This window comes from Halorussus amylolyticus (assembly GCF_004143485.2).
In the GTDB taxonomy this organism is placed as follows: Archaea; Halobacteriota; Halobacteria; order Halobacteriales; family Haladaptataceae; genus Halorussus; species Halorussus amylolyticus.
Genome location: NZ_RXOB02000022.1, coordinates 222,971 through 268,198 on the forward strand (window position 1 = coordinate 222,971; position 45,228 = coordinate 268,198).

Consider the following 45,228-nt stretch of genomic DNA (forward strand, 5'->3'; position numbering starts at 1 on the left):
GGACCGCGCCCGAGGGCGTCCGCCTTCCGTTCGCCGACCGCGAGACGGTGAACGCAGTCCTCGACAAGGAATCGCTCTACGCCATCGCCGAGGAACTGGGCGTTCCGTACCCCGAGACGTACCGCATCGCCGAGACCGACCCCGCGCGTACCGGCGGCGAGTCCGGACCGCGCGCCGAGTCCGACGACTCGGCCCGCGACAGCGTTCCCGCCGAGAAGGCCGCCGACTCGCTCGACTTCCCGTTCGTCGTCAAGCCCGGGCGCAAGCGCCAGTTCGAGGAGGCGGTGGGGACCAACGTCATCGAGGTCGCCGACCGCGCCGAATTTCTCGACGTGGTCGAGAACGCCGCGGACGCCGGGATTCGCGTGATGGCCCAAGAGAAGGTCCCGACCGTCCGGGGCGAGGACTGCTCGCTCGCCTCGTACGTCCCCGAATCGGGTGCCGACGACGCCGTGAGTTTCGTGGGCAACGCCCGCGTTCGGTTCCCGCTCGGGTACGGCACCTCCTGCGTCGTCCAGCGCGCGGACGCCCCGCAGGTCGAGGCGAACGCGCTCGCAGTTCTCGAAGAGACCGGCTACCATGGCATCAGCGAGGCCGAGTTCGTCTACGACGGCGACCGCGAGGAGTACGTCCTGCTCGACATCAACACCCGGCCGTGGAAGTGGATTTCCCTGCCCGTGCAAGCGGGCGCGAACCTCCCGCTCGCGGCCTACGCCGACGCGGTGGGCGAGCGCTACAAGGCCGACGAGATTCGGGACGCGAAGTGGGTGTACCTCGCGGACTACCTGAATCTGCTCGGGGGCGGCGAGTTCGCCGACGTGCTCGACCGGTCGGAGTGGCGCGCGCTCCTCTCGGGCGCGTTCGAATCGAGCCAGAATCTGACGACCGGCGTCTACCGGCCGTCGGACCCGGACCCGGCCTACCAACTCCTCCAGACCGAGTTCGGGACGCAGGAGTACTACTGCTCGTGCTGAGGCTGCGGAGACTCTGCGGCTGAGGCCTCGGCGCGTTCGCGGACCGTCTCGCCGACGAGTGCGCCGAGGAGCGTCGCACCGAGGAACAGCCCCGCCAGTCGGACGAACTGAATCGCGAACTCGACGGTCTCGGGGCGAAGCGACGGCGCGGAGACGGCCCAGTTCACGAGCGTCACGACCGCCGCGAAGACGACGCCGCTCGGCGCGAACCCGGTCAGAGCGTCCTTGGTCGTCGCGTCTCGCGAGCGAACGAGGTAGAAGCCGAACGCCGCCGCGAGAAGCGGTGTGCCGACGAACGTCAGCGCTTGCCCGACGGTCGAAATCGGGTCGAACCACGTTTCGAGATACGTTCGCATGGCCGCCCCGCTCAAGGCGTACCGCGGGACCGCGAGCAACAGGACGCCGGTGAGCACGTTCGCGACGACGCCGAATCCGGCGGCGAGGAGTCCGAGACGGGCCGGGGTGCGTTCGGATAGCATGCTTGTTCCCATCCGTTGCGGGGATAAAAAATTTCACACTGGCGAGGAACGAACCCCGTTTCGGCCGAACGCGACCGCGCGGACCGAGTCCGCGCGGTCGCGGGGAGTTTCAGTCCGCGCGCGCTGTCTCGGCGAGCCTCAGTCCGTGCGGTCGCGGAACTCGACCCGGAGGTCGTCGTCGTCGAGTCTGGTCGCGGTGTCCGAGAGTCGAGCGCGGAGGTCGGCGAGTTCGCTCCGGAGCGAGGCGTACTCGTCGCTGGCTTCGAGTTCCTCCGGACTCTTTTTCGTCTCCAGCGCGGCTTTCTTGTTGGCGAGCGCGAGGAACCGCTGCATCTGGACGTCGTAGGTCGAGCGCCGCAGCAGCGTCTCGACCGTCTCGACGAGTTCGTCGGCGTCCGACACCGGCTTTTCGAGGTAGGCGTCGAACCCGAGTTCGAGGATGTCGAAGTCGGGTTCGACCGCCGAGACGAGCGCGACCCGGCAGGTCAGCTTCCGGGCGTGAATCTCGTCGAGCACGTCCTCGCCCGAGAGGTCGGGCATCCGGCGGTCGAGGAGGATGACGTCCACCGCGGCGTCGAGTTGGTCGACCGCCTCCGACCCGCTGTACGCGGTTCGCACCTCGTACTCGCCTTCTAGCCACTTGGCGTACGCGTCGGTAATCGGCTTCTCGTCGTCGACTATCAGGACTGTCGGGGTCTCGCTCGCTTCGGTGTCGGTCTCGGTCTGTGTTGACTCACTCATGCTGTGTGGGATTCGGTGTGGTGACGCGCCGGGACGGTTCATCGCACTGGACAGGCGTTCGTCGCATGGTTAGCTCGACTCACCTTCGAACGGCGATTTGGTCGTTTCCGGTTCGTAGCCGCTCAGGAAGACGAGGTTGCCCCGACCCACCTGGACGCGGGTGATGAGTCCCTTCTCCTCCATCTTCGAGAGCTTCCGGCTCACGGTCGATTTCGACCAGTCGGTCTCCTCGGTCACGTCCACCTGCTTCATCCGGCCGCCGTACTGGCTCAGAAGCTCCCGGATTCGGTCCTCGTCGGTCAGCATCGCGCCGTCCGGGAGGTCGCCGACGCCCGAATCACCGGTCGCCGCGGACCCGTCGCGCTCGGCCCCGGTTCCGTTTCCGGTCGCGGATTCGACGGCCGAATCGCTCGATGGTCCGGTCGTCTCGCTCCCGGAGAACAGCCCCGAGAGCGAATCGCGGATGGTCGAGAACAGGCTGTCGCCGGAGTCGGGGAGGCTCACGTCGGTGTCGTGGGTCTGGACGTGGTCGCTCGTGGCGCTCCGGTCGCCGTAGGTCTCGGTCACGGACCACGACTCGCCGTCGTCTCCCACCTCGACGACGGCGTCGAACAGCGTCTTGAGCGTGTTGACCGTCTCCTCGTCGTGGATGTCGGGGTCCATGTGGTAGAAGCCGATGGCCCCGGCCGCCTCCACCCGGTGGGTGAGGATGTGGAGATACCGGAACGCGGTGTCGAAGTCCACGTATTCGAGCAGGATGGTGAGCGTCTGGACCGCCACGAGGGACCGATTCCCGTTGTCCTCCCACCGGGTCAGTTGCTCGGTCAGGGGCGCGATGATGTCCATCGGCTGATTCGGGTCCACGCGGGCGACGGTCACGCCCTCGGGGAGGTCGTCGTCGCCCGCGGTCTGGACCTGATTCGCGTGGACGAACGCGAGTTCGGCCGGGAGGGTCTCGACGTGGGTTCGCCAGTCGGAAATCCACGTCTCGGGCGGCGGCGTGTACGTCACCGCCGCCACGTTCGCCTCCTCGGGCGGCGTGGTGGCCGCGAGCAGTTCGAAGCAGGCGCGCGTCCCCGTCGGCGTTAGCGGGGCCAGCAGGAGGACGTTCGAACACGTTTCGAGTTGCCTCCTGTCGGATGTATCGATGTTCATTCGTTGTAGGTCGTGTCGCTCGTGAGTTCGTGGAGACCGCAGATAGTTTCGCAGGTACGTCCTGTATCCGACGCGCGGATATTAATCTATTACCCTTCGAACGGCGATACACTCCCTTCGGTCTGGGCCCGAGACGCGAATCCCCGTGGAATAAAAGGGGTCGCACACGAACCGCCGTTCGATGAACGCAGTGATTCTCGCGGCTGGCGAGGGGACTCGCATCCGGCCGCTGTCGGGGGCCGTCCCGAAACCGATGCTCCCGGTCGCAGACCGGCCGCTCGCGGCCCATGCCGCGAAGGCCGCCGCGGACGCCGGAGCCGACGAACTCGTGTTCGTGGTCGGCTACGAAGCCGACGCGGTCCGCGAGTACTTCGGCGAGGAGTACGGGGGCGTCCCCGTCAGCTACGCGGTCCAGACCGAGCAGGCCGGAACCGCCGACGCGGTCCGGGCGGCGCGCGAGCACCTCGACGGAGACTTCGCGGTCCTCAACGGTGACAATCTCTACGACCCGAACGCCATCGCGGCCTTGTTCGCCGGGGGTCCCGGAATCGGCGCGATTCGGGTCGAAAACCCCTCGAACTACGGCGTCCTGAGCGCCGCCGACGGCCGCGTCACCGACATCGTGGAGAAGCCCGCCGACCCGCCCACCGACCTCGCGAACGCCGGAGCCTACGCCTTTCCGGCGGCGGCGAGCGAGTGGCTCGACGTGCCCGAGAGCGAGCGCGGCGAGCGCGAAATCACCGACGTTCTCGCCCGTGTCATCGACGAGTACGACGTGCGCTACGTCGAGATGGACCGGTGGCTCGACGTGGGGCGTCCGTGGGAACTGCTCGAAGCCAACGAGTGGAAACTCGCCGAATTGGAGCGCGACGTTCGCGGCGAGGTCCACGAGTCGGCCGATTTGCGCGGGAGCGTCGTAGTCGAGGAGGGCGCGACAATCGACGCCGGAGTCGTCGTCGAGGGCCCCGCGCTCGTCCGGGCGGGCGCGAGCGTCGGCCCGAACGCATACGTCCGCGGCGCGACCCTCGTCGGCGAAGACGCCAAAATCGGTCACTCGGTCGAAGCCAAAAACAGCGTTCTCGGGCGTGGGACGCACGTCGCGCACCTGAGCTACGTCGGCGACAGCGTCCTCGGACGCGACGTGAACTTCGGCGCGGGAACGAACGTGGCGAACCTCCGCCACGACGGCGAGGCGGTGAAACTCAGCGTGAAGGGCGAACGCGTCTCGACGGGTCGCCGGAAGTTCGGCGTCGTCGTCGGCGATGGCGCGAAGACGGCTATCAATACGAGTCTCAACGCGGGCGTCAAACTCTCGGCGGGCGCGACGACGACCCCCGGCGAGGTCGTGACGCGAGATAGGTAGGGCGACTCGTGGGACGCACGATGTTTTTCGTGCGCGGAACGCGGTACGGTATCCGTGGTATCGGGGTCGTCGCGACTCTCCGCACTTTTTGACTATCGAGTCGCCGGGTCGAAGTCCGTCTCGCGCGCCGTCCGGGTGCTGAGAGAACCGTCGTTCGCGCGCTCGCGGGCGCTGTCGGAGACTACAATCAGGTCGTCGAGCCGTCGGTCGAACTCCTCGCGATTGATTTCGCCAGCCGCGTACCGCCGTTTCAGCGTCTCCAGCGCGTTCTCGTTGCGAGACGCGTTCGGTCGCGCTGTCCACGAATCGGGGGCGAGCAACGCCGCCGACGCGACAGCGGGAAGCAGTACCGTGAGGATTCCAAACACCAATATGAGCAGGTCGTAGACCGTCCCGCTTTTCACTCCGGAAGCGACGGCGAACGCGGCGTACATCGTGAGTGCGCTCGCGGTCATCGCCGCCCCGGCGAGCAGTCGTCGCCACCGGTGGCTGTCGGGAGTGCATCTGGCCAGTATTTGGAGGGGCGCGGGAGCGTCTCGGGAGGGACTCATACTACTCACGATATTTCGAAGCGACTTAAAACCATTCTGGATGACACTTCGAGTGAGTTCCCGCCTCCGAGGGTTCCAGCGGCTATCGAGAGAATCGCGTTTCGACGACGACCGAACTGAACGCGACCCGGCGGCTCCTTTCATTCCCCACTCAAACACCGCACACGGGTCGCCGAGCGATACCACCAAAATCAGTCCGCGGTCGATTCGTCTTGGCCGCTCTCCGCGACCGAGACCACGTCCGACCGTCGCTCTCGGAACTTCCCGATTAGCACCGCGCCGACGTAGATTGCGACCGCGACGAGGACGATGACGCCCCCGGCGGTGGCTTCGAACTCGTAGGCCATCGTGATGCCCACGATGACCGCGAGTTCGGCGAGGACGATAGAAGCGAGGAGCGCGCCCCGGAAGCTCCGGGCGAGCTGTGCCGCGCCCGCGACCGGGACGACCAGCATCGCGGCGACGAGGATGACGCCCATGATTTGCATCGCGCCGACGACCACCAGCGCGGTCAGCATCGCGGTCATCCGGTTGTACCACTTGACGTTCAGGCCCGCGACTTTCGCGGCGGTCTCGTCGAAGGTGACGTACACCAACTGCTTGTACGCGACCGCGACCACCGCGACGATGAGCGCGAAGAGGACGAGCAGGAGCGAGGCGTTCTCGACCGAGACGGTCGCGAGGTTGCCAAAGAGGTACTGATTCACCCCGACTGCGAGTCCGCCCGCGTTTATCGAGATGAGGACCGTGCCGAGCGCGAACCCGGTCGAGAGCACGATAGCCATCGACACGTCGTTGTACACGTCGGTCTTCTCGGAGATGACCTCGATGAGCAGGGCCGCGATTGCGGCCACGACGACCGCCGAGAGGTACGGCGAGACGCCCGTGTCGAAGACGGCGTTGACGAACAGGCCCACCGCCACGCCCGCGAACGCGGTGTGCGCGAGCGCGTCGCCGATGAGCGCCAACTGGCGGTGGACGAGGAAGGTGCCGATGAGCGGAGCCATCACGCCGATACAGAGACCCACCAGAATCGCGCGCTGCATGAAGCCGTACTGGAGCATCTCGATGCCGAACGCGGCGGCGAACCATCCGAGCAGGGACTGCCACGCCGCGACGACGCCCGAAATCGCGTCGAGCATCTACTCGCTCACCCCCATGATTTTCGGGGTCGCGCCGTACGCTTCGGCGAGCGCGGTACTCTCCACGAAGTCGTCGGGACTGCCGTGGAACAGCACCTCGCGGTTCATGCAGAGGACGGTCGAAGCGCGCTCGACCACCGTCCCAACGTCGTGTTCGATGAGGAGGACGGTCAGGCCGAACTCGTGGAGGTCGGCGAGGAGTTCGAAAAAGGCCGCGACCGATTCGGCGTCCACGCCGACCGTGGGTTCGTCGAGCACGAGAAGTTCGGCCTCGGCGGCGAGCGCCCGCGCGATGTACGTTCGCTGGCGCTGGCCGCCCGACAGGCGCGCCACGCGCCTGTCGGCGAGGTGGCTCATGCCGACGGTTTCGAGCGCCTCGCGCGCCTTCCGGCGGTCGTCCTCGGTGATGCGCCCGAAGCCGACGTGGGGGTATCGACCCATCAGCACGGCCTCGCGGACCGTGATGGGCATCTCGGAGGTGTCGGTGGTCACGCTCTGGGCGACGTAGCCGATTCGCTCGCCGTCGTCGAACGCGGTGGCGTGTTCGCCGAACAGTCTCGCCTCGCCCGAATCGGGTTCGAGCAGGCCGAGCAGGAGTTTCAGCAGCGTGCTCTTGCCCGACCCGTTCGGGCCGACGATGCCGAGAAATTCGCCCGCCTCCACGGTGAGATTCACGTCCTCGACTACCGGGGTCGCGGTGTAGCCGAACGTGAGGTTCCGAGTTTCTACGACGTTCATTCGAAGTTCCTCCAGTCTTCGTGGTCGGCCTCCTCGGGCGTCTTGTTTCCGAGCACGACCTCGAACGTGGGCATGTTGATTTTCCGCGCGATGTCGGTGTAGCCCCACTCCTGTTCGACCCACTCCTTGCGGACGCCCGCGAACGGCGTCACCGGGAAGTACGCCTCGACCGGCGTCTCGGCCAGAATCTGCTCGGCGGGCCGACGGCTCTCGAAGACGGCCGCGCCGATGTACCGGATGTCGTTCTCCTCGACCAGTTCCTTCGCGCGCGTCATGTCGGTGGGCTTCACGTCGTCGCTCGCGGCGAGATTGAAGACGAGGGGGTGCATCTCGACGTCGTAGCGCACCCCGATGTACTGGAAGGCGTTGTGGGCGGCCAACTGGACGACCCGCCGGTCGGCGGCGTCGAAGATGGCTTGGTACTCGGCGTTGATATCGTCCAGCACGCCCGCGAACGCGTCGGCGTTCTCGCGCAGACGGCTCTCAGAGTCGGGGTGGAGGTCCACGAACGCCTCGGTGATATTCTCGACCGACTGCTTGGCGCGCTCGGGGTCGAGCCAGAAGTGTGGGTCCTTGCCGCCGCCGACCGCCTCGTCGTCGCCGACGCTCGCGTGGATGTCGATGAGGTCGATGCCCTCGCGGACGTTCACGAGCGCGGTGTCGGCGTCGTCGTCTTCCACCGTCCGAATCGCGCGGTCGGCCCACGGCTGGAACTCCTCGCCGACGTGGACGAACGCGTCGGCTTCGATGATGTCGCGGGTGACGCTCGCGTCGGGTTCCCACCCGTGGCCGTGGAGGCCCGCGGGAACGAGATTTTCGACCTCGATTGGGGTTCCGTCCGCGACCTTGCGCGCGAAGTCGTAGAAGCTGAAAAACGACGCGACGGCCTTGGGTCCCGAGTCGCCTTCGTCGCCCGAGCCGCTTCCGACGACGCCCGAACAGCCAGCGAGTCCGGCCGAGAGCGCGGCCCCGCCAGCCGCGAGGACGCGCCGACGCGACCACCCCGTAATCGGGGAGTCCTTCGAATGAGTCATGCTTGCACGGTAGTAGTCCCTCCTAAGTATTTAGTTCCTTCTGTCGAACCCAAAGTTTAGACGTGTCTAATTCTCTCGGGCGAACGCTCTGACATGACGATTCAACGAACGGTCTTCTCCCACTCAGAACGCGCGTTCCGAATTTGGGAAGAATAGTTAAGGGTTCGAAAGTGGTGCTTCGGACGGGGGAGAACCAATGGCAGACGACGACCGACGACACGGCTCAGGAAGCGTCGAACCGGGCGACACCAGCAAGCGCGTGGGAATGGAGGCGCTCCGCGAACGCGGACTCGACCCGGAGGAACTCCGCGAGCGACTCATCGACGCTGTCGGTGCGGAGTTCAGCACGTACTACTACTACACGAATCTTCGGATGCACCTCGCGGGCCACGAGGACTACAAGGAGATTACCGAGGACGCCCGTCTCGAAGACAGGGCGCACTTCGAACTGGTCGCGCCCAGGGTGTACGAACTCGGCGGAAGCCTCCCGGCCGACATCGGCGACTTCATGGACCGGGCGTCGTGCCCGCACGCGGAACTGCCGGTGCCGATGGAGGGGGGTTCGCCCGACCCCGCGGACCTCGACGCCGAGAGCATCCTCGAAGTCCTGCTGGAGGCCGAGCGGTGTGCCATCCGGACGTGGAGCGAAATCTGCGACATGACCCACGGCAAAGACCCGCGAACGTACGACATGGCGAGTCGTATCCTGCAGGAGGAAATCGAACACGAGGCGTGGTTCGTGGAACTTCTCAGCATGGAGCGCGACGGCGAAATCAATCCCGCAGGCCACTTCGTCCGGGGCGAACCCGGCGACGCGCCGTACTCCACGAACCGGCGCATCAACGACTCGGCGTAGCGTCGATACCGTCGAATTGGCGTGGCAGGCGTCTCGGCGGGCGACGATTCGGCGTGACGCCGAATCGTCGCCCTTCGAGGCTCACACGCCACTCGCAAAGGCCGACACGCTCATTCGTTTTTGGACGCTATTCGATTGCGTGAGTAGCCACACAGTCGTCGTCGAGGTGCCCGAAGACTGCGACGTGGACGAGGCGGGAACGACGGTCGAACTCGAAGTCGGCGACTCGGAGTACGTCCTCGCAGCCGCGCGCGAGGCGGGCGTCTGGCTCCCCGCCGACTGCCAGCAAGGGTGGTGTACCACTTGCGCGGCCGAACTGCTCGAAGGCGAGGTGGACCAGTCGGACGCCCGGCGGTACTACGAGGCCGACGCCGAGGCGAACCTGATTCTGACCTGCGTCGCCAAACCCCGGTCGAACCTCCGGATTCGGGCGTGCCAGGAGGCGGCGATGCTCGACCACCGCGCCGAACACGACAAGCCCCCGGGTCGGTCGAAACGGTGACGCCGAACGGGCCGGCCGCAATCCAAATCCCCGAGCGCGTCGTAGCTCCGGACATGAAGTATCTCGTCGCGGTGGACGGTTCCGAATCCAGCATGGACGCCGTGCGCTACGCGGCCGAGCAGGCCGCGGCGACCGGCGCGACGGTCGCCGCGGTCACGGTGGTCGTCCCCGAGCAGTACTTCACGGGCGGCGACGACCCGCCGACGAGCTACGCCGAGGCCGACGAGGAGTTCGTGACCGAGGACATCGAGGACGCCGAGACCGAAGCCCAAGAAATTCTGGACGAGGCCGAGGAAATCGGCGAGGAGACCGGGGTCGAAGTCGAGACCGGGATGCTGTACGGCGAACCGGTGGACGAACTGGTCGAGTACGCCGAAGGGCGTCGCTCTTCGAACAGTCGGACGCGGTCCGACGACGCCGAGCGAGAGTCGTTCGACGCCATCTTCGTCGGCCACCGCGGTCTCTCCGAGGAGTACGAGGGACTGGTCGGAAGCACCGCCAAGGACATCGTGGGCCGGGCCAGCGTGCCCGTGACCGTGGTTCGGTAGCTCTGCCACCTCCGGTATCCTGATACGGGGGCGGGTCGTCGGACGGGGTATGGACGTAGAGATTTCGCCCTCGACGCTCTCGGGGGTCGCGCGAGCGCCCTCCTCGAAGAGCTACACGCACCGAGCGATTCTGGCCGCGGGCTACTCCGGCGGCGCGTTGGTGTACGACCCCCTCGTGAGCGCCGACACCAAGGCGACGATGCGAGCCGTCGAAGCCTTCGGCGGGGACGTCACCCGCGAGTCCGACCACCTCGACGTGGACGGCTTCGACGGCCGCCCGGCGGTCCCGGCCGACGTGCTCGACTGCGGAAACAGCGGGACCACGATGCGCCTCGTGACCGGGGCGGCCGCACTCGCCGACGGCGCGACCGTGCTGACCGGCGATGGCTCCCTGCGCTCGCGACCCCACGGGCCGCTCCTCTCGGCCATCGAGGACCTCGGCGGGCGCGCCGAGAGCACGCGAAACAACGGGCAGGCCCCGCTCGTCGTCGGCGGTCCGCTCTCGGGCGGGTCGGTGTCGATGCCCGGCGACGTGTCCTCGCAGTTCGTCTCGGCCCTGCTGATGGCCGGGGCGGTCACCGACGAGGGCATCGAAATCGAACTCGAAACCGAACTCAAGTCCGCGCCGTACGTCGATATCACGCTCGAACTCCTCGACGAGTTCGGCGTCGAGACCGAGAAGACCGCCGACAGCTACCGCGTCGAGGGCGGTCAGTTCTACGAACCCGAGGACGGCGAGTACCACGTCCCCGGCGACTTCTCCTCGATTTCGTACCTGCTCGCGGCGGGCGCAATCGCGGCCGCGGAAGACGAAGGCGACGACGGCGCGGTGCGCGTCAGGGGCGCGTACCCGAGCGCGCAGGGCGACTCGAAAATCGTCGGCATCCTCGACCGGATGGGCGCGGACGTGGACTGGAACCGCGACGACGGCGTGATTACGGTCGAGAGGTCCGACCTCTCGGGCGTCGAGGTGGACGTGGGCGACACTCCCGACCTCCTGCCGACCATCGCGGCGCTCGGCGCTGTCGCGGACGGAGAGACCCGAATCGTCAACTGCGAACACGTCCGGTACAAGGAGACCGACCGGGTGAGCGCGATGGCCGAGGAACTCCGTCACCTCGGCGCGGAGACCGAGGAGACACAAGACACCCTCACGATTCGGGGCGACGAGTCCACGCTGGAGGGCGGCGTCGTGGACGGCCGGGGCGACCACCGAGTCGTGATGTCGCTCGCGGTGGCGGCGCTCGCGGGGTCGGGACCGACGATGATTTCGGACGCAGAACACGTGGACGTGTCGTTTCCGAACTTCTTCGACGTGCTGTACGACCTCGGTGCGACCGTCGAGCGGTAGTCGAGTCGCCGCGTTCGCCCTCGGACTACTCGTCGCGGGACCGCTTCGCGAGTCGGTAGCCGACCATCGTCCCGGCCATCGACGCAATCTTTCCGTAGAGGTTCTTCTTGTACTGTCGGTCCCTATCGTCGCGTTTCGACGCGACGTACCCGCCGAGTAGCGCCGCGAAGAAGCTTATCACGATATGCGTGCGGAGGCTGATTCGGAGCGACATACCGAATCGTCTTCGGCCGCGAGTAAAGTGATTTCGGTTGACACGAACGGCGGTTCGACCCGGTCGGCGGGCGAGCGCCCGCCGACCGGGCCGAACCGCCGAACCGCTTTTTTCGGTGCGCGAGATACTCACTCGTATGTCTCCGGCGACGCACACCTGCACCTGCGGAGCGAGGCTTCGATACAAGCAAGACCTCACGAAAGAGCAGGCGGGGGTCTATCCGACGTGGAAGTGCAAGGACTGCGGGACGCCGGTCCCCGGACAAATCGCCGAGCGGATTCGCCACCAGCATCCGTCGTAGTCGCCTCTGGCGGCAGTCTAACTGTAGAACCGTCACCGCTTTTAGTTCGGCAGTCGAATCGCTGACAGATGCTTCGAACAGACGCCGCCGACGCGCTGTTGGCCGAGCACAGCGAAGACGGCTGTCTCTTCCCGGACTACGACGGCTACTGCCTCGGAAACGTTCCTCACACGGTCACCTCGGTACTGGGGTGTGACACCGGCCGAACGCTCCCGGCCGACGCGCTCGCTGGCGTGGCTACAGATGTCGGGACCGTCCTCGTCGTGCTGGTGGACGGGTTCGGATTCGAGCAGTGGCGGCGCGAGCGCGACTGCCACGCCTTTTTGGACCGCCTCTCGGCCGAGGCCCGAGTCACCCCGCTCACGTCTATCTACCCGAGCGAAACCGCCGCCGCGATGAACACGTTCCACAGCGGGTCGCTCCCCGCCGAACACGGCGTCATCGGGTGGAACGTCTACGAACCGACCGCGGACGAGTCGTTCGAGGCGCTTCCGTTCGTGACCAAGGACGGCGAGCGCCCGGCGCGCGTCGCCCCGGAAGACGTTGCCAACGCGACTTCGCTCTACACCGAACTCGCCGACGCTGGCGTCGCGTGCCACCACGTCGTTCCCTTCAAATCGACGAGCGAGGGCGCGACAGCCCACACCTACGAGTCGCTCGACGGCTTTCCCGAGCGACTCCGGGATGCGCTCGACGCCGCCCGCGACGAGGCCGATAGCGAAGTCGAGGGCGGGGGAGGCGAGCGCGCGCGTTCGTACTGCTTCGCCTACCTCGACCACGTGGACCACGCGGCTCACCATTCCGGGACGAACTCGACGGACTACCGCGAGACGGTCGGCGAGGTGTTCGACACGCTCTCGAAGGCGCTCTCGGCGCTCGACCGCGGTGTGGCCGAAGACACCCTGCTCGTAGTGACCGCCGACCACGGCCACGTGAACACCGACCCCGAGCGAAACGTGAATCTGGACGACTTCGATACGGTCCTCGATTCGCTCCGGCGACACGCCGACGGCACGCCGGTTCGGTTCTCGGGAAGCCCGCGAAACGTGCACCTCCACCTACAGGACGGCAGGGACGCCGAGGTCGAGTCGGCTATGCGCGAAAATCTGGACGCGCAAGTGTTCTCGCGGGCGGAAGTCCTCGACCGCGACCTGTTCGGCGACGTGGCTCCCTCCGAGACGTTCCGCCGACGACTCGGCGACGTGGTGGTCTCTCACCGCGACCTGTCGGTCTGGTACGGCGACGCAGAACCTGAGGAGATGGAGCTAATCGGGATGCACGGCGGTCTGAACCCCGAGGAGATGTTGATTCCATTCGCGGTGGGGCGGGTCGCCGAACTGGTGAACTAGAACGCGCCCAGACTCGACTGCAATTCCCGGTCGCTCGCTTCGGCTCGGACCTCGTAGCCCACCAAATCTCGGAGGTCCACGGCGTACGTCGTGCCGCCGCGTTCGAGGACAAATACGCGGCCCTGCACGCCGACCACCTCGCCGGTGACCACCGTCTCGGGGACCGCGCCAGATTTCAGCTCGAAGCCGTAGTCGAAGTCGAACGTCTCCTCGTGGTCGAACGCCGCGAGCGTGTCGGACCACGCCGACTCGTCCACCGACCGGTGGAGGCCCGCGATTTTGTCGGGGACGCGCACCCGGTCGGTGTACTCGCGGGCGATTCGGGCCTCGATTTCGCGGGCGATGCGTCCGTTCGAGACGGTTCGGAGGTGCGCGGCCCTGTCCGCGCCCTGCTCGCGCAGGCGGGTGCGGAGCCGCCACGCGCGGGTGACGCCCACCTTGAACGTCGCGGGCGCGAATGCCGCGAGGTAGATGGCGTGGTCGTCGTAGCAGTCCATCTCGTCCTTGAGGCAGGTGCCGGTACACCGAGCGCACACCCACGTCGAGGTGTGAGCGTCGCAGTAGGGCGTGTCGCCCTCGTCACAGGCGCGGTGGCCCGTTTCGTCGGTGACTCCGGCGCAGTGGCGTTTCCCGAGCGAGTAGGCGAGATTCCGACCGGCTTCCAGCGGTTCGCGGGTCACGCGTCCGGTGTCAGCAACGCGGAGCGCGGGTCGGCGGTCGTCGCGTTCGGTTTCGTAGCCGACGACTTGCACGCGTTCGGCTAGGCGGTGGCTCGCTAAAGGCGTACCGCTCGGTCGGTATCGTCGTCGCATCTGTCGAAATCGAGGAGATGCCGTCCACACCTTTAATATTTCAATAGTATTTTTCTGTAAGTAAGACTTATATTGCGATGGTTTTATTTTATGGATGTATAGTAACTAACGGCAAAGGTGTGTCGAGGCGAAACGTGCTGAAAGTGGCAGGGGCATCGGTCGCAACTGCGGCCGGAAGCGGTCTGGCGGCGGCCAATCCCGACGACAGGGTCGAGGTCAACATTGGATTCGATTCCGAGCGCGGCCGACAGGCGGCGCTGAATCAAGCCGACGAGACGGTTCGGGAGTTCGATTCCATCGACGTGCTGACGCTTCGGCTTCCGAAGCAGGCCGCGACCGCACTCGAAAACCGCGGGGACGTCCGGTACGTCGAGGAGAACGGTACGATGCACGCGCTTGCCCAGACGCTTCCGTGGGGCATCGACCGGGTGGACGCCGAGATCGCACACGCTAACGGCGACACGGGCGCGGGTGCCGACATCGCCATCGTGGACTCGGGCATCGACGCCGACCATCCCGACCTGCAGGCCAACCTCGGCGAGGGCGAGGCGTTCACGAAATGCCGGGGCGGCCAGTGCAACGAGTCGTGGGACGACGACAACGACCACGGCACCCACTGTGCGGGCACCGCGGGCGCGGTAGACAACGCCGAGGGCGTCGTGGGTGTCTCGACCCAAGCCACCCTCCACGCGGTGAAAGTACTCGACAAGCGGGGCAGCGGGTCGTTCTCGGACATCGCGGCCGGAATCGAGTACGTCGCCGACCAGGGCTGGGACGTGGCGAATCTGAGCCTCGGCGCGAGCTCCGGTTCGCAGGCCATCGAGGACGCCTGTGCCTACGCCGACGACCGGGGCGTCCTGCTCGTCGGCGCGGCGGGCGGGAGCGGCCCGTGTTCGGACGGGTGTGTCGGCTACCCGGCGGCGTACTCCGAGGTCGTGGCGGTCAGCGCGACTGACGAGAGCGACACCCTCGCGTCGTTCTCCAGCAGGGGTCCGGAAATCGAACTTGCCGCGCCCGGTGCGGACCTCCGGACGGTTAGCTCGGGCGACGGATGCGACGCCCTCAGCGGCACCTCGTACGCCGCGGCTCACGTCTCAGGCGTCGGCGCGCTCCTCGCGGGCGAGGGGTACACCAACACCGACGCGCGGGTTCGAATGCGCGACACCGCCACGGACATCGGCCTGCCGAGCGACGAACAGGGCTACGGTCTCGTGGACGCTGCGGCCGCCCTCGGTGTCGGTTCGAGCGACGAGTAATCGACTCGATTTCCACGACCGCCCTCGGAAAAGTTTTCAGCCCCCGGCGACGAAGATATACCATGACGCTCCGAAGTTCGGTCACCGCGACCGTCGAGACCGACCGAGTCGAGTTCGAGTTCGAAGTCGAGAACGACGGCGACGCCCCCGAGGAAATCACGTTCCGAAGCGGCCTCTCGGCCGACTTCGCGGTGCTGGAAGATGGTACGGAGGTCTGGCGCGCGAGCGACGGCCAGATGTTCACCCAAGCGCTCCGGACCGAGACAATCGATTCCGGGGCGGTCGAGCGATTCTCGGAAGTCTGGGACGACCCCGATTCGGGGGACTACACGGTGGTCGCCACGCTGAACGCGACTGGGGATGACGCCGAGGCGCGGACGGACTTTTCGGTGTAGTCTCGCCGACTCACCTGAGGCTCGATTCCGACGTTTAGGCGCGTTCCGCCCGAAGCTCCTCCAACAACTGCCCCGCCGACTTCCGAACCGCTTCGTCGCTCGACATCGAGGGTTCCCACCCGAGCGCCGACAGCTTCTCGATGGACAGACGCATCTTCGGCACGTCGCCGGTCCAGCCGCGGTCGCCGCCGGTGTACTCGTAGTTGGGGTCGAGGTCCATCTCGTCGGCCACGATGTCGGCGATGGCGTTGACCGAGGTGGTCGTGCGCGTGCCGAGGTTGTAGATGTTGAGGTCCTTCTCGGCGTTCTCGACGACGTGGCACATCGCGTCAATGCACTCCTCGACGTGGAGGTAGGATTTTTCCTGCAGGCCGTTGCCGAGAATCGTCAGGCTCTCGGGGTCGTCGAGCAGTTTCTCGATGAAGTCCGGGACGACGTTGCCGCGCTGGTGGGGACCCACGATGTTGGCGAAGCGGTACACCCACGCCTGTATCCCGTACGAGTGGGCGTACGTCGAGACGAGACCTTCGTCGGCCAGTTTGCTCGACCCGTAGATGCTGATGGGTTCGAGCGGCGCGTAGTCCTCGGGCGTCGGCATCGGGGCCTCGCCGTACACCGTCGAGGAGGAGGTGAAGGCGATGTTCTCGACGCCGACCTCGTCCATGCGTTCGAGGACGTTGTAGGTCATTCCGCCGTTCTCCTCGAACAGTCGGCGGTCGTCGTCGTAGTTGGTGTCGGTGTACGCCGCGAAGTGGAAGACGATGTCCACGTCTTCGGTCACGACCTCGGCCACGTCGTCGGGGTCGGTCATGTCCGCGACGACGAGTTCGGCGTCGTCGGTCACGCGCTCTGAGTCGCCCTTCGAGAGGTCGTCGGCGACCACAACGTCGTTGTCCGGCGCGAGGCGCTCGGCGAGGTGCGACCCGACGAGTCCCGCCCCGCCGGTGATGACTACCCGCTTGTCGGAGAGCTTCATGGTCGCCTCTGCGACAGTTGCGGGCAAGTGCTTTCCGGTCTCCGATACGCCCCCGCGGCCCGCGTTCGTGCGGAACGCTTATGACAATAAATTGAATCCCTTTGGGTATGGATTCGTCCACCGGCGCGGCGTCAGGTCAAACCGAAATCGAAGGCGTCCTACTCGTTTTCGTCGCCATTGCGGTCTGGCTTGCTATCGCGCTCGCCGTCAACGTCGGACAGACGGTGCTTCTTGCGGGCGTGCTGTTCGTCGGTGGCGGATATTTTCTACTACGTCTCGTGCGCGCAGTGGAACGACTCGCAGCTGCCGCCGAGCGACTGGCCGAGACGCGAGAGTGAGCGACCGGCGGTCGCTCACTCTCGCATCTTTGCGCCCGAACACGTCTGTGATTGTCGCGTTCCGAAACCCCCTAACCGCCCCGCCACCGACTACGGGGCATGCAAGGCGAACCCGAAGTCGCGGTCCTCCGACTCGGCCACCGTCCCGGTCGGGACGAGCGCATGACGACCCACGTCGGCCTGACCGCGCGGGCGCTGGGAGCAGACCGCGCGATTCTGGCGGGCGACGCGAGCAAGTCGGTCGCGACAGTCGAGGACATCACCGACCGATTCGGCGGTCCCTTCGAGGTCGAACTCACCGAGAGTCCGCGGCAGGTCCTCCGGGAGTGGACGGGTCGAGTCGTCCACCTCACGATGTACGGCGAGCGCGTTCAGGACGTGGAGGCCGAGATTCGGGCCGCCCACCGCGGAGTCGAGGGAGACGACGAGACAGACGAGGGGGACGACGGCGAACCGATTCTGGCGGTCGTCGGCTCGCAGAAGGTGTCGTTCGACGTGTACGAGGCCGCCGACTGGAACGTCGGCGTGACGAACCAACCCCACTCGGAGGTCGCGGGACTGGCGGTGTTTCTCGACCGACTGTTCGAGGGCCGAGAGCTACACCGCGAGTGGGAGGGCGCGGATAGGCGGGTCGTTCCCGAACCGACCGGCAAGACCGTGGTTCCGACCGACGAGGAGTGAGTCCGAATCGGTCAGAGCGCTGAACAGACAACGTATTTAATCTTCCGGACCGCCCGGAAACGCATGGACTACCGCCCGATTCCGGACGACCGAACCGAACAGTTTCGGTCGTACCTCCGGTACGCCTTCGAACCCGAACGCGGTCCGCGCGAGGACGCCGACGAGGACGAGGAGGACCGACCGGGCGACCCCCGCGGCCTGTTCGACGGCGACGACCTGCTCTGCGTCTGTCGTCATCATTGGTTCCGCGCTCGCCAACGCGGTCGCTGGACCGAGATGCCCGGCCTGTCGGCGGTGGCGTCCCCGCCGGAACACCGCCGGAAGGGCCACGTCGCCCGACTGCTCGCCGCATCGCTCGAAGAGTACCGGGACCGCGGAGACTACCTCACCGCGCTCTGGGCGTTCGAACACCCGTTCTACGAGCGACAGGGATGGGGACTCGCGAACAAGTACGCCGAGTACGAGTGTTCGCCCGACGCGCTCGCGTTCGCTCGACGCGAAGCGACCCGCATCTCGGACAGTGAGCGACCCGCCGGGGAGTTCCGACGGGTCGAGGCCGACGACTGGGCCGCCCTCGATTCAGTCCTCGCGGCCCACGACGAGCGATTCGACCTCGCTATCGACCGAACCGAGGAGTGGTGGCGAACGCGGGTGTTCGAAAGCTGGCGGTCCGACCCATACGTCTACGCGTGGGACGACGAGACGGGCGAGACTCGGGGCTACGTCGTCTACCGAGTCGAAGACGAAGCGGGCGGCAAGAAACTCGCCGCGGCCGAACTCGCCCACGCCGACCGCGAGGCCCGACTGAACCTCCTGCGATTCCTCGCCAATCACGACTCGCAGGTCGAGACCGTGCGCGTCTACGGCACCGACGACGCTCGTCTGCTCGACGAAGTGGCCGACCCTGCGGCCGTGGACTGCGAAATCAAGCCGGGGCCGATGGTCCGTCTCGTGGACGTTCCGGCCGCAATCGAGGCGCTCGAATACCCCGGTGCGGACGGTCGGTTCGACCTCGCGGTCTCCGACCCGCTCGCGGACTGGAACGACCGACGCTTCCGCGTCGAAATCGAGGATGGCCGAGCGACGTGCGAGATGGTGGACTCCGAAGACGCCGACGCCGAAGTCGGCGTTGCGACGCTCTCGCAACTCTACGTCGGCTACCACTCGGTCGCCGACGCCGAGGCGTTCGGCGACCTCGACGTGCGAAGTTCCGCGGCCCGCGAGACGCTCGAAGCCATGTTCCCGCCGCGGGAGGTCTTCCTCCCGGAGAATTTCTGAAGTTGTGGCCCGAAGTCGAGGACGTACCACTCCGAACGCCACCGACTCGAAGCGGCCAAACTCTTTACGACACGACACGAAAGGGCACCTATGAGAGACGACCGCGACGACCGACGCGACCCCGAGGAACTCGACGAGCGCGTCGAGGAACTCGAAGAGAGAGTCCGGCGACTCCGGGATGAACTCGGCCGACCGCCAGAGGGACCGCTCGGCCTGCCACGCCCGCCGTCCCCGAGCGAGGTGCTGTCGTTCACGGGCGAGTACGCGATTCCGACCGCAATCGCGGTGCTCGAAGCGAACGTCCGGGCGCTACAGGCGCTCCAACAGGTGATTCGCGTCCTCGACCCCGAGCGAAGCGTCGTGGGCGAGGAGCGCGACCGACTCGAAAGTCGGGCCGCCGACGCGAGCAGGGCGACCCTCGACCGACTCGAAACCGCGCTCGAAGACGTCGAGAACGTGGTGCGCGAGTCCGACCTGCCGCGAGAGGGCGAGGCCCGCGACATCCTCGAAGACGCCCGGCGAATCAACCGCGAGATACGCGACCGGGTGGACAGGAGCAGACGGGACGCCGACGAGGCCCGGGGCCGCGAGCGCGGGCGTGGGCAGGACCGCGGGCGGGAGCAGGACCGCGACCGGAGGGACGAGGACGCACGCCAGCGTGGACGCGACGGGGAACGCGAGAATGAGTCCGACCGTGACGACTTCGAGGAGCGCAGTACCACCATCGACCTCAGCGACCCCGGCGAGGACGGGGAGGCCGACGGCGACGACGCCGTACAGGTGGACGTGGACGCCGAACTCCGGTCCATCAAGGACGAACTCGAACATCGCGACGACGATGTGACCGAGGCCGACGGAGAAGAAGTCGGGGATGGCGGAGAAGGCGAAACCGACGGAGACGAGGGCAACGAGACTGACGCCGGTGAGGACGCCGAAGCGGACGACGAACCGAGCGACGACTCGAACGACGACGCCTAATTCTCGGCGATTCGCTTCCGGCCTCGAAGCCGACGGTACGCCCGAACCGGGAGCGACCGTCGCGGTCCGGTCGGTCGCCCGAGCGCCCACGCGGTCGCGGCGACGAGAACGCCGAAAGCGAACAGCGCGTAGTTCGCGGCGTCGTTGGTCGCGCGAACGAGGCCGAGCGAGTAGAGCGCGGGCGTCAGCGGGTACAGCGGCATCACGCCCCACGGATTCAGCAGGTCCGCGAGGAGGTGGGAGACGACCGAGAACGACCCGAGGGAGAACGCCCACGTCGCGCCGAGGGCCGCCTCGCGCCGTGAGCGTCCCCACAGCGAGGTCGCCACGACCGCCACGCAGAACAGGCCGACCGCGAGCGCGAACCACAGCGTGTGGGTCACGCCCCGATGGACCACGAATTCGATTTGGCCGTCAACGTCGGGAAAGAGGGCGTACGCGAGGACGATGCCGCCGCCCGAGAGCGCGTCCCGGTCGTACCCCCGGGCCAGCAGGAGGTACCCGACCACGGCGTACAGCGCGAGCGCCATCCCGTAGTGGCCCGGCGGAAACATACCGGGAACCGAACGCGGGTTCAATGTCAATCTATCGGTTTATGAGATATTCGGGGTGCGACACGCGAGAAGTTGATAGCTGTCGGACGCCTCCGGACGACTATGCTCCCGACACCGCTGTTCGGTCCGATTCCGGGCGGGATGGAGATGATGATTATCCTCCTCATCGCGGTCCTGCTGTTCGGTGCGGACAAACTCCCGAAGTTGGCGCGCGCGAGCGGCGAGGCGATGGGCGAGTTCAAGAAGGGCCGCGAGCAGGTCGAGCGCGACATCCGCGAGGCGACCGCGACCGACCGGGACGCCGAGTTCGAAGCGAGCACCGCTGAGTTCGAGGACGAGCGCCCGAACGTCTGATCACTTCGAGACCAGACCCTCGACCGTTCCTTGCAACACGACCTCACCATCCTCGTTTTCACAAACCACCGACGCCGCGAGGTCGTAGCGGTCGGCCTGCTCCTCGACAGCCTCTATCGTCATGGTACAGACCACCGTCTCGCCCGTGTAGACCGGTCGGAGGAAGTCGAACGCCATCGACCGCCCGAGGACTTCGAGGTCGCCGCCGAGTTTGGTCGGCATCGTGGCGGTCAGCAGGCCGTGGACCAGCAGGCGGCCCTCGTCGCCGGGTTCGAGGTGGCGGGGTTGCTCGTCGCCCGAGACGTCGGCGAATGTTCGCACGTCATCGGGCGTGAAGGTGCGTTCGAAGGTTCGGGTGTCGCCTTCCGTGGGTGGCGTCATGGTCGATTTTCGTAGTCACGCCGGTTCGAACCGATAGCCGTCCCACTCCTGACTCTCCTTCTCTCGAATCCCGGCGTCGGGGTCGCGAAGTTCCTCGGCGTAGACGGGTCGCACTTCGTCGCCGATTTCGACTTCCTCGCCCTCGACCACCTGCCCAATCGCGCGAACGGATTCTCCGTCCGCGGAGAACTCCACGATGGCGAGGGTGTTCGGCTGTCGAACGCCGGGTGGGGTCGCGGTGCTGGTCGTCCACGTCACGACCTCTCCGATTTCCTCGGCGAGGTCCACGGTTTCGTCCTGTGCTTCGCCGCACTCCGGGCAGAGTTCGTGTTCGGGGTACGTCAGGTGGCCGTTCTGACAGCGGTAGGCGTTCAGCGTCATCTTAGGCATCCTCCAGAATCGTCGTGGTCACGCAGTTGCCGAACCCGCCGACGTTGCAGGCCAGACCGACCTCGGCCTCGACCTGCCGCGGTCCGGCGTTCCCGAGCAACTGCTGGTGTAGTTCGTACGCCTGTGCGATTCCGCTCGCGCCGAGCGGGTGGCCCTTCGACTTGAGGCCGCCCGAGGTGTTGATGGGCAGGTCGCCGTCTCGGTCGGTGACGCCCTCCTCGACCGCTTTCCAGCCCTCCCCCTGTTCGAAGAAGCCGACCGCCTCGCTCTGGAGGAATTCGAGGATGGTGAACATGTCGTGGAGTTCCGCCACGTCCACGTCGTCAGGGCTTCTGTCGGCCATCTCGTAGGCCTGCTCGGAACTCTCGACCGCGCCGCCCATCACCGTCGGGTCGTCGCGCTCGTGGACGACGTGGGTGTCGGTCGCGCCGCCGATTCCGGCGACGACGGTGTACTCGTCCTCGGGGACGTGGTCCTCGGCCACCGACTCCGGACAGAAGAGAAGCGCCGCGCTCCCGTCCGTGATGGGGCAGAAGTCGTAGAGACGCAGCGGGTCGGCCACGATGGGCGAGTCCATCACGGTCTCCAAATCGACTTCCTTCCGGAACTGGGCGTGGGGGTTGTCGAGTCCGTTCTTGTGGTTCTTGACCGCGACCTTCGCCAGACTCTCGCGGGGCGCGTCGTACTCGTGGAGGTAGCGCCGGGCCGTGAGACCCGCGAAGCTCGGCAAGGTCACGCCGTGTTTGTACTCCACGGGATGCGTGAGCGAAGCTATAACGTCGGTCGCCTCCGCGGTACTCCGGTGGGTCATCTTCTCGCCGCCGACCAGTAGGGTCATCTCTGAGGCTCCCGACGCCACCGACTGCCACGCGGCGTAGATGCCAGCGCCGCCCGAGGCGGAGGTCTGGTCCACGCGCTGGGTGTAGGCTGGGAGTGCGCCGAGGTCGTGGGCCAGCGCGTTCGGCACGCCGGTCTGCCCCTCGAACTCGCCGCTCGCCATGTTCGAGACGTACAGGTGCTCCACGTCGTCGGGAGCCACGTCGGCGTCGGCGAGGCACTCGCGCCCGGCCTGCGCGAGCAGGCCGCGCACCCACGCCTCGCGCTTTCCGAACTGCGTCATCGAGGCTCCGATGATTGCAACACGGTCCATACGAGGGCGAATGTAGAGTGTGGCTTTATAATTCGGGGTTGGTGACCGAGCGACACGTCAGCGAAACGCATATTATCGACCCGGGAGCATCGCCACGTGAACCGTGAATCCGTACGCACTGCTCGGAGCGGCAATCGCGTCCGAACTGGTCGGGACGACTGCACTGAAGCTCTCGGCGGGATTCTCGCGGCCGGTCCCGAGTCTCGGCGTCGTCGTCGGATACGGACTCGCGTTCTATCTCGTTTCGCTGACGCTGGAGGACCTCCCGCTCGGCATCGTCTACGGGACGTGGGCCGCGCTGGGAATCGTCGGCGTAGCCGCTATCGGCGTCGTCGTGTTCGGCGAGCGGGTGGACCTCCCGGGCGCTATCGGAGTGACCCTCATTGTCGTCGGGGTGTACTGCCTCAACGTCGTCTCCGAGATGTCCGCGCACTGAGCGCCCGCCGCGCTCCGGAGCGCGGCGGGCGCTTTCGGCTCCACTCGGTCCGATACGAACTCCGGAAAAGGGTGTGAATTAAGCCGCCGGGCACCTACCGCTACACGAGGGATGTCCGCGCCCACCACCGACGCTGACGAGACCGTGACCGTCGAACTCAATTTCTACGCGCCGTTTCGGGACGCCGTCGGCGAGAAGACGGTCGTCGAGGAACTCCCGCGCGGGGCGACTCTCGCCGACGCGGTCGGTCGAGTCGCCGAGCGACACCCCGAACTCGACGGAATGGTGCTGAACGACGAGGGCGAGGTCAAGCGAGGCGTGACCGCACTTCGAAACGGTCACGACCGGGCGGTCGCCGACGGGGCGCTCGAAGACGGTGACTCGGTGAGTTTCACGACGCCGATTCACGGCGGGTGAGGTGTTGGGGCCTCAGTCGGCGACTTCGACTCGCTCGTCGGGAACCGTTCCGTCGTCGTTCCAGCCTCGAACCTCGTAGTATTCGGAGAGTGCGGCCTCGAAGTCCGGCAGGTCGTAGGGAAGCACGTCGTCGCTCCGGTCGAAGCCGCGCTGATTGTTGAAGTGGCGTTCGAGTTCGACGGTCCGCGCGCCCACGTCGAGCAGGTCGTCCCAGTCGGCGTCGAACAGTTCGGCGGCCCGGTCCTCGGTCACGTAGTCGCTCGAAAACGCGCAGACGATGCCGCTGTCTTTGAACGCCGCTGTGTTCTCGGACTCGACCAGATGCGGGGCCTTGCCGTCGAGTCCCTCGGGGTCGAGTTCGCCCGAGTACTCGTCGGAGAGGATTTCCGAGTACATGTGGTCGGCCCCGCTGTTCGAGGTGGCGTAGCTCAGGCCCTGTCCGTTGATTGCGCGGCCGTCGTGAGCCGCGAATTCGAGGCCCTTCGAACTCCAGTTCTCGACGCCGAGGTCGGCGTGGGCGCGCTCGACGCCCTCCGCGAGCAGGTCGCCGACGCCTTCGCGGCGAGCGATTTTCCCGATGAGGTCGTGGACGAGTTCGGCGTTGCCGAACTCGTCCTCGCTGGCGAGATACGCCGAGATGGTGACGCCACACGAGATGGTGTCGAGACCGAGTTCGTCGCAGAGGTCGTTCGATTTCATCACGTCCACGATGTCGCCGACGCCCGCACACGACCCGAACGCCATCACGGTCTCGAACTCCGGGCCCTCGGTTTCGAGACCGGTCTCTTCGTCGCGAGTCGGGAGCTTACACCCGTAGGCGCACTGCGAGCAGGTGCCCCGCTTGTACTTCTTCTCCTCGACCGCGTCGCCGCCGATGTTCTCCACGTCCTCGAACGAGAACTCCGCGAAGTACCGGGTCGGGAGGGAGAACTCGTCGTTGATGAACTCCGTGCCGCCGGTCGTTCCTTGGCGCTTCATCCGGTCGTCGCTGGTCGCGGCCTCCCGGTGCACCTCCGACTGGACCTCGGGAATCTCGATGTCGGGCGCGGAGTCGCCCCGGAAACTGACGCACTTGACGTTCTTCGAGCCGAGCACCGCGCCCAGACCCCCGCGGCCGAACGCCCGCGTGTCGGAGGTCATGACGCAGGCGAACCGGACCTCGTTCTCGCCCGCCGGGCCGATTGCCGCGAGGTTCTCGGGCGCGAGTCCGCGTTCTTCGGCCATGTACTCGCTCGTCTCTGAGACGGTCGCGCCCGCGAGTTCGGGCACTGCCTCGAACTCGACGCCCTCATCCGTCACGTGAACCGCGAGGAGTTCGTCGCTCTCGCCGACGATTTCCACGACTGAGTGGCCCGTCCCGACGAAGTTCCGCGAGACGAACCCGCCCGCGTTGGTCGAGCGAATCCCGTCCGTGAGCGGCGAAATCGCGGTGGCGTTCATCCGGCCCGTGAAACTCATCTGGGACTGCTGGAGCGGTCCCGCCGAGAAGTAGAGTCGGTTCTCCGGGCCGAGCGGGTCGGCGTCGAACGGAACTCGGTCGTGGGCGAGTTTGGTGGCCGCGCCGCGCCCGCCGACGAACGACGCCAGCACGTCGTCTACGTCCTCGATTCGGGCCTCGCGGTCGGTCAGGTCGATGGACAGCAGCGTCCCCTTCGCGCGTAGCATATTTGGTAACTATTCGCAGAGCGACGTAAATCCGACGGATGCGGAACGCTCGTCGGCAGATTCCGCGACCGCGCGACTCGGTTCGCTGGCGAGAGGGAGTAGCTTTTCGTACCGCGAGTGAGTAGCTTCGAGCATGGGAATGAGGCCACCACCGTCGAACGACGACGGCCCGGACGTAATCGAGTTCGGCATCGCGGAAGTCGCGGCCGAACTCGACGACGCCGACCTCTCGTTTCCCGCGACCGGCGACGAGGTCGTCCGGGCGCTGTCGAATCCGCGCATCGACTACAACGCGAAAGGGCACGCGGTCGCGCTCTCGGAGGCGATGTCCGACACCGAGCAACATCGCTTCGAGGACGAGCAGGACCTGCTCAACGCGCTCCATCCGACGTTCGAGCGGTATCGGACCTCGCGGACACCCGGCGTCATCGAGCGGTTTCGGGCCGCGCTGCCGCTCTGAGTGACAAAATTCGGGGGCCGTACGCTCGCGATTTCGATTCTCGTTCTCCCACCGACTACTCGAGTCGGCGCATCTGCTCGCGGTGGAGCGTCACGATGAGGTCCGAGAGGACGCCGAACATCAGCAACTGCACGCCGAACAGGATGGCGAACGCCGCGACGACCGCCAACACCTCGTGGCTCTCCCGGGGGACTTTCACGAACCACTCGTACCCGACGTAGGCCGCGACACCCACGCCGAACAGGCCGCTCGCCACGCCGACGCTTCCGAAGTAGAACAGGGGGTTGTTCGTCTTCGCCAACTGATAGAGCGTCAGGAGGATGACGCCGCCGTCGTGGACCGGGTGGAGGTTGGTGTCGGACCCGTCGGGCCGCGACTCGTACCGGATGGGGACCACGGTGGTCGGAATTCCGTGCTTGACACACTCGACTGCCATCTCGGTCTCGACGCCGAACCCGTCGGCGTCGAGGTAGAAGTTCTCGACCGACTCGCGGGTGAACGCCCGGTAGCCGCTCAGGATGTCCTCGAAGTCCTTGCCGTGGACGGTTCGGAACACCCAGTTGAATATCGTGTTCCCGATGCGATTGAGCCGAGTCATCGCGCCGTCTTCCATGTCGGCGAACCGGTCGCCGATGACGTGTCCGTACCGGCCGTCAACGAGGGGTTCGAGCATCGCGTCGGCGTCGGCCGCTCGATAGGTGCCGTCGCCGTCGAGCATCAGGACGTACGCCGCGTCGATGTGTCGAATCCCCTCTCGGACCGCCTGTCCCTTGCCGGTCCCGGACTGCTGGATGACTCGCGCACCGCGCTCGCGGGCGATGTCCGCGGTGTCGTCGGTCGAGTCGCCGTCCACGACGAGGACGTTTTCGAACCCGTAGTCGGCGAAATCGTCGATTACGTCGCCGATGGTCTCGGCCTCGTTCAGCGTCGGGATGAGCACGCACACGTCCTCGCGGTCGGCCATTGAGTCTCAGTGGTCACCACGAGCGCAAAAGGCTTACTTCTCGGTGGCCGTCGAAGACCAATCGAACGACGACGCTCGGTTCGACTCGGTGTTTTATATCTATCATTTCTGAGTGGCGTCTGACGCATCTCTGCGAAATGTAGGTTTCTCATCGCCTGTACTCTCACATCTGGCTCCAATTATCATCGGTGAAAATGGACGAACGATATATATGTCGCTGGTGGCACCTCTCGGGTGGGAAGACTCCCGACGACGAATACGGACCAAAAATGATACGAAATCCAATCTCTACGGTGAAAGAACGACTCTCGAACGCGGGCGAGAACCGCGGTCAGGTGGGTATCGGTACGCTCATCGTGTTCATCGCGATGGTGCTGGTCGCCGCGATTGCGGCGGGCGTGCTCATCAACACCGCTGGGTTCCTCCAGACCAAGTCCGAACAGACCGGGCAGGAGAGCAGTGCCCAAGTGTCGAACCGGGTGCAGGTCGTCAGCGGCTTCGGTAACGTCGCCAACGACGAGAAGGTCGATTACGTGAACCTGACGGTGATGCGCGGGTCGGGTGCCGACGACATCAATCTCTCGACTGCGACTATCGAGTGGATCGGTCCGAACGAGGCCAAGACGCTGACATCGGGCGACCTTGAGGATTCGGTCGAAAAGCCCGGAGACGGTGATGAGGGCGACATCGACAAATTCAACGTCTCGGAAATCAAGGACACCGACGACTCCGCACCGGTGCTCAACAGCCAGGACGACCGCTTCCGCATCTCGATGAACGCCACCGCCATCGGCGGCCAGCGTCTCGACGAGGGCCAGACGGTGGAGCTGAAACTCACCACCCAGTACGGTGCGGTCACCATCTACCGCGCGAACGTCCCGCAGTCGCTCTCCCAGGAGAGCGCAGTCACGGTCTGATCGGGTTTCCGATTTCGACCGACTTTCCTCTCACTTCCGTCCCGTCCGGACGGTTCATTTTTCGCGCTCACCGACGTACGACCAACAGTGTGTTATAACGGGGTTTCATATTCGGTCGTATGAACTCCCTCGTGACGGCTGCCGGGGCGCTCGTCGTTCTGACGGCGCTCCCCTACGTCGCGTTTCTGGCGCTCTACGCGTGGGTTCGGCCGAGCGGATCTGCGGCCGACAAGCGCGAGGCCGAACCGAGCGTGAGCGTCGTCCTGCCGACGTACAACGAGTCGGGCATCGTCGAGAAGAAACTCGACGACCTGCTCTCGCTCGACTACCCGATGGAGAAAGTCGAAGTCGTGGTCGTGGATTCGAGCGACGACGAGACGCCCGAACTCGTCGAGTCGTACTTCGCCGAGCGCGAGCATCCCGACCTGAATCTCATCCGCGAGGACGACCGCCGCGGTCTCGCGCCCGCGCTGAACGACGCCTACGCCGCCGCAGAGAACGAAATGGTCGTCAAGACCGACTGCGATTCGTACGTCGCCGCCGACGCGCTCCGAGAGGCGGCCGCCAACCTCGCAGACCCCGACGTGGCCGCGGTTACCGGCCAGAATGCGGAGGTCCTCGGCGGGAGCGAAGTCGAAGCGGGCTACCGGGGCGTCCAGGCACACGTCCAGACGCTCGAATCCCATCTCGACTCGACGCTCATCTTCCACGGGCCGTTCTCGGCGTTCGAAAACGACGCCGTCGTCCCGCTCGACCCCGAATCGCTCGCCGACGACACCGAGCTCGCGCTCAAGATTCGACGGGGCGGCGACCGCGTCGTCTTCGACCCCGCGATTCGGTACAAGGAAGCCTCCCACTCTGATTTCGGCAAGCGCCGCCTCCAGAAGGACCGTCGCGGGATGGGACTCATCCGGTTGCTCGTCCAGCACCGCGACGCGCTGGGGAAGTACGGAAAGTACGGGAAGGCCGTCCTGCCGTTCAACTGGTGGTTCATGGTGATTTCGCCGTGGCTCGTGGCGCTGAGCGTCGTCGCCGTGACCGCGGCCGCGGTTTCGGTCGCCGGATGGGCGGGACTCGCGGTTCCGGCCGCGCTCGCGGGGTTCGTCTGGTTCGGCCAGAAGGACCTGCTCGGCCCGCTTCAGGCGGTTTACGCCGTGTTCGACTCGCAGGTGTCGCTCCTCCACGCCGCGGTCGAACTCCTCCGAGGGAAGGGCGACGGCACGTGGGAGGTAGACGAGGAGCTTCGAGAGGCGTTCGACTGAGCGCCCATGCGAGTTTTGCAGGTCACACCGCGGTATCCGCCCCGTGCCGGAGGCGTCGAGGCCCACGTCGCCGAGATTAGCGAACGACTGGTCGCGCGCGGTCGCGAGGTCACGGTGTTCACGGCCGACGCCGGGCCGGATGTACCGCGCCGCGAGACTCGAAACGGCGTCGAAGTCCGTCGGTTTCGGGGGTTCGCTCCCGGCGGCGCGTTCCACGTCGCACCCGGAATCTCGGCGGCGGTTCGGCGGGCGGACCCCGACGTGGTCCACGCCCACAACTACCATTCGCTCCCGGTGCTGTTCGCGGCGCTCGGGGTCGGAGACGCTCGATTCGTCGTGACGACCCACTACCACGGCGCGAGCGCAGACAGCGTTCGGGACCGCCTGCTGTCGGCGTATCGGTTCCCCGGCGGGTGGGCGCTCGGCCGCGCCGACGCCGTCGTGGCGGTCAGCGAGTGGGAGCGCGACAGACTCTACGAGGATTTCGACGTCTCGGCGACCGTGATTCCGAACGGCCTGCAGGTCGAGCGATTCGCCGGGGCGACCCCGGACGCCCGCGACCGGCCGTATCTGCTCTGCGTCGGTCGGTTAGAGGCGTACAAGGGCGTCCAGCACGCGATTCGCGCGCTGGCGGACCTGCCGGAGTACGACCTGCTGGTCGCGGGGTCGGGCGACTACCGCGACGAACTCGAACGGGTCGCTCGCGAGGCGGGTGTCGCCGACCGCGTGGAATTTTTGGGGTTCGTGGCCGACGACCGCCTGCCGGGGCTGTACGCCGGAGCAGAGGCGTATCTCACCCTCTCGGCGTTCGAATCCTACGGTATGACGGTCGCCGAGGCGCTCGCGGCCGGGACGCCCTGCGTCGTCCGCGAGGCGGGCGCGCTGGTGGACTGGGCCGACCGCGAGGACTGCGCGGGGGTCGCGGGCGTCGCGCCCGAGGACGTGGCCGCGGGCGTGCGCGCGGCGGTCGGGCGCGCCGCGCCCGCCGCCGCGCTGCCGACGTGGGACGACGTGACCGAGCGCGTGCTCGACGTGTACGGGTGAATTTCGGAGGCATGAAATTCCATTTTTCGCACGCCTTCACTTCGGCACGGCGCGCGCTGGCGCGGGTCGCGGTTTGACCCGCGCCCAAAGCGCGCGAGGGATGACCGGAGCGACTGGAAGGAGCGTAGGGAGTCGGTTGGGGAGGCGTGTGGCTGTCGCGGGCGCGGTGGCGGTGCGGTTCTCATAGGTATCGGGAGTAGCTAGCTTCTGATTTGCCTCTGGTTTCAGATTTCAACTCTGAACTCCAAACTCCAACTCCACTCCTCCTCTCCCGATTCCGACTCCGAATTCCAACTCCGACTGCAGTGTAATCGTTCCTCGGTCGTTCACCGAACGAGAACGCCGAACGAGAGACGGGTAGCATTTTAAGCGCCGCCCGACAGAAAGCCAGTATGAACGTCCTCCTCGTCACGGTCGATTCGCTCCGGGCCGACCGGGTGAACTCGGAGGTGATGCCCGCTACTCGGTCGTTCGCGGACGAGTCGCTCGAATTCGCCGAGTGCATCGCCAACGGACCCTCGACCCCGGCGTCGTTCCCGGCTATCCACGCGAGTCGGTACTTCGCGAGCATCGAGGGGCTCGGTATCCCCGAACCGGGGTCGAACGACGGCATTCGGACGCTGGCAGAGACGCTCCGGGAGGCGGGGTACGCCACCGCGGGCTACACCGACAACCACTTCGCGAGTGGGTCGTACCACTACGACCGCGGATTTGCCGAGATGTACGACGCCAGCGGGACGACCGAAGCCGGGAAACTCAAGCAGTTCGTCCAGTCGAACCTCGACAAGGACGGCCCGGTGTTCAAGACCATCGAGGCGGTGTACAACCGCGTCGACGCGCTCTTTGCGAACGCGACTGGCAACGAGAGCGAGTACGAGCGCGCCGAGTCGCTGAACCGCCGGGCACTCGACTGGATTGACGACCAATCGGGCGAGTGGTTCACGTGGCTTCACTACATGGACGCCCACCACCCCTACGAGGCCCCCGACGAGTACCAGCGCGAGTTTCTGGACGAACCCCTCGGCCTGTCGCGGTGTCGCGGCCTCTCGCGGAAGGGGACCCACCACCCCGACGAGGTGACCGACCGCGAGTGGGACCTGATTCGCCGACTGTACGACGCCGAGTGCGCGTACGTGGACGACCAGTTCGACGCCGTGCTCTCGGCCCTCCGCGAGCGCGGCGAACTCGACGACACGCTCGTCGTGTTCACCGCCGACCACGGCGAACTCGTGGGCGAACACAATCACGCGGGCCACCCGCCGGAGTTCTGGGAGGGCGTGCTTCGGGTGCCGTTCGTGGTCAGTCACCCCGACCGCGCTCCTGACACTATTGACGGCCAGATTCGGCTCATCGACACGGCTCCGACGATTGCCGACGCGCTCGGTCTCGACGCCTTCGAGGGCTGGGAGGGCGAATCGGCGCTCGAAGTCGCCGAGGGCACGGCCAACCCTCGCGAGTACGCCTTCGCCGACGTGGGTCGGCAAATCGAGTACGCCCGGTGCTGTGCGCGCCGGGCCGACGGCTGGAAGCTCCTGCGCCACGCCGACGACGGGGAGTTCTGCTTCGACGCGCGCGAGACGCCCGACGAACGCCCCGAAGACGACCGCTCGGGCGACGGGGTTCCGGAGTACGACGAGCTATCCCGTGCGCTCGACGACCACCAGAACCGGATGAAACGGATGCGAGAGGGCGGGTCCGACGGCATCGCCGAGGACGACGAGATGGTCGAACAGCATCTCAAGGACCTCGGTTACATGGAGTGAGAGAGCGGCTCTCGTACGAAGCCGACGCCGACTATTCGAGGTAGCCGAGTTCTTCGAGTCTGTCGCGAGTGTCGCCGTCCACCGCCATCTGCTCGCCGCCCGAGACGCCCGCGCCGAACGACGCGAGCGCGTCTTCGAGGTGGTCGGGAACCGAGTCGAGCGGGTCGGCTTCGAGATAGTCGTCGAGCGCGAACGCGAGCGTCTCGCCCGTCTCGGGCACGGAAATTGCCTTCTCGTCGCGGTGCCAGACCGCGCGCTGATTGTAGCCGTAGGCGGTCTCCTCGCACAGGAGCGGTCGGGCGCTCGGCGACTCGCCGAGCGCCCGACCGGTGAAATCGTCCGGAACGTCTCGACCGCCGGGGTCGTCCGAATCGCCGGGGTCGTCCGAATCGCCGGGGTCGTCCGAATCGCCGGGGTCGTCCGGAACGTCCGCACCGAGCGCCGAGAGAATGGTCGGCGCGACATCCACGAGCGAAACCGGGCGCGTCGAGCGCCCGGTTTCGACGCCGGGCGCGCGAACCCAGAGCGGGACCCGAGCCACTTCTTCGAGGGTACTGTGACCGTGGTCGGTCGCGTAATAACCGCGGGGGTCGTCGTTGAGTCGGCGTTCGAGTTCGGGGTGTTCCCAGAACGCTTCGCCGTGGTCGCCACAGACCGCGACCACGGTGTCGTCCGGAAGGTCGGCGAGCAGGGGTTCGAGCGCGTCGTCCGCGCCTCGAATCGCGGCGTCGTAGGCTCGGAGGCGAGCGTCCCGATAGGCGTCGAACTCCTCGCCCTCGGTCGTCTCGCGGAACCGCCAGTCTTCGAGGTCGTCCGTCGCGGGCACGTCGAACGTCTCGCGGTGGCGCTCTGGAATATCGAGCGGCGCGTGGGGGTCGCCGAGGTGGAGGTAGCAGAACCACCGGTCGCGACCCGACAGCCAGTCGCGGGCGGCAGAGACGCGTTCTGCGGCGTCGGTGTATTTGACGCTCACGTGGTGAAAGCGGTCTCCGGTCGCCTTCTCGGCCATCGGAATCGCGGTCAGCATCGCGGTGTCGTAGCCCGCGGCTTCGAGCAGGTCGGGGAGCATCGGCACGTCGGCGCGGGGTCGCTGCGGGAACTGCTCGGAGGAGAGGTTCCGGGGGCCGGACTCGAAGCGCCCGCCGTGTTCGTGGGGGTAGCGCCCCGACAGGAGTGAGGGGACGGCGGGAAACGTCCACGGACTCGGAGCCTTCGCGTTCGAGAACGCCGCGGCGTCCTCTGCGAATCGGTCGAGCGTCGGGGTCGTCTCCCGGTCGTGACCGAACCCCGAGACGTGGTCCGCGCGCAGACAGTCTACGACCACGACGAGGACGTTTCGCGGGTCGGTGACGCGCACTCCCTCGCGGACCTCGCGGTCACGACGCTTTCGCCAGTGGTTCGCGCGGTGTTTGAGGTCCATCCACGCGTTGTTCACTCGGGGAAATCGCTTCAGGGGGTTCATTCGAGGTACCCCAACTCCCGGAGGGTGTCTTCGACCTCCTCGCCCGCGCGCTCGCCCGTGGCGTCGGTCGCGGTGGGCGGTCCCTGCTCGACCTCTCTGTCGGCCGCCTCGCCCGCCAGCACGTCGAATCGGACCTCGCCGTCAACGTCTTCCGGAACGGGCGCGCCGAGACGGTGGAGGAGCGTGGGCGCGAGGTCGTACAGTTCGAGGTCGGCGCTCCCCTCGGCGAAGTCGTCGCCCCACGCCGCGAACACGCCCGAGCGCCGGTGTGTCGCCAGCCACTCGGTCGTCTCGCCGAAGACGCCGCCGCCGATAGCTTCGGGGGCGTCCACCCCGGTCGTGTACTCCACCACTACGTCGGGACCGCGTGCTCGGTCGCCTGAGTACACGTCCGCGGGGTCGTGGACCGCGGCGGCCACCGGGTCGCCCGCCGGGGTTTCGAGGGCTTCGAGGTCGCTCGCGAGGCCCTCGACGTAGGCGTCAACTGCCCGGTCATCCGAGAACGCCGCGCCGTTGACGTAGATTGGTCCTCGTCCGAGCGAGACGGCCTTCGTTTCCGTCCAGTCGATGTCGGCGTCCTGAATCGCGACCCGGCCGCTCTCGCTCGGGAAGAGGCGCTGGAGCGACTCGGGGACAAGCGACTGGGCGAGATTGACGAGACCGAGTCGGCCGACGAGGCGCTTCAGTCGCTCCTCGGTCAGGCCGACGCTGGCGAGCAGGTCGCGGGTCTCGGACTCCTCGAACGCCAAGTCGCCCCGGTCGGCGAGCCACTGATTCACCATGAAAATCTCGCGAATCTCGGCGAAGCCGTGGTCGCTCATCAGCACGACGGCCTCGGCGTCGTCGCGGTCGAGCAAATCTGCGAGCAGTTCGTCCACGCGCTCGTAGGCCGCCCGAAGCTTCTCGGGGCGGTCCCAGAGCCGGTGCTGGAGCGTGTCGGTCGCGAAGAGGGTGGTGTGGACGAACTCGCACTCTTTCTCGTCGGCGAGCCACGTCGCGGCCTCGAACCGCTGTTCGAACAGTTCGCGGGCCTCGGCGACCAGTTCGTCGGGGGTCGCTTCGTCCAGCACGAGGTCGGGCTTGACCCGGTAGTCGGGAATCGCGTCGAGGAGGTCGGCTTTGAGCGATTCGGGACTTGTGAAGCTCTTGCGCTCGCTTGCGGGGCTTCCGGCGATGGTCAAGACGACTCCGTTGTCGGTTCGGTCGTTGCTGTCAGCGTCGGCGTCGGGCGCGCCCGACGCCGACGCGCCCGCCGGGTGGGTCGTCGGCATGTTGACCACGCCAGCGCGTCCCCCGCGGTCGGCGAGCACGTCCCAGTACTCGCACGAGCGGAAGTCGCTCGCGTCGTTCGGCGAAATCTCGTGGGTGTCGCGGTCGTACGCGAACCACTCGTAGACGCCGAGCTTTCCGGGCGTCTTGCCGGTCGAGTAACATTTCCACGCGGGGAACGTCACGGGCGGGAGGGTGCTTTCGAGGTCGCCCGAGACGCCCTCGTCCAGCACGCGGGCGAAGGCGGGCAAGTGACCTTCTTCTGCCCACGGCCGGAGAAGCGACCAGTCGGCCCCGTCGAGACCCACGACGTAGACGGTCATACGCGGCTACTCGCCCCGCCGACGCTAAAGTGCTTTGAGAACGGTTCGGAACGCCGCTCGAAACGCGGCCTTCCGGGATTCGGGGTCGAATCGCTCGCCGCGCTCGCGAGCGCGGCGAGCGAGCGCGCGACGGTCGTCCGAATCGCGCGCGAAGTACTCGCGGACGCCCCGACTCAGCGCGTACTCGTTGGTCTCCACGACGAGCGACGGGTCGATTTCGCGGGCCTCCGACCGCGTGCCGGCGGTTCGGGTCACGACCGGCGGAACCCCGGCGCGCATCGCTTCGAGCGTGCTGACCGGGAAGGCGTCCATCCGCGAGGGCTGGACGAACACCGAGGCTGGCCGGAAGGCGTCCGCGAGGTCCTCGACGTACCCCCGGACGCTGACGCCCGGCGTCTCGGCGTACGCCTCGGGATGGCCGCCGCCGACGACGTGGAGTTCGGCGTCCGGGAACTCCTCGCGGACGCGCGGCCACGCGCTCACGAGCATGTCCACGCCCTTGTACTCCCACGGGCGTGCGACCGTCACCGCGACGTTCGCATCGATGTCGGGGTTCACCTCGCCGAGCGCGTCGTAGGTCTCCTGCTGGACGAACGGGTGGGCGACCTCGATTGGGGTGTCCGGCCCCACGATGGGTCGGGTGAACTCCGCGACAAACTCCGAGACGGCGACGACGCCGTCGATGCCCCGGCGGCCGACCGCCCGAACCGCGGGCGTGCCGAACTTCCCGACGAGCGACTTCACGCCCGAACTCCCTTCGAAGTCGGGGTTGCCGAGCTGGTAGAGACCGTGGTCGGCCGCGAGGTAGATGAGCTTCCCGCCCCGGGTGAGCCGCCGGGCGAGCGCGGCGTACAGCGGCCGCGACCCCTCCACGAGGTACACGTCGTAGCTCGGGTACGCGAGTCCGTTGAGACCGTCCTCGAACACGGTTCCCTCGAACGGACCGACGGACAAGCGGTGGTAGTCCACGAGGTCCGCGCCGACCGCCTCCGCGAAGCCGCGGTGCGCGGGATGGGGGTCCTGGTGGAGCATCGCCACGCGGACGGCGTCGGGGTCCATATTCGAGACGGCGCGCGGTGAACGGATAAATCCCGCGTTCGTGGGTTGGTGTTCTGTGTATTCTACGGGCATGAGGAACGGGTGTGGGAGTACTCAAAACGGTACACATCTCGAAGTCGCTTCGAACCGCAAGTAGCAGAACCGTAAACAGCCAGAAACCCCCCGCCCGGTCGCGGTGCGGATGCGGTTCTCAGTGGCTCAAGCAGTCGCTCGCTTCTGCGTTTTACGATCAACGTCGCCGTGGTGTTGTAGAAAGCCCCCGCCCGGTCGCGGTCGCTGACCGACATATCTCGGCCTCTCCGCACAGGTCGGCCGAGATAGGGGTCGGTCAGACGACCAAGATAAACGCGACCGGGCGGCCCCTTTCAGTCCCACCACCGCATTTTACCGGCCGAGCTACGTTTACTGAAACACGGCCCTCACGGTACAGCGAACCCTTAAGGCTCTCCTCGTCGTGCCCACTTCGGGGGAAACCATGAGCCAACAGCAACAGCACGTCCGCCAGGGGGCGGGCACCGTCGAACCGAACCCAGTTAGACTCGACGCCGAGAAGGCCGAGCAGATAGTCGGCGCGCTCAACACCGACCTCGCGGCGACCTACGTCGTCTATCACCAACTCCGCAAGCACCACTGGAACGTGGCGGGCGCGCAGTACCGCGACCTCCACCTGTTTCTCGGCGAAGCGGCCGAGGAGGCCGAGGCGAACGCCGACGAACTCGCCGAGCGAGTCCAGGCGCTCGGGGGCGTCCCGGTCAGCGGCCCGGCCGCGCTCGAACGCCACAGTCCGATTCCCTTCGAGGGCGAGGACGTGTACGACGTGCGGACGGCGCTCGGCAACGACCTCGAAGCCTACGGCGACCTCGTCGAGAGCGTCAGTAGTCACATCGAACTCGTCGAGAGCCTCGGCGACCACGCGACCGGCCACATCCTCCGCGAGCAGTTGGTCGGCATCGAAGAGCGCGCTCACGAACTCGACCACTTCCTCGCACACGATTCGCTGACGCTCTGGTCGTCGGGGTGATGACGCTCTAATCGTCGGGATGAGTCGCGAGCGTCCGTCGCCCTCACCTCGGTTCTCTCTGCTGATAACGCGCGTGGGATTTATCAATTTACGGTGATTCGAATCGAACGGAGGATGGTGTCGAAGGCGTTCTTTACCGGGTCGAAGTACTTGGTCGAGGACAGCGACGGCCGACACGACTTCGTCCGGTACGACGGCGAGCGATTCCTCGCGGTCCTCTCGACCGCCGGGCAGAAGATTCTCCGAACGCCGCTCGACGCCGACGAGCGCAAGGCCGACTACCTCAAGGCGCTCGTCCGACTCAACGAGGCGTACTTCGCCGCCCGCGAATTCGAAGCCGACGCCAAGGGGAACTTCTTCAAGCACGACGACGCCGCCGAGCGGAAATTCCGGTTCGACGTCGCCCAGCGGTTCAGCGACCGAGTGGACGACCTCCGGACGTTCCTCGCGGCTCACGACGCGCTCGTGGCGGCCGCGACCGAAGACTCCTCGAACGACTCACGCGACACCGCCGACGATGGCGAGACCACCGGGGACCAAGCGCTCGCCCGAACTCGGCGCACGCTCTCGGCCTGCACCGACCGCTCGATAAGCGAGGGGTGGTTTCCGACGGTCCAGTCGCACTACTACGCGCTGAGTCCGGGCGAACTCGTGGCGGAAGGCCGCGAGCGCCGGAAACAGCGCATCGAGGGCACCGAGAGCTCGACGGGAATCGCGGCGCTGCTCGACAAACCGCATTTCGAGAAACTGTCGTGGCGCGACCTCCGGCGAATCCGCGACCTGAATCGTGAGTCGCCGGGGCCGGACCCGCGCGTCTGGAAGCGCCTGCAGAAGGAATATACGTGGTTCCTCGCGCGCGAGCGCATGCGAGCGACGCCCGAGTGAAACAGGTAAGGGACGGCCGAGCCAGCCGAAAACGACTCACAGCGCGAGCCATTCGGTCTCGATGTCGTCGAGTCGCCAGCGTTGCTCGACGCCTTCGTCTCCCCGGCGGACTTCCACGACCGCGTCGAACAGCGCCGACAGCGATTCGACCGTCTCGGCGTCGGGGTCGCCGGGGAGGTGATAGTGACCCATCCCACCGGCCCGCTCGACGACTTCGGTCACGCCGAGCAGGAATCGGCGGGCGTCTCGGTCGTCGTAGCCGGCGACGACCGGCGCGAGCGAGTCGAAGCAGACCCGGAGTTCTGCGGGCGAGACGTGGTCCACTTTGGCTTCGAACGCCGCGACCGACTCCTCGATTGCGACGCCGAGGTCCCGGAGGTCGGCTGTCTCGACGATTTCGGTTCGGAAAATTCGGTCGCCGGAGTCGGATTTATCGGAGTCGTTCGCGGCGGGGTCGCTCGTGTCTGAGTCGCGTTCTTCAGAATCGGTCGCGACGGGGGCGCGAGACGCGCCCCCGTCGCGACCGGCCGCCCGCCAGTCCACGAGTGCGGCGAGGTCGCGGTCGGGTCTCGTCCCGACCGCCGACAGTTTCCGACGCGCGACCGCCGGTCGCGCGTCGGCGGTGACGAACAGTCGATAGCGCGGCCCGGCGTTCGAATCGCCGAGCAGGCGCTCGCACGCCGGGTCGAGACCGTCGCTCCCGACGAGCAGTACGTTGCTCCCGTTTCGCTTGAGGTCGGCGAGTCGGCGCTCGAACCGCACCGTCGCCTCCGGAACCCCCTTTCGTTGCCCCCCTGACATCGATTCACCAATAACGGCGATGCCTACAATAAGCGTTTCGGAGGTCCGAAATCGCTGTCGGCAAGAATCGGGGACGAGCAGAGGGTTTTCGAGTCCGGCCCCCCGAGTCCCGGACGATGAGCGACGACCTCTTTAGCCCGCTGTCGATTCGAGACACGACCGTCCGAAATCGCGTGATGGTGTCGCCGATGTGCCAGTACTCCTGTGACACCGACGGTCTCGCGACCGACTGGCACGAGGTCCACCTCGGGAGTCGCGCGACCGGGGGTGCCGGTATCGTGATGACCGAAGCCACCGCGGTCGAACCTCGGGGGCGCATCACTCCCAACGACTTGGGCATCTGGAGCGACGACCACGCCGACGCGCTCGCGCCCGTCGCCGACTTCATCGCCGACCGGGGCGCGACCCCGGCCATCCAGTTGGCCCACGCTGGGCGAAAGGCGAGCAAGACCAGACCGTGGGACGGCAGCGTTCCCCTCCAACCCGACGAGGGCGGGTGGGAGACCCTCGCGCCGAGCGAGAGTCCGTACCCCTACGACGACGAACCGCCACAGACGAGAGCGATGACCGAGGACGATATCGAGGCGTTCAAGGCCGACTTCCGGGCCGCGGCCGAGCGGTCGCTCGACGCTGGCTTCGAAATCGCCGAGGTCCACGCGGCCCACGGCTACCTCCTCCACGAGTTCCTGTCGCCGGTCACGAACCGCCGCGACGACGCCTACGGCGGGGATTTCGAGGGCCGGATCCGACTCGTCCGCGAGGTGACGGCGGAAGTTCGGGACGTGTGGCCCGACGACCTGCCCGTATTCGTCCGCGTCTCCGCATCCGATTGGCTCGCCGACCGCGACTCGTGGACGGTCGAGGACACCGCGCGACTCGCTCCCCTGCTCGCCGAGGCGGGCGCGGACCTCGTAGACGTGAGTTCGGGCGGCATCCACCCCGACCAAGAAATCCCCGGCACGGGACCGAACTATCAGGTGCCCTACGCCGAGCGCGTGGGCGAGGCGACCGACGCGCTCGTCGGCGCAGTCGGGGGAATCTCGGAGCCAGCGCAGGCCGACGCCCTGATTCGAAACGACAGAGCGGACCTCGCCATCGTCGGGCGCGAACACCTCCGGGACCCGTACTTCACGCTCCACGCCGCGGAGGAACTCGGCGCGGGCGACCGAGTGGAGTGGCCAGTGCAGTACCGGCGCGGGGTCGAGTAGTCGGCACAGACGCGCTCGAAACTCCCGGAGTTTCTCGAGATTCCCGCAATTTCTTGTTGTCTCGCGTGTACGTTCACGAGTATGTCGAGAGAGACCCGATTCGCGCCGTTCGACTTCGAACACGTCGAGACGGCGACCGCGGGCGGTCTGCTGGTCGCGTTATTCGCGCTCCCGCTCGCCGGTCCGGCGTTCGACGCGCTCGGCGTGACCCCACCTCCGGTCGCGGATATCGTGATTCCGTGGCTCTTCGCCGGTGCCGTCGTCGGAATCGTGGTCTCCTTCGAGGACCGGCCGGTGTCGTCGCTCGGCGTTCGGCGGCCGGACGTGTGGGATATTCCCTACGCAATCGCGGCGTTCGTCGGCGCTCTGCTCGCGCTCGTCGCCACCGATTCGGTGGTGTCCGCGCTCGGTCTCGCCCAAACTGAGGGTTCGACGCTCGCGGACGGTCGGACGATTGGCATCGCGCTCGCGGGTGCGATTTCGGCGGGCGTCGTCGAGGAGATTCTGTACCGGGGGTATCCCATCGAGCGACTGCTCGAAGCCACCGACAGCGCGCTGGCGGCCGGGGCGATTTCGTGGCTCGCGTTCACCCTCGCGCACGCGCCGGGGTATCCGGCGGGTCACGTCGTTCAGGTGTCGCTCGGCGCGCTCGTCTTCACGCTGGTCTACCTCCGCAGGCGAACCCTCGTCGCAGTCGTCCTCGCGCACGTCGCGGTGAACGTCGCGGGGGTGCTGTCGGCGGTGTACGCCTGACGGACACGAGAGGGTGGCTTTCTTAACCGCCGGTCGCGTACGCAACCGTATGACAGCAGTACGTGTCGCGGGGGTCGGTCTGACCCACTTCGGCACGCACCCCGACCGAACCGGCCGCGACCTGTTCGCGGAGGCAAGCCAGCGCGCGCTCGCCGACGCGGGCGTCGAGCGCCGCGCAATCGAGGGACTGAACTACGGTAACTTCATGGGCGAACTCGCCGAGCATCAGGGCCACCAGGGCCCGTTGATGGCCGAGGCCGCGGGCATCGACGCGCCAGCCACGCGCTACGAGAGCGCGTGTGCGTCCTCGGGCGTCGCGCTCCGCGAGGCCGTCAAAGACGTGCGAAACGGCGAGTCCGACGTGCTGCTCGTCGGCGGTGCCGAGCGCATGAACAACCTCGGCACCGCGGGCACCACCGAGGCGCTCGCCATCGCGGCCGACGACCTCTACGAGGTCCGGGCCGGGATGACGTTCCCGGCGGCCTACGCGCTGATGGCCCGGTCGTACTTCGAACAGTACGGAGGGTCCCGCGAAGACCTCGCCGAAATCGCGGTCAAGAACCACGCCAACGCGCTCGACAACGAACACGCCCAGTTCCAGCGCGAGATTTCGGTCGAAGAGGCGCTCGACTCCCCGATGGTCGCCGAACCGCTCGGCCTGTTCGACGCCTGTCCCATCACCGACGGCGCGAGCGCCGTCGTCCTCGTGAGCGACGAGTACGCTGAGAAGAATGACCTCGACGCCCCGGTCGCGATTACCGGCACGGGACAGGGCGGCGACAAGATGGCCCTGCAGGACCGTGAGTTCCTCGCGCGCACGCCCGCCGCCGAGCGCGCCGCCGAGGAGGCCTACGCCGACGCGGGCATCGAAGCGACCGACGTGGCGGCCGCCGAGGTCCACGACTGTTTCACCATCGCGGAAGTCCTCGCGCTCGAAGCCCTCGGTTTCTACGCGCCCGGAGAAGGAATCGGCGCGGCCGCGCGCGGCGAGACCACCCGCGACGGCGACCTCCCCATCAATCTCTCGGGCGGTCTCAAGGCGAAGGGCCACCCGGTCGGCGCGACTGGCACCAGCCAAGTCGCGGAGATGACTCGCCTGCTCCGGGGCGACCACCCCAACAGCGATGCAGTGGACGGCGACGTGGGAGTCGCGCACAACGCGGGCGGCACGGTCGCCAGTGCGACAGTTCACGTCCTGGAGGTGGTCTCATGAGTCAGCGAATGAGAGTACGCCGGAGCTTCGCTCCGGAGGTGGCGGAATGAGCCAGAACGACGACGAGGTCCGAGACGACGGCTTCGACGACTTCCTCGACGCAATCGAGGACGGTGAGGGCTTCTACCTCGAGTGTCCCGACGGTCACGGCTCGCTCCCGCCCCGGCGGGTGTGCCCCCACTGCGGGCAGGGCGACCTCTCCGAGGTCGCCCTGCCCGAGTCGGGCGAAATCGAGACGTTCACCGTGGTTCACGTCCCCGCGCCCGAGTTCGCCGACGACGCGCCCTACGCGACCGCGGTGGTCGATTTCGGCCCGGTTCGGCTGACCGGACAGATTCTCGACGTCGCGCCCGAAGAAACCGAAGTCGGCGCGACGGTCACGCCCGTCGTCGCCGAGACGGCGACGACGGGCGAACGGGTTCTGGCGTTCCGGCCGCGGTAATCCGATTTCGGCTTCGCGGGCTTCGTTACTGCTCGGCCTCGCCTTCCACTTCCTCCTCGGTCAGTTCGTCTAACAGCACGTCGAGGAACGGTCCCGGATGCTCGGCGTGCGGAAGCAGTCGCGCGTCGTCGAACACCACCAGTTTGGTGTCCGCACGCTCGGCCAACTCCTCGCCCGCTTCGAGCGGCGTGACCGTGGCGTCCCGGCCCCAGACGATGGTGACCGGCACGTCGATTTCCGCGAGTTCGTCGGCGAGGTCCACGTCGGGGTCGAGATAGCCCGAGACGAACGATGCGGGCGCGAATCGAGCGCCCGGTTGGTGGGCGGTCTGCCACTGGTAGTCCACGTCGTGTTCGGTGTAGGACGCCTCGGTCGAGTAGGCGTCTCGGTTGTCGAACCAGTGGAGCGACCGCTTGCTCGTGAGCAGATTGAACAGGCCTTGGCCGACCAACGGCGACCGGAACACCGACCGGAGCCACGTCCGGCGCGGCCCGGTGTCGGCGGTCGGACAGACTAACACGAGTCGCGAGAACGGCGCGGCTTGGCGCTGGGCGAGCACGGCGTACGACGCCGCGAGCGACGACGCCACGCACGCCGCGTCGTCGGTCACGTCCTCGGCGAAGTCGGTGACGAACGCGGTGTAGAGCGCCGCCGAGTAGGTCAGCGGCGGTCTGTCGGACCGGCCGAACCCCGGCAGGTCGGGCGCGACGACGTGGTGGGTCTTCGCCAGCTGGCCGAACATCTGGTCGAACTCCTTGTTCGAGGCGGCCGCGTGGACGCCGTGGAGCAGGAGTACGTCGGGGTCCTCGGGGTCGCCCGCTTCGGTATACGACACGTCGAAGCCGCGCCACCGGTAGGTCCCCTGTCGTCCGTCGAGCGCGGGGTCCAAGTCAGACGCCTTCCAGCGAAGCAGTCGGTTGCCGAGCGCGGCGGCTCCGAGTCCGCCCGCAGTCGCGGCCAAGGCTCTCGTAAGCTTCATACTCGATACGTCACCGCGAGGAAAGTTAGCCGTTGTGCCACGACACGGCGAGTTCTTCGCGACGACCGCCTTCGCAAACGTGTTAACCCCCGGAACGAAACCGTCTCGCATGGTCGTTTCGAGCGCTCCGGGCAAGGTCTACCTGTTCGGAGAACACGCGGTCGTCTACGGCGAACCCGCGGTGCCGTGCGCCATCGAACTCCGGGCGCGCGTCGCCGTCGAGGAACGCGACGACGACCGTCTGCGCGTCCACGCCGAGGACCTGAGCCTCGACGGATTCACTGTGGAGTACAGCCGCGAAACCGACATGGGACCCGACGTGAACGTCGCCGATTCGCTGGTCGAAGCCGCGATGGGCTACGTCGATGCCGCGGTCGCACAAGCCCGAGACGCCGCGGACGCTCCCGACGCTGGCTTCGACATCACCATCGAGAGCGAGATTCCGCTCGGCGCGGGTCTCGGCTCCTCCGCGGCGGTCACGGCCGCAGGTATCGACGCCGCGACCCGCGAACTCGGGGTCGAACTCTCGACCGAGGAAATCGCCGACCGCGCGTATCGCGCGGAGTCGGAGGTCCAAGACGGCGAAGCCTCTCGCGCCGACACCTTCTGTTCGGCGTCGGGCGGCGCGGTCCGAGTCGAGGGCGACGACTGCCGGACGATATCGGCTCCGGACCTCCCGTTCGTCATCGGCTTCGACGGCGGCGCGGGCGACACCGGAAAGCTAGTATCCGGCGTGCGAGCGCTCCGTGAGGAGTACGACTTCGCGGCCGACACTGTGGCGAGCATCGGAGACCTCGTCCGGTCGGGCGAGGACGCACTCGCCGAGGGGAACGTCGAGGAACTGGGTCGGCTGATGAACTTCAACCACGGCCTGCTCGAAGCCCTCGGCGTCTCGTCGCGGTCGCTCGACAACATGGTGTGGGCCGCGCGGGACGCGGACGCACTCGGCGCGAAGTTGACCGGCGCGGGTGGCGGCGGGTGCATCGTCGCGCTCGACCCCAGCAAGGCGACCGAGACCGCGCTGAAGTTCACGCCGGGGTGCGAGGACGCGTTCCGGGCGAAACTCGACACCGACGGCGTGCGCGTGGAGGAGGCCTGAGATGGCGACAGTCCTCAAACTCGGCGGAAGCGTCATCACCCACAAGCACCGTCCCGAGGCGCTCGCCGGTCCGGCGCTCGACGACGCGGCCGACGCCATCGCATCCGCGATGGCGTCGGGCGACGTATCGGACCTCGTCGTGGTCCACGGCGGCGGAAGCTTCGGCCACCACCACGCCAGCAAACACGGCGTTTCGAAGACCGACGGCTCTCAGGATGCGGGCGCAGCGGTCGAGATTCACGCCGCGATGAAGACGCTGAACGACTTCGTACTCGCGCGCCTCCACGACCGAGACGTTCCGGCCGTGCCGGTCCACCCGTTTTCGGTTGCCTCACGGGACCGGGACGGGAGTCTCGACCTGCCAACGAGGCAGGTCGAGACGATGCTCGGCGAGGGGTTCGTCCCCGTCCTCCACGGCGACGTGGTCGCCCACGAGGGGTCAGGCGTGACGATTCTGAGTGGTGACGAAGCGGTGACCGCGGTCGCGCAGGGAATCGACGCCGACCGCGTCGGCTTCTGTTCGACGGTTCCGGGCGTGCTGGACGACGACGAGGCCGTGATTCCCGAGATTCGGTCGTACGTCGAGGTGGCCGACTACCTCGGCGGGAGCGACTCGACCGACGTGACCGGCGGGATGGCCGGGAAGGTCCGGGCGCTCCTCGACCTCGGCGCGCCCGCGTCGATTTTCGGCCCCGAAGCCCTCCGGGCGTTTCTCGCGGGCGAGACGCCCGGCACGCGAATCGACGGAAAATAACACCACCTTTTTCCGTCTCGGGTATCCTCACGTCCTCGCTTCGCTCGGACGTTGCGGTACTGCTGCTCGTGCGCGCACCTTCGGTGCGCTGTCTTGTGGATTGGTCCACTGGTCGCGTTCGTTGTGGGGCTCAGCCGTATTTCAGGTTAGTCGGACTGGCGGTTCCGAGGTAGGGTGGCGGGGGGGGGGGG

Annotated in this window: 51 protein-coding genes (1 of these 51 running past the window's edge); 30 read left to right on the forward strand and 21 right to left on the reverse strand. The window is 66.9% G+C overall.

Features of this window, described 5'->3' with window-relative positions; all coding sequences use genetic code 11:
- A protein-coding gene (locus EKH81_RS17265) for a carboxylate--amine ligase (RefSeq protein ID WP_132060719.1) crosses the window boundary here: on the forward strand, positions 1 to 974 show its 3' portion. The gene continues 331 nt to the left of window position 1, outside the view; only the last 974 of its 1,305 coding nucleotides appear in the window; its start codon lies off the left edge, out of view; it ends in the stop codon at positions 972 to 974.
- Here the strand turns inward: EKH81_RS17265 and EKH81_RS17270 are convergent.
- The 3 genes from EKH81_RS17270 to EKH81_RS17280 form a co-directional block, all read right to left on the reverse strand.
- On the reverse strand, positions 959 to 1,453 hold the full coding sequence (locus EKH81_RS17270; RefSeq protein WP_132060721.1) for a hypothetical protein: 495 nt from the start codon (positions 1,451 to 1,453) through the stop codon (positions 959 to 961). The genes EKH81_RS17265 and EKH81_RS17270 overlap by 16 nt on opposite strands.
- Positions 1,454 to 1,591: 138 nt before the next feature.
- Entirely contained in the window at positions 1,592 to 2,194 is a 603-nt protein-coding gene (locus tag EKH81_RS17275) for a HalX domain-containing protein (protein ID WP_132060723.1), read from the reverse strand.
- Between the two features lie 69 nt (positions 2,195 to 2,263).
- Positions 2,264 to 3,349: a helix-turn-helix transcriptional regulator gene (locus tag EKH81_RS17280; RefSeq protein WP_132060725.1), complete on the reverse strand. Its 1,086-nt coding sequence runs from the start codon at positions 3,347 to 3,349 to the stop codon at positions 2,264 to 2,266.
- A gap of 181 nt (positions 3,350 to 3,530) precedes the next feature.
- On the opposite strand from EKH81_RS17280, the gene glmU reads away from it, so the two are divergent.
- Entirely contained in the window at positions 3,531 to 4,712 is a 1,182-nt protein-coding gene (gene glmU / locus EKH81_RS17285; protein ID WP_132060727.1) for a bifunctional sugar-1-phosphate nucleotidylyltransferase/acetyltransferase, read from the forward strand.
- A 92-nt stretch (positions 4,713 to 4,804) separates the two neighbouring features.
- Here the strand turns inward: glmU and EKH81_RS17290 are convergent, their stop codons facing one another.
- The 4 genes from EKH81_RS17290 to EKH81_RS17305 all read right to left on the reverse strand — a co-directional run bounded on the left by EKH81_RS17290 (position 4,805) and on the right by EKH81_RS17305 (position 8,177).
- Positions 4,805 to 5,263, reverse strand: a complete 459-nt coding sequence (locus tag EKH81_RS17290; RefSeq protein ID WP_162224666.1) for an SHOCT domain-containing protein — start codon at positions 5,261 to 5,263, stop codon at positions 4,805 to 4,807.
- Positions 5,264 to 5,454: 191 nt separating this feature from the next.
- On the reverse strand, positions 5,455 to 6,405 hold the full coding sequence (locus tag EKH81_RS17295; RefSeq protein ID WP_132060731.1) for a metal ABC transporter permease: 951 nt from the start codon (positions 6,403 to 6,405) through the stop codon (positions 5,455 to 5,457).
- A complete protein-coding gene (locus EKH81_RS17300; RefSeq protein ID WP_132060733.1) occupies positions 6,406 to 7,143 on the reverse strand; it encodes a metal ABC transporter ATP-binding protein in 738 nt (245 codons plus the stop codon). It abuts the gene before it with no gap.
- A complete protein-coding gene (locus EKH81_RS17305) occupies positions 7,140 to 8,177 on the reverse strand; it encodes a metal ABC transporter substrate-binding protein (protein WP_132060735.1) in 1,038 nt (345 codons plus the stop codon). Before EKH81_RS17305 ends, EKH81_RS17300 begins: the two co-directional genes overlap by 4 nt.
- Before the next feature lie 196 nt (positions 8,178 to 8,373).
- On the opposite strand from EKH81_RS17305, the gene dps reads away from it, so the two are divergent.
- The 4 genes from dps to aroA all read left to right on the forward strand — a co-directional run bounded on the left by dps (position 8,374) and on the right by aroA (position 11,434).
- A complete protein-coding gene (dps, locus tag EKH81_RS17310) occupies positions 8,374 to 9,033 on the forward strand; it encodes a DNA protection during starvation protein (protein WP_132060737.1) in 660 nt (219 codons plus the stop codon).
- A gap of 139 nt (positions 9,034 to 9,172) precedes the next feature.
- A complete protein-coding gene (locus EKH81_RS17315) occupies positions 9,173 to 9,535 on the forward strand; it encodes a 2Fe-2S iron-sulfur cluster-binding protein (RefSeq protein ID WP_132060739.1) in 363 nt (120 codons plus the stop codon).
- A 53-nt stretch (positions 9,536 to 9,588) separates the two neighbouring features.
- Positions 9,589 to 10,083: a universal stress protein gene (locus EKH81_RS17320; RefSeq protein ID WP_132060741.1), complete on the forward strand. Its 495-nt coding sequence runs from the start codon at positions 9,589 to 9,591 to the stop codon at positions 10,081 to 10,083.
- 49 nt (positions 10,084 to 10,132) lie between these two features.
- On the forward strand, positions 10,133 to 11,434 hold the full coding sequence (gene aroA / locus EKH81_RS17325) for a 3-phosphoshikimate 1-carboxyvinyltransferase (RefSeq protein WP_132060743.1): 1,302 nt from the start codon (positions 10,133 to 10,135) through the stop codon (positions 11,432 to 11,434).
- Between the two features lie 25 nt (positions 11,435 to 11,459).
- Here the strand turns inward: aroA and EKH81_RS17330 are convergent, their stop codons facing one another.
- Entirely contained in the window at positions 11,460 to 11,648 is a 189-nt protein-coding gene (locus EKH81_RS17330; protein WP_132060745.1) for a hypothetical protein, read from the reverse strand.
- Between the two features lie 136 nt (positions 11,649 to 11,784).
- Here EKH81_RS17330 and EKH81_RS19440 point away from each other — a divergent pair, with 136 nt between their 5' ends.
- The gene (locus EKH81_RS19440; RefSeq protein ID WP_202935186.1) at positions 11,785 to 11,949 is read left to right on the forward strand and encodes a hypothetical protein; all 165 of its coding nucleotides are present in this window, start codon (positions 11,785 to 11,787) and stop codon (positions 11,947 to 11,949) included.
- Positions 11,950 to 12,017: 68 nt separating this feature from the next.
- Positions 12,018 to 13,298 (forward strand): alkaline phosphatase family protein, encoded by a 1,281-nt coding sequence (locus tag EKH81_RS17335; RefSeq protein ID WP_132060747.1) that lies wholly within the window; start codon positions 12,018 to 12,020, stop codon positions 13,296 to 13,298.
- Here EKH81_RS17335 and EKH81_RS17340 read toward each other — a convergent pair.
- Positions 13,295 to 14,050 carry a DUF2797 domain-containing protein gene (locus EKH81_RS17340; protein ID WP_238392232.1) on the reverse strand — a complete coding sequence of 252 codons (756 nt, stop codon included), beginning with the start codon at positions 14,048 to 14,050 and terminating at the stop codon, positions 13,295 to 13,297. The two genes, EKH81_RS17335 and EKH81_RS17340, sit on opposite strands and share 4 nt — an antisense overlap.
- A gap of 203 nt (positions 14,051 to 14,253) precedes the next feature.
- Between EKH81_RS17340 and EKH81_RS17345 the strand changes: the two genes are divergently transcribed.
- Both EKH81_RS17345 and EKH81_RS17350 read left to right on the forward strand, forming a co-directional pair.
- The gene (locus EKH81_RS17345) at positions 14,254 to 15,366 is read left to right on the forward strand and encodes a S8 family peptidase (RefSeq protein WP_394352046.1); all 1,113 of its coding nucleotides are present in this window, start codon (positions 14,254 to 14,256) and stop codon (positions 15,364 to 15,366) included.
- A gap of 62 nt (positions 15,367 to 15,428) precedes the next feature.
- A complete protein-coding gene (locus EKH81_RS17350; protein ID WP_132060753.1) occupies positions 15,429 to 15,761 on the forward strand; it encodes a BsuPI-related putative proteinase inhibitor in 333 nt (110 codons plus the stop codon).
- Between the two features lie 34 nt (positions 15,762 to 15,795).
- On the opposite strand, the gene EKH81_RS17355 is transcribed toward EKH81_RS17350, so the two are convergent.
- Positions 15,796 to 16,737: an NAD-dependent epimerase/dehydratase family protein gene (locus tag EKH81_RS17355; protein ID WP_132060754.1), complete on the reverse strand. Its 942-nt coding sequence runs from the start codon at positions 16,735 to 16,737 to the stop codon at positions 15,796 to 15,798.
- 107 nt (positions 16,738 to 16,844) lie between these two features.
- Between EKH81_RS17355 and EKH81_RS17360 the strand changes: the two genes are divergently transcribed.
- The 4 genes from EKH81_RS17360 to EKH81_RS17375 all read left to right on the forward strand — a co-directional run bounded on the left by EKH81_RS17360 (position 16,845) and on the right by EKH81_RS17375 (position 20,012).
- On the forward strand, positions 16,845 to 17,075 hold the full coding sequence (locus EKH81_RS17360; RefSeq protein ID WP_132060756.1) for a DUF8066 domain-containing protein: 231 nt from the start codon (positions 16,845 to 16,847) through the stop codon (positions 17,073 to 17,075).
- 99 nt (positions 17,076 to 17,174) lie between these two features.
- Complete coding sequence (locus EKH81_RS17365) at positions 17,175 to 17,756, forward strand: tRNA (cytidine(56)-2'-O)-methyltransferase (protein WP_132060758.1); 582 nt, start codon at positions 17,175 to 17,177, stop codon at positions 17,754 to 17,756.
- A 63-nt stretch (positions 17,757 to 17,819) separates the two neighbouring features.
- The gene (locus tag EKH81_RS17370; RefSeq protein WP_132060760.1) at positions 17,820 to 19,034 is read left to right on the forward strand and encodes a GNAT family N-acetyltransferase; all 1,215 of its coding nucleotides are present in this window, start codon (positions 17,820 to 17,822) and stop codon (positions 19,032 to 19,034) included.
- A 90-nt stretch (positions 19,035 to 19,124) separates the two neighbouring features.
- A complete protein-coding gene (locus tag EKH81_RS17375; protein ID WP_132060762.1) occupies positions 19,125 to 20,012 on the forward strand; it encodes a DUF7547 family protein in 888 nt (295 codons plus the stop codon).
- On the opposite strand, the gene EKH81_RS17380 is transcribed toward EKH81_RS17375, so the two are convergent.
- Entirely contained in the window at positions 20,009 to 20,566 is a 558-nt protein-coding gene (locus EKH81_RS17380) for a metal-dependent hydrolase (protein WP_132060764.1), read from the reverse strand. The two genes, EKH81_RS17375 and EKH81_RS17380, sit on opposite strands and share 4 nt — an antisense overlap.
- 102 nt (positions 20,567 to 20,668) lie before the next feature.
- On the opposite strand from EKH81_RS17380, the gene EKH81_RS17385 reads away from it, so the two are divergent.
- Positions 20,669 to 20,920, forward strand: coding sequence for a Sec-independent protein translocase subunit TatA/TatB (locus EKH81_RS17385; RefSeq protein WP_132060766.1), 252 nt, complete (start codon positions 20,669 to 20,671; stop codon positions 20,918 to 20,920).
- On the opposite strand, the gene EKH81_RS17390 is transcribed toward EKH81_RS17385, so the two are convergent.
- From EKH81_RS17390 to EKH81_RS17400, 3 genes are read right to left on the reverse strand one after another with little or no spacing between them, the layout of a single operon-like run.
- Positions 20,921 to 21,301, reverse strand: coding sequence for a MaoC/PaaZ C-terminal domain-containing protein (locus EKH81_RS17390; protein WP_132060768.1), 381 nt, complete (start codon positions 21,299 to 21,301; stop codon positions 20,921 to 20,923).
- Between the two features lie 15 nt (positions 21,302 to 21,316).
- Entirely contained in the window at positions 21,317 to 21,682 is a 366-nt protein-coding gene (locus EKH81_RS17395; protein WP_132060770.1) for a Zn-ribbon domain-containing OB-fold protein, read from the reverse strand.
- Between the two features lies 1 nt (position 21,683).
- Positions 21,684 to 22,841 carry a thiolase family protein gene (locus tag EKH81_RS17400; protein ID WP_132060772.1) on the reverse strand — a complete coding sequence of 386 codons (1,158 nt, stop codon included), beginning with the start codon at positions 22,839 to 22,841 and terminating at the stop codon, positions 21,684 to 21,686.
- A gap of 103 nt (positions 22,842 to 22,944) precedes the next feature.
- On the opposite strand from EKH81_RS17400, the gene EKH81_RS17405 reads away from it, so the two are divergent.
- Both EKH81_RS17405 and EKH81_RS17410 read left to right on the forward strand, forming a co-directional pair.
- Positions 22,945 to 23,277, forward strand: coding sequence for a DMT family transporter (locus tag EKH81_RS17405; protein WP_132060774.1), 333 nt, complete (start codon positions 22,945 to 22,947; stop codon positions 23,275 to 23,277).
- Between the two features lie 111 nt (positions 23,278 to 23,388).
- Positions 23,389 to 23,694 carry a MoaD/ThiS family protein gene (locus EKH81_RS17410; RefSeq protein WP_132060776.1) on the forward strand — a complete coding sequence of 102 codons (306 nt, stop codon included), beginning with the start codon at positions 23,389 to 23,391 and terminating at the stop codon, positions 23,692 to 23,694.
- Positions 23,695 to 23,706: 12 nt separating this feature from the next.
- Here the strand turns inward: EKH81_RS17410 and EKH81_RS17415 are convergent, their stop codons facing one another.
- Positions 23,707 to 25,359 (reverse strand): aldehyde ferredoxin oxidoreductase family protein, encoded by a 1,653-nt coding sequence (locus EKH81_RS17415; protein WP_132060778.1) that lies wholly within the window; start codon positions 25,357 to 25,359, stop codon positions 23,707 to 23,709.
- A gap of 133 nt (positions 25,360 to 25,492) precedes the next feature.
- On the opposite strand from EKH81_RS17415, the gene EKH81_RS17420 reads away from it, so the two are divergent.
- Positions 25,493 to 25,819, forward strand: a complete 327-nt coding sequence (locus EKH81_RS17420) for a hypothetical protein (RefSeq protein ID WP_132060780.1) — start codon at positions 25,493 to 25,495, stop codon at positions 25,817 to 25,819.
- 55 nt (positions 25,820 to 25,874) lie between these two features.
- Here EKH81_RS17420 and aglJ read toward each other — a convergent pair whose 3' ends face one another.
- Positions 25,875 to 26,783, reverse strand: coding sequence for an S-layer glycoprotein N-glycosyltransferase AglJ (gene aglJ / locus EKH81_RS17425; RefSeq protein ID WP_132060783.1), 909 nt, complete (start codon positions 26,781 to 26,783; stop codon positions 25,875 to 25,877).
- A 269-nt stretch (positions 26,784 to 27,052) separates the two neighbouring features.
- Here aglJ and EKH81_RS17430 point away from each other — a divergent pair, with 269 nt between their 5' ends.
- The 4 genes from EKH81_RS17430 (at position 27,053) to EKH81_RS17445 (ending at position 31,769) form a co-directional block, all read left to right on the forward strand.
- On the forward strand, positions 27,053 to 27,700 hold the full coding sequence (locus EKH81_RS17430; RefSeq protein ID WP_132060785.1) for an archaellin/type IV pilin N-terminal domain-containing protein: 648 nt from the start codon (positions 27,053 to 27,055) through the stop codon (positions 27,698 to 27,700).
- Positions 27,701 to 27,819: 119 nt separating this feature from the next.
- Positions 27,820 to 28,962 carry a glycosyltransferase gene (locus EKH81_RS17435; protein ID WP_132060788.1) on the forward strand — a complete coding sequence of 381 codons (1,143 nt, stop codon included), beginning with the start codon at positions 27,820 to 27,822 and terminating at the stop codon, positions 28,960 to 28,962.
- Between the two features lie 6 nt (positions 28,963 to 28,968).
- Positions 28,969 to 30,006 (forward strand): glycosyltransferase family 4 protein, encoded by a 1,038-nt coding sequence (locus EKH81_RS17440; protein ID WP_132060789.1) that lies wholly within the window; start codon positions 28,969 to 28,971, stop codon positions 30,004 to 30,006.
- A 392-nt stretch (positions 30,007 to 30,398) separates the two neighbouring features.
- The gene (locus EKH81_RS17445) at positions 30,399 to 31,769 is read left to right on the forward strand and encodes a sulfatase family protein (RefSeq protein WP_132060791.1); all 1,371 of its coding nucleotides are present in this window, start codon (positions 30,399 to 30,401) and stop codon (positions 31,767 to 31,769) included.
- Positions 31,770 to 31,800: 31 nt separating this feature from the next.
- On the opposite strand, the gene EKH81_RS17450 is transcribed toward EKH81_RS17445, so the two are convergent.
- From EKH81_RS17450 to EKH81_RS17460, 3 genes are read right to left on the reverse strand one after another with little or no spacing between them, the layout of a single operon-like run.
- A complete protein-coding gene (locus EKH81_RS17450; protein WP_162224667.1) occupies positions 31,801 to 33,231 on the reverse strand; it encodes a sulfatase in 1,431 nt (476 codons plus the stop codon).
- Positions 33,228 to 34,823 (reverse strand): alkaline phosphatase family protein, encoded by a 1,596-nt coding sequence (locus EKH81_RS17455; protein ID WP_132060795.1) that lies wholly within the window; start codon positions 34,821 to 34,823, stop codon positions 33,228 to 33,230. The genes EKH81_RS17450 and EKH81_RS17455 overlap by 4 nt, the downstream gene beginning before the upstream one ends.
- Before the next feature lie 24 nt (positions 34,824 to 34,847).
- A complete protein-coding gene (locus EKH81_RS17460; protein WP_132060797.1) occupies positions 34,848 to 35,882 on the reverse strand; it encodes a glycosyltransferase family 4 protein in 1,035 nt (344 codons plus the stop codon).
- Positions 35,883 to 36,357: 475 nt separating this feature from the next.
- On the opposite strand from EKH81_RS17460, the gene dpsA reads away from it, so the two are divergent.
- Together dpsA and EKH81_RS17470 are read left to right on the forward strand one after the other, a co-directional pair.
- The gene (dpsA, locus tag EKH81_RS17465; RefSeq protein WP_132060799.1) at positions 36,358 to 36,903 is read left to right on the forward strand and encodes a DNA starvation/stationary phase protection protein DpsA; all 546 of its coding nucleotides are present in this window, start codon (positions 36,358 to 36,360) and stop codon (positions 36,901 to 36,903) included.
- Between the two features lie 93 nt (positions 36,904 to 36,996).
- Positions 36,997 to 37,788, forward strand: coding sequence for a hypothetical protein (locus EKH81_RS17470; protein ID WP_132060801.1), 792 nt, complete (start codon positions 36,997 to 36,999; stop codon positions 37,786 to 37,788).
- Positions 37,789 to 37,824: 36 nt separating this feature from the next.
- Here EKH81_RS17470 and EKH81_RS17475 read toward each other — a convergent pair whose 3' ends face one another.
- Positions 37,825 to 38,589, reverse strand: a complete 765-nt coding sequence (locus tag EKH81_RS17475) for a DUF7504 family protein (RefSeq protein WP_162224668.1) — start codon at positions 38,587 to 38,589, stop codon at positions 37,825 to 37,827.
- A gap of 116 nt (positions 38,590 to 38,705) precedes the next feature.
- Here EKH81_RS17475 and EKH81_RS17480 point away from each other — a divergent pair, with 116 nt between their 5' ends.
- The 4 genes from EKH81_RS17480 to EKH81_RS17495 all read left to right on the forward strand — a co-directional run bounded on the left by EKH81_RS17480 (position 38,706) and on the right by EKH81_RS17495 (position 42,205).
- Positions 38,706 to 39,797 carry an NADH:flavin oxidoreductase/NADH oxidase gene (locus tag EKH81_RS17480; protein ID WP_132060093.1) on the forward strand — a complete coding sequence of 364 codons (1,092 nt, stop codon included), beginning with the start codon at positions 38,706 to 38,708 and terminating at the stop codon, positions 39,795 to 39,797.
- 81 nt (positions 39,798 to 39,878) lie between these two features.
- The gene (locus EKH81_RS17485; protein ID WP_132060095.1) at positions 39,879 to 40,550 is read left to right on the forward strand and encodes a CPBP family intramembrane glutamic endopeptidase; all 672 of its coding nucleotides are present in this window, start codon (positions 39,879 to 39,881) and stop codon (positions 40,548 to 40,550) included.
- A 49-nt stretch (positions 40,551 to 40,599) separates the two neighbouring features.
- Positions 40,600 to 41,763 carry a thiolase C-terminal domain-containing protein gene (locus EKH81_RS17490; RefSeq protein ID WP_132060097.1) on the forward strand — a complete coding sequence of 388 codons (1,164 nt, stop codon included), beginning with the start codon at positions 40,600 to 40,602 and terminating at the stop codon, positions 41,761 to 41,763.
- A 46-nt stretch (positions 41,764 to 41,809) separates the two neighbouring features.
- A complete protein-coding gene (locus tag EKH81_RS17495) occupies positions 41,810 to 42,205 on the forward strand; it encodes a Zn-ribbon domain-containing OB-fold protein (RefSeq protein ID WP_132060099.1) in 396 nt (131 codons plus the stop codon).
- Positions 42,206 to 42,230: 25 nt separating this feature from the next.
- Here EKH81_RS17495 and EKH81_RS17500 read toward each other — a convergent pair whose 3' ends face one another.
- Positions 42,231 to 43,184, reverse strand: a complete 954-nt coding sequence (locus EKH81_RS17500) for an alpha/beta fold hydrolase (protein WP_132060101.1) — start codon at positions 43,182 to 43,184, stop codon at positions 42,231 to 42,233.
- A 109-nt stretch (positions 43,185 to 43,293) separates the two neighbouring features.
- Between EKH81_RS17500 and mvk the strand changes: the two genes are divergently transcribed.
- Both mvk and EKH81_RS17510 read left to right on the forward strand, forming a co-directional pair.
- Positions 43,294 to 44,283: a mevalonate kinase gene (gene mvk, locus EKH81_RS17505; protein WP_132060103.1), complete on the forward strand. Its 990-nt coding sequence runs from the start codon at positions 43,294 to 43,296 to the stop codon at positions 44,281 to 44,283.
- 1 nt (position 44,284) lies between these two features.
- The gene (locus EKH81_RS17510) at positions 44,285 to 45,037 is read left to right on the forward strand and encodes an isopentenyl phosphate kinase (protein WP_132060105.1); all 753 of its coding nucleotides are present in this window, start codon (positions 44,285 to 44,287) and stop codon (positions 45,035 to 45,037) included.
- Positions 45,038 to 45,228: the final 191 nt, after the last annotated feature.

Bases quoted from the DNA above. Each gene is read 5' to 3' on its own strand.
- EKH81_RS17420 (WP_132060780.1), top strand. From the start codon at position 25,493: ATGGGAATGAGGCCACCACCGTCGAACGACGACGGCCCGGACGTAATC.
- EKH81_RS17475 (WP_162224668.1), bottom strand. From the start codon at position 38,589: ATGTCAGGGGGGCAACGAAAGGGGGTTCCGGAGGCGACGGTGCGGTTC.
- EKH81_RS17280 (WP_132060725.1), bottom strand. From the start codon at position 3,349: ATGAACATCGATACATCCGACAGGAGGCAACTCGAAACGTGTTCGAAC.
- EKH81_RS17455 (WP_132060795.1), bottom strand. From the start codon at position 34,823: ATGACCGTCTACGTCGTGGGTCTCGACGGGGCCGACTGGTCGCTTCTC.
- EKH81_RS17410 (WP_132060776.1), top strand. From the start codon at position 23,389: ATGTCCGCGCCCACCACCGACGCTGACGAGACCGTGACCGTCGAACTC.
- EKH81_RS17335 (WP_132060747.1), top strand. From the start codon at position 12,018: ATGCTTCGAACAGACGCCGCCGACGCGCTGTTGGCCGAGCACAGCGAA.
- EKH81_RS17415 (WP_132060778.1), bottom strand. From the start codon at position 25,359: ATGCTACGCGCGAAGGGGACGCTGCTGTCCATCGACCTGACCGACCGC.
- EKH81_RS17395 (WP_132060770.1), bottom strand. From the start codon at position 21,682: ATGACGCTGAACGCCTACCGCTGTCAGAACGGCCACCTGACGTACCCC.
- EKH81_RS17390 (WP_132060768.1), bottom strand. From the start codon at position 21,301: ATGACGCCACCCACGGAAGGCGACACCCGAACCTTCGAACGCACCTTC.
- dpsA (WP_132060799.1), top strand. From the start codon at position 36,358: ATGAGCCAACAGCAACAGCACGTCCGCCAGGGGGCGGGCACCGTCGAA.
- EKH81_RS17300 (WP_132060733.1), bottom strand. From the start codon at position 7,143: ATGAACGTCGTAGAAACTCGGAACCTCACGTTCGGCTACACCGCGACC.
- EKH81_RS17320 (WP_132060741.1), top strand. From the start codon at position 9,589: ATGAAGTATCTCGTCGCGGTGGACGGTTCCGAATCCAGCATGGACGCC.
- EKH81_RS17305 (WP_132060735.1), bottom strand. From the start codon at position 8,177: ATGACTCATTCGAAGGACTCCCCGATTACGGGGTGGTCGCGTCGGCGC.
- EKH81_RS17375 (WP_132060762.1), top strand. From the start codon at position 19,125: ATGAGAGACGACCGCGACGACCGACGCGACCCCGAGGAACTCGACGAG.
- EKH81_RS17355 (WP_132060754.1), bottom strand. From the start codon at position 16,737: ATGAAGCTCTCCGACAAGCGGGTAGTCATCACCGGCGGGGCGGGACTC.
- dps (WP_132060737.1), top strand. From the start codon at position 8,374: ATGGCAGACGACGACCGACGACACGGCTCAGGAAGCGTCGAACCGGGC.
- EKH81_RS17445 (WP_132060791.1), top strand. From the start codon at position 30,399: ATGAACGTCCTCCTCGTCACGGTCGATTCGCTCCGGGCCGACCGGGTG.
- EKH81_RS17360 (WP_132060756.1), top strand. From the start codon at position 16,845: ATGGATTCGTCCACCGGCGCGGCGTCAGGTCAAACCGAAATCGAAGGC.
- EKH81_RS17330 (WP_132060745.1), bottom strand. From the start codon at position 11,648: ATGTCGCTCCGAATCAGCCTCCGCACGCATATCGTGATAAGCTTCTTC.
- EKH81_RS17275 (WP_132060723.1), bottom strand. From the start codon at position 2,194: ATGAGTGAGTCAACACAGACCGAGACCGACACCGAAGCGAGCGAGACC.
- EKH81_RS17385 (WP_132060766.1), top strand. From the start codon at position 20,669: ATGCTCCCGACACCGCTGTTCGGTCCGATTCCGGGCGGGATGGAGATG.
- EKH81_RS17365 (WP_132060758.1), top strand. From the start codon at position 17,175: ATGCAAGGCGAACCCGAAGTCGCGGTCCTCCGACTCGGCCACCGTCCC.
- EKH81_RS17490 (WP_132060097.1), top strand. From the start codon at position 40,600: ATGACAGCAGTACGTGTCGCGGGGGTCGGTCTGACCCACTTCGGCACG.
- EKH81_RS17485 (WP_132060095.1), top strand. From the start codon at position 39,879: ATGTCGAGAGAGACCCGATTCGCGCCGTTCGACTTCGAACACGTCGAG.
- EKH81_RS17450 (WP_162224667.1), bottom strand. From the start codon at position 33,231: ATGAACCCCCTGAAGCGATTTCCCCGAGTGAACAACGCGTGGATGGAC.
- EKH81_RS17290 (WP_162224666.1), bottom strand. From the start codon at position 5,263: ATGAGTCCCTCCCGAGACGCTCCCGCGCCCCTCCAAATACTGGCCAGA.
- EKH81_RS17380 (WP_132060764.1), bottom strand. From the start codon at position 20,566: ATGTTTCCGCCGGGCCACTACGGGATGGCGCTCGCGCTGTACGCCGTG.
- EKH81_RS17460 (WP_132060797.1), bottom strand. From the start codon at position 35,882: ATGGACCCCGACGCCGTCCGCGTGGCGATGCTCCACCAGGACCCCCAT.
- EKH81_RS17440 (WP_132060789.1), top strand. From the start codon at position 28,969: ATGCGAGTTTTGCAGGTCACACCGCGGTATCCGCCCCGTGCCGGAGGC.
- EKH81_RS17295 (WP_132060731.1), bottom strand. From the start codon at position 6,405: ATGCTCGACGCGATTTCGGGCGTCGTCGCGGCGTGGCAGTCCCTGCTC.
- EKH81_RS17480 (WP_132060093.1), top strand. From the start codon at position 38,706: ATGAGCGACGACCTCTTTAGCCCGCTGTCGATTCGAGACACGACCGTC.
- aglJ (WP_132060783.1), bottom strand. From the start codon at position 26,783: ATGGCCGACCGCGAGGACGTGTGCGTGCTCATCCCGACGCTGAACGAG.
- EKH81_RS17370 (WP_132060760.1), top strand. From the start codon at position 17,820: ATGGACTACCGCCCGATTCCGGACGACCGAACCGAACAGTTTCGGTCG.
- EKH81_RS17400 (WP_132060772.1), bottom strand. From the start codon at position 22,841: ATGGACCGTGTTGCAATCATCGGAGCCTCGATGACGCAGTTCGGAAAG.
- EKH81_RS17510 (WP_132060105.1), top strand. From the start codon at position 44,285: ATGGCGACAGTCCTCAAACTCGGCGGAAGCGTCATCACCCACAAGCAC.
- aroA (WP_132060743.1), top strand. From the start codon at position 10,133: ATGGACGTAGAGATTTCGCCCTCGACGCTCTCGGGGGTCGCGCGAGCG.
- EKH81_RS17500 (WP_132060101.1), bottom strand. From the start codon at position 43,184: ATGAAGCTTACGAGAGCCTTGGCCGCGACTGCGGGCGGACTCGGAGCC.
- EKH81_RS17270 (WP_132060721.1), bottom strand. From the start codon at position 1,453: ATGCTATCCGAACGCACCCCGGCCCGTCTCGGACTCCTCGCCGCCGGA.
- glmU (WP_132060727.1), top strand. From the start codon at position 3,531: ATGAACGCAGTGATTCTCGCGGCTGGCGAGGGGACTCGCATCCGGCCG.
- EKH81_RS17350 (WP_132060753.1), top strand. From the start codon at position 15,429: ATGACGCTCCGAAGTTCGGTCACCGCGACCGTCGAGACCGACCGAGTC.
- EKH81_RS17430 (WP_132060785.1), top strand. From the start codon at position 27,053: ATGATACGAAATCCAATCTCTACGGTGAAAGAACGACTCTCGAACGCG.
- EKH81_RS17435 (WP_132060788.1), top strand. From the start codon at position 27,820: ATGAACTCCCTCGTGACGGCTGCCGGGGCGCTCGTCGTTCTGACGGCG.
- EKH81_RS17495 (WP_132060099.1), top strand. From the start codon at position 41,810: ATGAGCCAGAACGACGACGAGGTCCGAGACGACGGCTTCGACGACTTC.
- mvk (WP_132060103.1), top strand. From the start codon at position 43,294: ATGGTCGTTTCGAGCGCTCCGGGCAAGGTCTACCTGTTCGGAGAACAC.
- EKH81_RS19440 (WP_202935186.1), top strand. From the start codon at position 11,785: ATGTCTCCGGCGACGCACACCTGCACCTGCGGAGCGAGGCTTCGATAC.